This window comes from Halomonas qinghailakensis, assembly GCF_025820815.1.
In the GTDB taxonomy this organism is placed as follows: Bacteria; Pseudomonadota; Gammaproteobacteria; order Pseudomonadales; family Halomonadaceae; genus Vreelandella; species Vreelandella qaidamensis.
This window is the reverse complement of record NZ_CP096973.1, coordinates 1,549,976-1,607,646: the sequence shown is the minus strand read 5'-3', so window position 1 is coordinate 1,607,646 and position 57,671 is coordinate 1,549,976. Positions and strand designations below refer to the sequence as shown.

The following is a 57,671-nucleotide window of genomic DNA, read 5'->3' as shown; positions in this document are numbered from 1 at the left end:
ACTATAAGAGAGCGGCTTGTGTGGGGTCAACGCACAGCCACGAGTGCTGTTAGCATCCTTCCACCGTTTGGCAGTCTTTTTGATACGTTGTTATGACGGTTTCACCCCCATTTTTGTATAGCGAGCAATGCCCATGTCCTTAATCAATGAGCGCCAGGATTTTTCTGACGTTGCGGATGTTTTTCTTCTTCATGGAAGTATGCAGTCTCCCGCTTTTTTGGATGGCCGCTTAAGTGGTCTATTAGCACTACGTGATGTGACGGCTGAAGCATGGCTAGAAGAGGTTTGCCTAAGCTTAGGTGTCGAGCAGCCTCGGGATCCTGCTAGCGCTGAACGCCTGCTAGGTTGGCGACGACAAACGCTTGAAGCACTGAGCGCCAGCGATTTGAATTACGCGCCGCTGTTGCCTGATGAGCTTTTTTCACTCGCCGAGCAAGCCCAGGGCCTAAAAGAGTGGACGCAGGGTTTTATGGAAGTCGTCGAGGATGTGGCTGATGAGACGCTTCGCGAGCGCTGGTCCAAAACGCTACAAGAGGCCATCGATGACCTAGCGGGACTTGTACAGATCGAAACGGATATCGACGATAGCCCTGAAAATGAAAATGACTTATTTGCCTTGACGGAGCACGCGCGTATGGCGGCCATGCTGCTTTATACCGAGCAGCACCCGGGGATGCCTCAGGTCGAGCAGTCCGACGCCCCCGTTCATTAATACAGGAGTTATCTATGTTGCCTGAGACACTGCCTAGGCCTGCTGCTATTACACCTGCTGAGTACCGCCAGCGCCGAGAAGCGCTCATCGCCCAACTGCCTGTCAATGCAGCGCTTGTGGTGCCAAGCGCTGCATTGGTAACTCGCTCTCACGATAGCGAATACACGTTTCGACAGCAGAGTGACTTTTACTACTTGACCGGCATTCAAGAGCCCGATGCGTTGCTTGTTGTGCTGCCTGGCCGTGAGGCAGGCCAAAGCGTGGTGTTTTGCCAAGACCGCGACGCCACTATGGAAGCCTGGACAGGTCGGCGTTTAGGTGCCCAGGGCGTAGAGGCACAACATGGTATTGATCAAGCGTTTGAAAATGCTCAGCGGGAAGAGCAGTTGCCGGGGCTATTAGCTGGTCGCGAACTGCTCTATCTGCCGCTAGATAATCCCGAGGCGCTAAGTATTGCAGAAGAGGCGCTAGCCCATGCCCAGGCGGGTCTGCGCCACGGTAAGCCAGCGCTAAAAGGATGGCTGGATAGTCGTCCGCTTGTTCATGAAATGCGGCTTATTAAAAGCCCAGCTGAAATTGCCTTACTGCGCCATGCGGCGGCTATTTCTGCCCAGGCGCATATCCGCGCGATGCGTAGCTGCCGTGCTGGTTTAAGCGAGTATCAGCTGCAAGCGGAGTTGGAACATGAGTTCGCTTGGCAAGGCGCCAGCGGGCCAGCGTATAGCACCATTGTGGGAGGTGGGGAAAACGCTTGCGTACTGCATTACATTGAAAATAGCGACATGTTGAAAGCCGATACACTCGTGTTGATTGATGCTGGCGCGGAGTTTGATCTCTATGCTGGGGACATCACCCGCACGTTTCCCGTTAGCGGTAAGTTTAATGACGCTCAGCGAGCGCTTTACCAAGTGGTACTAGCTGCCCAGGAGCGTGCGGTGCATGCTATCAAGCCAGGGACTACGCTGGCAGATATTCATCAAGGCGTGGTGCGCGATTTGACCGCAGGCTTAATTGCTCTTGGGTTGTTAGAGGGCGATGAGCAGGCGCGTATTGACGACGAGAGCTACCGACGCTTCTACCTACACTCTACATCACACTGGCTAGGGCTGGACGTGCATGATGTGGGAACCTACCGCCTCAATGAAGAGACCCCGCGCCCGCTTGAAAGTGGCATGGTCGTTACCGTTGAGCCTGGCCTGTATATCCCTTGTGACGACGATATTCCTGTGGCTTACCGCGGTATTGGCATTCGTATCGAAGATGATGTTGTGGTGACCCAGGATGGGCATGAGGTGCTTACATCAGCCGTACCAAAGCAGATTGCTGATATAGAGCAGTTAATGGCTAATAAATAACCAGTAAATTAGCACTGATAATAAATTATGTAATTTACATTACGAAATTACGGTTTGTATAGTTCGTGCTTAACCTGTAGGAGATGCCAATGCACGGTGTACAGCAGGCAAATCAAGGCCAACAGAAACAAGCGCTTACTCACGATATCGTTATTGTGGGTGGTGGTTTGGTAGGTGCCAGCTTGGGCTGTGCGTTGGCTCCTCTTATTGAGCGCTATGGGTGGCGGGTGGCCATTATTGAGTCCAATGCCTTACCTGAAAGCGCGCAGGAGGTGTCGTGGCAACCTAGCTTCGATGCACGCGCTAGCGCTATTGCTGAAGGCTCTGCTCAGCGCTTTCGCCAATTGGGGGTGTGGGAGGCGATGCGTAGTGAAGCAACGCCGATCAAGCGTATTCATATTAGCGAGCGCGGGCGTTTAGGTGCTACGAGATTGAGCGCCCAGGAACTAGGGGTACCGGCATTAGGGCATGTCATACCTAATGCCTGGATGGGGCGCGTGTTGCACCATCATCTTCAGCAGTTGCCGATTGAGTGGCACTGCCCTGCGACCGTGGCACAACTGACGCCACAAGCAGAGGGCCATCACCTGATTCTTTCTGATGGTAATGAGCTGACTGCAGCGTTGACTATTCTTGCCGATGGCGGCCGGTCTGGCCTGAAGGAGCAATTGGGGATTAGTAGTCGCCGCCGCTCTTATGAGCAAACCGCGCTGATTGCGCACGTGGGTATTAGTCAGTCTCATCAGGGGGTAGCGTATGAACGGTTTACAGAAGAAGGGCCGATCGCCTTGTTGCCACTACCAGGTCAAGCCATGGAGTTAGTCTGGACGCATACCAGTGGCACTGAACAGGCGCGGCTAGCGCTCTCTGATCAGGCATTTCTACGCCAGCTACAGTCCGCCTTTGGTGATCGAGTAGGGCGTTTTACTCGGGTGGGACAGCGTTTCAGCTACCCGCTTTCGCTGATCACCGCAGAAGAACCGGTTCGACCAGGGCTGGCGGTACTGGGTAATGCTGCCCACGCGCTACACCCAGTAGCGGGTCAGGGCTTCAACCTGGCGCTACGCTCCGTGATGGACTTGGCCGAGGAGCTGGCGCAGGGCGCCGAAAATCAGCGTGCCCTTGGTGATATGCAAACGCTGCAGTCATTTGAGCGACGTCGAGCTCAAGACCGTTCCAATGTGATTCGGTTTAGTGATGGGTTAGTACGGTTATTTGGCTATTCGCTGCCTTTACTTCCCCATGCCCGAGCAGCTGGGCTGGTGGGGTTAAATTTAGTGGGGCCGCTTCGCCGCAGCTTGGCACGCCGAGCGATGGGGCTAGAGCGCTAACCTGACAATCACTTCTGACTCAGAGCGTGACAGCTGTCTCAGAAAGGTAACGAAGGAAACGGTATGAAAACGCAAGCAGCGGGGTTAGATGCGTCGGTTGAACATTTTGACGCGATAATTGTGGGTGCTGGCATGGTAGGCACGGCGCTAGTAGGGCTATTAACGAATGCTGGCATGCAGGTGGCGTTAGTAGAAACCAAAGCAGAGCCACTTCGTTTAGCTGCTTTCGGCGATCATCCACCGGCCCCTAGGGTGAGTGCATTGACACCGGTTTCTCAGCGCCTGCTCTCGCACTTGAAGGCGTGGCCTGCAATGGCTGATACGCGGATAACGCCTTACCGTTATATGCAGGTGTGGGATGCAGAAGGGAGCGGTAGCATTCAGTTTTCCGCTGATGAAGCAGGTGCACCCGTACTTGGACATATTGTTGAAAACGAGGTGACATTAGCCGCGTTAAATGAGCAGGTATTAGCGTTGCCAAAGGTTAGTACTTTCTTTGGAGTTGGCGTGGAGGCTTTACAAACATCGGATAACGGTCGTTGGCTAGTACTTAAGGATGGGCGTCAGTTGTATACACCGTTACTCATTGCGGCCGATGGTGCTCACTCCACCATGCGTGAGCTGGCAGGAATATCGGTAGCTGAAGAGCCGATGCAGCAAGAGGCTGTCGTTACCACGGTAAGGTGTGAAAAACCCCATGGGGACACGGCTCGTCAGGCTTTTATCGCTGGCCGTCCACTGGCTTTTTTGCCGCTAACGGTGAATGGTGACGATCGCTACTGCTCGATTGTTTGGTCGACCACACCTGAGCATGCAAAACAACTCACGGAGTTTTCTTCTGATGCGCTGGGGCAGGCCCTAAGTGATGCCTTTGATTATCGCTTAGGCCAGGTGAGTGCCGTCGATGCTGCCTATCGCTTTCCACTTATCCAGCGTCATGCTGCTCAGTATGTGCAGCCCAACTTAGCACTGGTGGGCGATGCTGCCCATAGCATTCACCCGCTAGCAGGGCAGGGGGTTAACCTTGGCTTTATGGATGCAGCGGTGCTGGCTGAAGAGGTGGTTAATGCATGGCAGCGAGGCGCGCCCTGGGGAGCGCTGTCCACGTTGAGTCGCTATGAACGACGCAGACGCTTAGATAATAGTGCTATGTTAGGACTGATGAAAGGGTTCAAAGTACTCTTCGGTAGCGAAGTGCCTGCCCTGACGCTGGCGCGTAATATTGGCATGAGTGGTATGAATCAGTTAGTTCCGTTGAAACGGTTGGTGATGCGGCAGGCGATCGGAGAGCGTGGGCGCCTGCCGCAATCATGCCGTTAACGGCGGCGGCGATCTACCACGTTTAGCGCTTTGAGCAGGTTCAGTGCTTCACTGAGTTGGTAGTCATCGCGTAGGCGCTGAGACATTTCTGCACGCTCCCGTGGTATAGCGTTTTGGCCGCTTAGGTGGCCATCAAGGTCAGCTTCACGGATTCGGCGCTGACCTTCAGCCACTTCCAGGCGGCCACGCACTACTTCTACATCAGGTTCGATACCTTGCGCTTGGATTGAACGTCCATTAGGTGTGTAGTAAAGCGCGGTCGTAAGCTTTAGGCCTTCACCATTGCCAAGTGGCATGATTTGCTGCACGGAGCCTTTGCCAAAGCTCTCGGTACCCATGATCACCCCACGACGTTGGTCTTGAAGCGCCCCAGCGACAATCTCAGCTGCCGAGGCGCTACCGCTGTTTATCAGCACTACCAGTGGTACGTCTCTGGCGGGAGTTTCTGATGATGCTGAAAACGACATTTCAGTATCAGAAAGCCGTCCTTCAGTGTATACAATTAGCCCTTCATCCAGGAAAAGGTCTGCGACGCCAACGGCGGCTTGTAATACGCCGCCTGGATTGTTGCGCAAGTCGAGGATTAACCCTTCAAGCGGCTGTTCTCTAGCCATGCGCTCTAATGATCTGCGTGCCTGTTCAGGGGTTCGCGACTGAAACTGGCTGATGCGCAAGTAGCCGAAGCCTGGTTCAAGTTCTTCGTGCTTAACGCTTTCGCTACGAATCACCTCGCGCGTGAGTGTGAACTCTCTCGGCGACTCTTCACCCGACCGCAAAATGGAAATACGTAGTTGGCTACCTGGCTCACCACGCATTAGATTAACGGCTTCTTGTAGCGATAAACTGTCGGTTGGTGTTCCATCGATAGCCACAATCACATCGCGGGATAACAACCCTGCTCGGGAAGCCGGCGTGTCATCGATGGGAGTGATGACCATTAGCTGTCCATTTTCAGTGCCTACTTCTATGCCAATCCCGCCAAACTCACCTTGAGTCGATTCGCGCAGACTTTGGTACTCTTCTTCGTCTAAATAGGCTGAATGAGGGTCAAGTTCGCTAAGCATACCGCGCATGGCATTGCGTAATAGCGTGCGATCGTCAACCTCTTCGACATAACCACGTTTAATGCGCTCAAATACTTCGGCAAAGGTTTGAATCTCTTCAAGGGGCAGGTCATCAGCAACGCTATTTGCAGGCTGGGCCACTAAGGGAAGCGGTACCGACAGCAGTACAAGCGGAAGTAAGGTAGCCAAAAAGCGCTTGGCAGGGGCCGATACCTCGGTAACAGATAGCGTCATGCGGACTCCGCTAGGCGAAAGGCAGCATCAAAAGGTGCTGCTCAGGTTGAGATATGATTGTTAATGCATATAAGTCAGCTTATCCCGTCAGCGGCGTGCAATCCAACGTTGTGGATTAATTGGTTCACCGCTACGTCGCACTTCAAAGTAAAGCGCGGAGCGGGTCTGCCCGCCACTATTGCCGACGCGTCCAATTTCAGTGCCGCGACTCACCTGTTGCCCAGGCCGAGCGCTAAAATGTTGCAAGTGAGCATAGAGCGTCATGATCTGATCTCCATGATCAATAATCAGTAGGTTGCCAAAGCCACGCATCCAGTCGGCGAATACCACGCGGCCCGTATGCACCGCAGCTACTGCGCTGCCTGGGTCTGCTTGAATCACGATACCGTTGTAGTGCACGCCATCTCTACGCTGGAAGGTTGCTGTAATCGCTCCTTGAACGGGCCAGGGTAAATCGCCCTGAGTGCGAGTAATGTGGGTGGTAGGTGTTGGTTCGGCTAAGCGGGCCAGCTCGGCTTGAATCGCTCTTAGTTGCTGCTCGGCCTGCTCACGGCTTTGGTTAAGATCGGCTAAGCGGTCTTCTTCGCTGCCATAACGATCATCCAAGGTCGCTACGACCCCCCGCCGCTCCTCGGTTCGCTGGGCGAGCAGGGCGCTTTGCTCTTCTAGCTCGTCGGCTAATGTAGCAAGGCGTGCTTGGCGCTCACCCAGCGCCAGCTCAGTATCTGCCAGCGCGTTATCAAGGCGGCTGATATCGGTAAGGCGTTGCTGGCGCGCTTGAGTGAATCGATTTAGGTAGGCCTGCATTCGGTCTAGCTCGGCAGGGTCGCTTTGGTTAAGAAGCAGTTTCAACTGGGGCGTTGGCCCCAGTCGATAAAGGGCCGCTAGCTGCTGGCTTAGCGCAGCGTATTGGGTTTCACGCTCACCTTCCAAGCGCTCTCGGTGCTGGCGAAGCTGAGTGGTTTCGTCGGCCAGTTGGCGGCGCTCGGCCTGGAGTTGGTCTAAACGCTGGTGGGTCTCGGCAAGTTCTGTTTCGACCTCTCGCAACTCGCGCTCGGCGCTGTCCCGTGCTTGCCCAGTCGCACTGAGACGCTGGGCTAGGTTCTCAATCTCTTGGCCAATCGCATCCAACTGCTTGCGTGCTGCTGTTTCATCTGGCTGAGCAACACTTGCTGGCGCATAACCTAACGCCAGCATGAGCGTGATAACTAATGTCCAGCCCATAAGCATCAATCAAAATGAATCAGTGGTTTACCTGTCATTGCGTCGGGCTGTGTCTGGTTCATCATGGTTAACAGCGTCGGCGCTAAATCGCATAAGCGTCCGTCTTCCAAGCTGCCAGCCCGCTCGCCTACGTAAATCAGCGGCACCATAAACGTGGTATGAGCTGTTTGTGGTGCACCAGTTTCTGGATGCACCATCTGCTCAGCATTGCCATGATCAGCGGTAATCAGGCAAGCACCACCAGCTCGCTCAATGGCCTCCACTACCCGGCCAACGCAGGTGTCGACGGTTTCAATCGCTTTTACGGCTGCATTGAAGTCACCCGTGTGGCCAACCATGTCGCCATTGGCATAATTGCACACCATTAGGTCAAAGCGACCACTGTCGATAGCTTCCACCAGCTTATCGGTGATCTCAAAGGCGCTCATCTCAGGTTTTTCGTCGTAGGTTTTAACATCCCGGGGTGAGGGGACCAAGATGCGCTCTTCGCCTTCGTATTCGGCCTCGTTACCGCCAGAGAAGAAAAAGGTGACGTGGGGATATTTTTCTGTTTCTGCAATGCGAAGCTGAGTTAGGCCTCGTTTAGCAACCACTTCACCCAAGGTGTCGGTGAGATCCGAAGGGGGGAAGGCCGCTGGTGCTGAAATATTGGCGGCGTACTGGGTCATCGTGACTAAACCGTCGCCAGCCAGTGTAGGGCATACGTGCCGTTCAAAGCCGTTGAAGTTAGGTTCAGTAAAGGCACGAGTTAATTCACGAGCGCGGTCAGAGCGGAAATTGAGGAAAATAGCCGCATCACCGTCTTGTAGCGTAATGGCGGTATCACTTAGCGGAATACTGCTAGAGGCAACAAATTCATCGGTTTCTCCGCGCTGGTAAGCGTCACGCAGGGCGGTTTCAGCGCTAGAAGCAATAAAATCAGCGTGGCCCTCGGTCAGCAGGCGATAGGCTTGCTCAACACGCTCCCAGCGGTTATCACGGTCCATTGCGTAAAAGCGGCCAATGACTGAGGCAATAAAGCCGTTATCAGCGCCCACCAGCTCCGATAAACGGGCATTAGCGCGCTCAAGCGAGCGAAGCGCGCTTTGCGGCGGCATATCGCGTCCGTCTAAAAATGCATGGATAAAAATGCGCTGCGCGCCGCGTCGGGCAGCAAGCTCAGCCATGGCAATAAAGTGATCTTCGTGGCTGTGTACGCCGCCGGGAGAAAGTAGCCCAAGCAAGTGGACAGCACGGCCATTAGCAACGGCTTCGTCGATGGGCTTGGTCAGCACCTCGTTGGTGTCTAGGTCGCCATCTTCAATTGCTTTGGTGATGCGGGTGAAGTCCTGGTACACAACGCGTCCGGCACCAATGTTCATATGGCCTACTTCAGAATTACCCATCTGCCCGTCAGGCAGGCCCACGTGGCGACCATCAGTGTGCACAAAGGCATGCGGACGATTGGCCCACAGCTTGTCCATGTTGGGCGTATTAGCAGCGGCCACTGCGTTGTGGGCGCTATCGGGATTGTGGCCGTAGCCATCTAAAATGATAAGCGCCACGGGGCGCGGTGCAGTTGTAGCCATGAAAACCTCGTTATGTTGATCAGCCAAGCGACATGAGGTGTTGTTTGAAACGTTGGTGAAGATTGCTCAAACAGTTTTCAGACAACACCTTATAATCAGGGTCGCGACAGGCGCGCGCATGGGGCATCATAACGCAGGCAGCCGTTGGGCGTCATGGCCTGCGCGGTATGCCGTGTGACGTGTATACTTGTTGCGTTTCTGGAGGCGGCTAAGCCGCTTTTTTCTGCATAGACCAAGAGATTGTGTTCACGATGATCGATCAGCTGTTCGAATTCGTAATGAACCACCCCCTACTTGTCGGGGCGTTTTTGCTGGTATTAATAGCATGGGTGGCGTACGAGGCGCGCAGTGCCGCTACCCACGCTGTGACCTCTACACAGGCGACTCAGCTTATTAACCGTGAAGACGCGGTGGTGCTGGATATCCGTGAAAGCAAAGACTTTAAAGCGGGACATATTGCCGGTGCACGCAATATTCCCCAAAGCAGCCTCGACAGCCGCATGAATGAACTGGAGAAAGTGAAAAGCCAGCCGATCATCGTGGTATGTAAGCACGGCCAGAGCTCTGGTGCTGCACAGGCAAAACTTGCTAAGGCAGGTTTCGAGCGTGTCAATAAGTTGAGAGGTGGCATGGTGCAGTGGCAGGCGGATGGTCTTCCGGTGGTGAAAAAGTAAAGTAGAAATCAATTAAACATACAGTAAGTAAGCTATGCGCTGTCGCGCATCTTTTTATCAGATGAACAATTAGGAGTATTTCCATGGCGGAAGATAACAACACCCCGCAGGCAGGCGCCACAGAAGGTGAAAAGCCTCAGCTTAAGTTCTCTTTGCAGCGTATCTACGTAAAAGACATTTCGTTTGAAGCGCCGAACTCTCCTTCTGTATTCAAGCAGGCGTTTAAGCCCAAGGTGAACCTGGACCTGAACACCACTAGCCAGAAAATAGCCGACGACCAGTATGAAGTGGTTGTAAAGGTGACAGCTCAGGTCAACGACAGTGAAACCGGCACTACATCGTTCCTGGCAGAAGTAGAGCAAGCTGGCCTGTTCCGTATTTCTGGCATTGAAGGGGCGCAGTTGGAACAAACCCTGGGTGCGTTCTGCCCTAATCTGCTGTTCCCTTATGCTCGCGAATGCGTTGATAACCTTGTCAATCGTGGTGGTTTCCCGCCGCTAATGCTGGCGCCGGTGAATTTTGAAGCCATGTACGCTCAGCGCAAGCAGCGTGAAGCGCAGCAGGCTCAGCAAGCAGCCGAGAATACTCACTAAGTATGCATGCTGCTGACTGGGTTGCCTTACACGGCAAAATGCCCCGCCTTTATGTGCCCGCTGAGTTTGCAGTGGGCACAACCATTACCCTACCTGACGGCCCGGCGAGGCATGTGACGCGAGTGCTACGGTTGGGCGAAAGCGCGCCACTGATGTTGTTTGATGGCAACGGCCAAGAGGCTGGCGTGCGCTTAGCCGATGTTGGACGTAAGCAAACGACAGTGACCATCGAGGCTGTTTGGCTGGGTAGTGGCGAATCGCCGTTGGCGGTACACCTGGGTCAAGCGATCTCAAAAGGCGACCGGATGGACTATGCCATCCAAAAAGCCGTTGAGCTGGGCGTTGCAGCGATTACCCCGCTCTACACCGAGCGGGGCGATGTGCGTCTCAAGGGCGACCGTGAAGAGAAAAAACTGGCTCATTGGCAGGCAGTTGCAGCTAGCGCTTGTGAACAGAGTGGGCGAGCGGTTGTCCCGCCCGTTTATCCTCCACAAGCACTGAATGAGTGGCTTTCCGAGCGGCAAGAGCCACTACGTTTGATGCTTCACTTAGCAACAGGCAACGTATTTTCGCAACAGCCATGTCCCACTTCCGTAGCGCTCTTAATCGGCCCAGAGGGTGGTTTAAGTGACTCAGACATTAATGCTGCCACCGCCGGTGGCTTTACGCCGCTGACACTCGGCCCAAGGGTATTGCGTACTGAAACAGCGCCTGTTGTTGCGCTAACACTGCTGCAGCACCACTTTGGTGATGTGTAAGTACTCACTTTTTAGCGCTCGCTTTCCAGTATTCGATTTTAAAAGCTGATTTTTAAGAAGCTATATTTTAAGAACTTCTATTTTAAGAAGTTCTATTTTAAGAGCTTATAGTTTAAAGACTTGCTCTTAAGAACCTATTTTTAGGGGCTGTTTCTTAAAGATTTTTGTGAGTAAGTGCTTACTGATCGGCTGCTGCCATGTTAAGCGGTAGTAGTCGCTATTTTGTGCTGCTGAATTGATTGATAACGGCCGCGCTTTGCCTTGCGTTCGCAAGGCACCATACTGAAGGTCTACTTTTTGTAAGGACGGTACCCATGGTCCGTGAGTCACACTCTTCTCCCCGTTCCGCAAGCGACGCTGCTGCCCAATTGGGTGACGTAGCCTATTTAACCGTGACTGCGGTTAATAGCACTGGGGCGTTTCTGCAATGGGGGCAGCCCAAAGATGTACTGCTGCCTTATAGCGAGCAGCGCTTTCGCCCCGATCCCGGTAAGCGGGTACTGGTAATGCTGTATAGCGATGACCAAGGGCGTCCTGTGGCTACCATGCGCTTGGATCGCTTTTTGACAGATGACGCCTGGGCGCTAGAAAAAGGTGATGAGGTGGCTGTGGTGGTGGCTGACCGTACTGACCTTGGGATGAAAGTAGTGGTTAATCACCGCTATTGGGGGCTGATTTATCAAGATGATATTACTCAGCCGCTGCGCCGCGGGCAGTCGCTGAAAGGCTATGTAAAGCAGCGCCGCGAAGATGGCCGGGTTGATATCTGTTTGCTCCCTCCAGGTGTGGCGCGTCTAGATGTAGTGGGCGATAAGGTGCTGCAGGCGCTGCGTCAAAGCGGTGGTTATCTAGCATTAGGTGATAAAAGCTCAGCACATGACATTAAAACGCGTCTAGGGGTTAGCAAGAGTGCTTACAAGCAGGCCATAGGGCGACTGTATAAACAGCAGTTAATCACGCTGGAGCCTGGCGCTATCCGGCTTGTGCCTGGCGCGCTAACCGACGAGCAAGCCGAGTAACTGCTAGCGGCGGTTGGAGCTGTGCAAGCAGTGCGGCATACTGCTTACCTATTGTTTATGTATGGATGTTACCCCGATGAGCCAATCAACGTTGCATCTCGGTGTGGTGATGGATCCCATCAGCGACATCGCTTACAAGAAAGATACCACCATGGCGATGCTGTGGGCGGCGCAGGAGCGCGGCTACACCCTGCACTACATGGAGCAAGAAGATCTTTTCTTGAACGCGGGACAGGCGTATGCGCGCATGCGCCCGCTAACGGTGCATCGCGACCCAAATCATTGGTATGACCTTGGTGAAGCGGCCCAGCGCCCGCTGGTGGAGCTAGATGTTGTGTTAATGCGCAAAGACCCGCCTGTCGATGCCGACTTTACCAATGCGGTCCATCTATTGGGGTTTGCTGAGCGGGAGGGTGTCTTGGTCGTGAATCCAACCGCTGCCTTATTACAGTGTAATGAAAAATTGTTTGCTCAGCAGTTTCCCCAGTGCTGCGCGCCCACCGTTGTTGCCAGCCGAGATGACGTGCTACGTGCCTTTCATGCGGAACACGGTGATGTGATTTTTAAACCGCTTGATGGCATGGGCGGAACTGGTATTTTTCATATTGGCCCCGATGGCCGCAATATAGGTGCGGTGATTGAGCAATTGACGCTGCGTGGCCAGCGACAAATTATGGCGCAACGTTACCTATCCGAGATCAAGGATGGCGATACGCGCATCTTATTGGTTGACGGCGAACCCGTGCCCTATGGGCTGGCGCGGATTCCCTCGGCGGGTGAAACCCGGGGTAACCTCGCCGCGGGCGGTCGTGGCGTTAGTCGCGAGCTCACCGAGCGCGACCACTGGTTGATTCAGCAGGTGCAGCCCATGATTCGTGAAAAAGGGCTGATGTTCGTTGGTTTAGACGTGATTGGTGACTACATCACTGAAATTAACGTTACCAGTCCCACCTGTGTACGTGAAATCGACGATCAGCGTGGCACGAACATTGCCGGAATGCTGCTGGACGCCATTGAACGTCGTCTTCACTAATCGATGCCGTTGAACGTTCTATTCGCCTAATAACGCGAGGCTCGCTGAGTGTTCAGCGAGCCGTAGGAGACGCATGCAAAGTTTTAAGCATCATTTTTTGATGGCTATGCCCCACTTGGAAGACCCCAATTTCGCTGGCAGCCTGATCTACCTGTGTGACCATGACCACAATGGTTGCATGGGGGTCATCGCCAACCGCCCACTTGAAATCACCCTGGATGCCCTATTTGAGCAGCTCTCATTAGGGGGAGATGACAGCCCACACCGTAATGCACCGGTCTATTATGGTGGCCCTATGCATAAGGATCGTGGCTTTATTTTGCATGTCGGTGATAGCCAGGAGTGGGACTCCAGTGTTCAGGTGGAAGACGGTATTGCGCTTACCACCTCGATGGATATTCTTCAGGCACTTGCCGATGGCACAGGCCCCGACGATTTTTTGGTTTGCCTAGGCTGTGCTGGCTGGGATGTCGGACAGTTAGAAGACGAGCTAAAAGAGAACACGTGGTTAACGGTGGAAAGTCAAAGCAGCGTACTGTTTGATACTCCCCCCACGGAGCGTTTAACTGCTGCGGCTGGCATTCTTGGTGTTGATTTAAACCTGATGACCCGCAACGCTGGACATGCATGACAATTAACATGACGGTTGAGTTTCATGGCTGAACGTGGGCAACGGCTAATACTCGCATTTGATTTTGGTACTCGGCGTATTGGCGTCGCGGTAGGCAACGAGTTGTTGAATAGTGCACGCGAGCTAACGCCGCTAACCGCTCGAGATGGCATTCCTGACTGGAACGTTGTCACACGGTTAGTAGAAGAGTGGCAGCCTGATCTATTTGTCGTTGGCTTGCCGCTGAATATGGACGGCACTGAATCAGCGATGAGTACGCGGGCACGTAAGTTCGGCAACCGCCTGCATGGGCGCTATGGTAAGCCCTGTGAAATGGTCGACGAACGTGGCTCCACTCGCGAAGCGAAGCAGATTGCCCATGCTGCAGGGCATCGTGGTAATTACCGAGAAGAGAGCGTTGATGGCATTGCTGCCGTGCTTATTCTAGAAGGCTGGTTTGCCCACCAGGAAGGACTGCCCGGTGGGCGAAGCACCCATTAAATCTGATGCCGTGTCTTAACGGTCTAGCGTGCCGACCTGTGATGGCACAAACCAGCGTACTGGCCGCAGGTCTTTCTCAATCAGTTCATCTACCTTTAAGAGTGTGGCAAAAATGGCCATACGCATCGGTATCCCGTTATCGGTTTGGCGGAAAATCGCCAAACGTGGGTCTCCGTTAAGGTTCACGTTTAGGTCATTAGCGCCTGGGCGGCTATCACGGGGTAGTGGGTGCATGACAATGGTGCTCTGGCTGCAGCGCTGATCAAGAAAGTCACGGTTCACCATAAAGTCGTCAGAAAGCCCCTGAAAGCTCTCGTTCATTTCATCAGTAAAGCGCTCTTTCTGGATACGCGTGGTGTACACCACGTCTAGGTCTGAGAAGTCGCTAGCCAGTGAATCGCGCTGCTCAACGCGATGCCCGCGAGATGTCACTAGGTCAATCAGGGCGGTCGGCATTTCTAAACCCGGTGGAGATACCAGGGTAATGCGCAGCGGATCATAAAGAGATAGTAACTTGATCAGCGAATGCACGGTGCGGCCATATTTCAAATCACCGGTCAGTAGAATATGCGCTCCGCTAAGCGATTTACCCAGCCGCTGAAACTCTTTATCAATTGTATAGAGGTCCAGCAATGCTTGGCTTGGGTGTTCACCAGGGCCATCGCCACCATTTATTACCGGCACATTAGTGGCCGCCGCGAACTCCGCTACCGACCCTTGATCGGGGTGGCGCATAACAATCGCATCGCAGTAACCACTCATCACACGGCTGGTATCGTACAGCGACTCACCCTTGGCCATAGAAGAGAAGGTAAAGCCAGTGGTGTCACACACACTTCCCCCCAAACGGCAAAATGCGGCATGAAAGCTCACGCGCGTGCGTGTACTCGCCTCAAAGAACAAATTACCAAGCACAGCACCTTCCAGCACCCGAGTAATTTGGCGGCGACTGGCAATAGGTTCCATACGCGCTGCTACGCGTAGCAGGTGGTCAACGCTTTCGCGCTGTAATGAATCGACAGTTAATAGGTGCTGGCTCATCACGGACCTCAAAATGGAGTGGGCGTTACGTGCTATAAAGCTAGGGTAAGTGTAACCGTCTAGAGAGTGCCGTCGAAGCGCTTTCAAACGCACAACGGCCCATCTTAAAACTTTTTTGCACTTATTTATAAATAGGCCTTGCCAAGACGGCAGCGAATCCGTAAAGTACGCATCCGCTGCCGGGGACGCACAGCGTTACCAGCGGTGATAGAAGGTGAAAACCTTCGGTTTGTCAGGAAGTTAGCGCAATAAAAGAGAAGGCATCGTTATCTCGCTTTCTTAACCCGCCCGCTTCACTCACTGAAAACAGTGATTGACAAACACCAGGAAATGCGTAGAATACGCCTTCCTCGCTGAGGCAAACCAGTTCATCGGTTAGCCGGCTGATAAGACAGCCTCACAGCGAAATAGCTCTTTAACAATTTGATCAGGTAATTCATGTGGGCGCTTGCCGATGAGGGTGATAAATCACCAAATATCAAGGCAAGCGGTCATGACAATGTAAATTGAAATGAATTCGTTTGAACCTTGAGCCAAGTTTGATGCGCTTTTGTTGTTCGTCAACATTATGTTGTCGGGTGACGAGTAAGCATCACAATGATTTTAAACTGAAGAGTTTGATCATGGCTCAGATTGAACGCTGGCGGCAGGCCTAACACATGCAAGTCGAGCGGTAACAGATCTAGCTTGCTAGATGCTGACGAGCGGCGGACGGGTGTAATGCATAGGAATCTACCCGGTAGTGGGGGATAACCTGGGGAAACCCAGGCTAATACCGCATACGTCCTACGGGAGAAAGGGGGCTCCGGCTCCCGCTATCGGATGAGCCTATGTCGGATTAGCTAGTTGGTGAGGTAATGGCTCACCAAGGCAACGATCCGTAGCTGGTCTGAGAGGATGATCAGCCACATCGGGACTGAGACACGGCCCGAACTCCTACGGGAGGCAGCAGTGGGGAATATTGGACAATGGGGGGAACCCTGATCCAGCCATGCCGCGTGTGTGAAGAAGGCCTTCGGGTTGTAAAGCACTTTCAGCGAGGAAGAACGCCTAGTGGTTAATACCCATTAGGAAAGACATCACTCGCAGAAGAAGCACCGGCTAACTCCGTGCCAGCAGCCGCGGTAATACGGAGGGTGCAAGCGTTAATCGGAATTACTGGGCGTAAAGCGCGCGTAGGTGGCTTGATAAGCCGGTTGTGAAAGCCCCGGGCTCAACCTGGGAACGGCATCCGGAACTGTCAAGCTAGAGTGCAGGAGAGGAAGGTAGAATTCCCGGTGTAGCGGTGAAATGCGTAGAGATCGGGAGGAATACCAGTGGCGAAGGCGGCCTTCTGGACTGACACTGACACTGAGGTGCGAAAGCGTGGGTAGCAAACAGGATTAGATACCCTGGTAGTCCACGCCGTAAACGATGTCGACCAGCCGTTGGGTGCCTAGCGCACTTTGTGGCGAAGTTAACGCGATAAGTCGACCGCCTGGGGAGTACGGCCGCAAGGTTAAAACTCAAATGAATTGACGGGGGCCCGCACAAGCGGTGGAGCATGTGGTTTAATTCGATGCAACGCGAAGAACCTTACCTACTCTTGACATCCTGCGAACTTGTGAGAGATCACTTGGTGCCTTCGGGAACGCAGAGACAGGTGCTGCATGGCTGTCGTCAGCTCGTGTTGTGAAATGTTGGGTTAAGTCCCGTAACGAGCGCAACCCTTGTCCTTATTTGCCAGCGGGTAATGCCGGGAACTCTAAGGAGACTGCCGGTGACAAACCGGAGGAAGGTGGGGACGACGTCAAGTCATCATGGCCCTTACGAGTAGGGCTACACACGTGCTACAATGGCCGGTACAAAGGGTTGCGAGCTCGCGAGAGTCAGCTAATCCCGAAAAGCCGGTCTCAGTCCGGATCGGAGTCTGCAACTCGACTCCGTGAAGTCGGAATCGCTAGTAATCGTGAATCAGAATGTCACGGTGAATACGTTCCCGGGCCTTGTACACACCGCCCGTCACACCATGGGAGTGGACTGCACCAGAAGTGGTTAGCCTAACGCAAGAGGGCGATCACCACGGTGTGGTTCATGACTGGGGTGAAGTCGTAACAAGGTAGCCGTAGGGGAACCTGCGGCTGGATCACCTCCTTAAACGATGCATCATCCCTCGCGGTAAGCGCTCACAATGAATTACCTGATCAAAATGCTGTTGATACGCAGTGATAAGCGTTTTCTTCATATTGAAAAAAGAGAAAAGATCTTTTTTTAAAGAGTTCTTTTAAAGAGCTTTGTTTTAAAGCCCCTTCTTTTTTTAACGTGAAAAAAGCAACCGCTTATCACTGCGCATAGCAGTCGCTCTTTAACAATGTATATTATGCTGACATAAACGTTTTTTAAAACGTTTATACGTAATTGTTTTGTGATACGTCTCAAGCGTATCCGGCAATCGTTATCATTGCGAATCCCAGACTCCTTCGGGTTATAGGGTCAAGCAATGAAGCGCACACGGTGGATGCCTAGGCAGCCAGAGGCGATGAAAGACGTGGTAGCCTGCGATAAGGCTCGGCGAGGTGGCAAACAACCTGTGACCCGGGCATCTCTGAATGGGGAAACCCACTCATCATAAGATGAGTATCTTACGCTGAATATATAGGCGTAAGAGGCGAACCAGGGGAACTGAAACATCTAAGTACCCTGAGGAAAAGAAAATCAACCGAGATTCCCCTAGTAGCGGCGAGCGAACGGGGACCAGCCCTTAAGCATGTGACTGATTAGACGAACGAGCTGGGAAGCTCGGCCGCAGCGGGTGATAGCCCCGTAGTCGAAAATCTGATCATGTGAAATCGAGTAGGTCGGGGCACGAGAAACCTTGACTGAAGACGGGGGGACCATCCTCCAAGGCTAAATACTCCTGGCTGACCGATAGTGAACCAGTACCGTGAGGGAAAGGCGAAAAGAACCCCGGAGAGGGGAGTGAAATAGATCCTGAAACCGTGTGCGTACAAGCAGTAGGAGCAGACTTGTTCTGTGACTGCGTACCTTTTGTATAATGGGTCAGCGACTTATATTCAGTGGCGAGGTTAACCGTTTAGGGGAGCCGTAGGGAAACCGAGTCTTAACTGGGCGACACAGTCGCTGGATATAGACCCGAAACCGAGCGATCTATCCATGAGCAGGGTGAAGGTTGAGTAACATCAACTGGAGGCCCGAACCAGGATCTGTTGAAAAAGATTTGGATGACTTGTGGATCGGAGTGAAAGGCTAATCAAGCTCGGAGATAGCTGGTTCTCCTCGAAAGCTATTTAGGTAGCGCCTCACGTATCACCACCGGGGGTAGAGCACTGTTTCGGCTAGGGGGTCATCCCGACTTACCAACCCGAGGCAAACTCCGAATACCGGTGAGTGCGAGCGTGGGAGACACACGGCGGGTGCTAACGTCCGTCGTGAAAAGGGAAACAACCCAGACCGTCAGCTAAGGTCCCGAAATCCTGGTTAAGTGGGAAACGATGTGGGAAGGCTCAGACAGCTAGGAGGTTGGCTTAGAAGCAGCCATCCTTTAAAGAAAGCGTAATAGCTCACTAGTCGAGTCGGCCTGCGCGGAAGATGTAACGGGGCTAAACCAGGTACCGAAGCTACGGGTTCATCCTCTGGATGAGCGGTAGAGGAGCGTCGTGTAAGCCAATGAAGGTGAATTGAGAAGTTCGCTGGAGGTATCACGAGTGCGAATGCTGACATGAGTAACGATAAAGGGAGTGAAAAACTCCCTCGCCGGAAGACCAAGGGTTTCTGTTCGACGCTAATCGGAGCAGAGTGAGTCGGCCCCTAAGGCGAGGCCGAAAGGCGTAGTCGATGGGAAACGGGTCAATATTCCCGTACCGGACATGATTGCGATGGGGGGACGGAGAAGGCTAGGTGAGCCAGGCGTTGGTTGTCCTGGTGAAAGTGAGTAGGCTGGTGTCCTAGGTAAATCCGGGATGCTCTAAGGCCGAGACACGAAACGAACTGACCACGGTCAGGAAGTCATTGATGCCACGCTTCCAGGAAAAGCCTCTAAGCTTCAGATCATGTGCGACCGTACCCCAAACCGACACAGGTGGTCAGGGTGAGAATCCCAAGGCGCTTGAGAGAACTCGGGTGAAGGAACTAGGCAAAATGGTGCCGTAACTTCGGGAGAAGGCACGCCGGCGTAGGGTGACGAGACTTGCTCTCCAAGCCCGAACCGGTCGAAGATACCAGGTGGCTGCAACTGTTTAGTAAAAACACAGCACTCTGCTAACGCGCAAGCGGACGTATAGGGTGTGACGCCTGCCCGGTGCCGGAAGGTTAAATGATGGTGTTAGCCGTAAGGCGAAGCTCTTGATTGAAGCCCCGGTAAACGGCGGCCGTAACTATAACGGTCCTAAGGTAGCGAAATTCCTTGTCGGGTAAGTTCCGACCTGCACGAATGGCGTAATGATGGCCACGCTGTCTCCACCCGAGACTCAGTGAAATTGAAATCGCCGTGAAGATGCGGTGTACCCGCGGCTAGACGGAAAGACCCCGTGAACCTTTACTATAGCTTCACACTGGACGCTGATGTTGCCTGTGTAGGATAGCTGGGAGGCTTTGAACCTCGGACGCCAGTTCGAGCGGAGCCAACCTTGAAATACCAGCCTGGCATCATTGGCGTTCTCACTCAGGTCCGTTATCCGGATCGAGGACAGTGTGTGTGTGGTGGGTAGTTTGACTGGGGCGGTCTCCTCCCAAAGAGTAACGGAGGAGCACGAAGGTACCCTCAGCACGGTCGGACATCGTGCAGTGAGTGCAAGAGCATAAGGGTGCTTGACTGCGAGACAGACACGTCGAGCAGGTGCGAAAGCAGGTTCTAGTGATCCGGTGGTTCTGTATGGAAGGGCCATCGCTCAACGGATAAAAGGTACTCCGGGGATAACAGGCTGATACCGCCCAAGAGTTCACATCGACGGCGGTGTTTGGCACCTCGATGTCGGCTCATCACATCCTGGGGCTGAAGTCGGTCCCAAGGGTATGGCTGTTCGCCATTTAAAGTGGTACGCGAGCTGGGTTTAGAACGTCGTGAGACAGTTCGGTCCCTATCTGCCGTGGGCGTTGGATGTTTGAGAAGGGCTGCTCCTAGTACGAGAGGACCGGAGTGGACGCACCTCTGGTGTTCCGGTTGTCACGCCAGTGGCATTGCCGGGTAGCTATGTGCGGACGGGATAACCGCTGAAAGCATCTAAGCGGGAAGCCCCCTTCAAGATGAGACATCCCTGAGGCCTAGAGCCTCCTGAAGGGCCCAGCGAGACCAGCTGGTTGATAGGCACGGTGTGGAAGCGCTGCAAGGCGTTGAGCTAACGTGTACTAATGGCCCGTGAGGCTTGACCCTATAACACCCAAGGGGTCTGGTCGCAGTGATAACGAAACGAGTGTGACAACACTCAGAAAACCGGATACGCGGATTAAGCCCACCGTGACACACGACAGGCTTAAGACAAAAGAGACGACACAAAACACTGTCAGCATGATATGCATTACCTGTTACGCCTGACGACCATAGCGAGCGTGAACCACCTGATCCCATGCCGAACTCAGCAGTGAAACCGCTTAGCGCCGATGGTAGTGTGGGGTCTCCCCATGCGAGAGTAGGTCATCGTCAGGCACTTATTAAACAAAAAACCCAGCCAATCGGCTGGGTTTTTTGCGTTCAGAAAGAAAAAACACCCCTAGCCCTCTCTAACAACGTGGCCCCCTCCCGACGCGTGCACCGTACGTCATTGCCGAGTCACTGCACCGTCATTCCCGAGTGAGGTTATCGGGAATCCACCTTGACCTTGGCTTGCAGCAGCCCAAAACCCCAACTCAACATGGGTTCCCGCTAAGGGCCTGCGGGAATGACAAGAGCGGCTCGGAGGGCTGGGGCGAGTTATCGTCAGGCACTTATTAAGAAAAAAACCAGCTTCAGTTGAAGCTGGGGCTTTTTGTTGGTGCCTACCGCACCGTCATTCCCGAGTCTCCACACCGTCATTCCCGAGTGAGGTTATCGGGAATCCACCTTGACCTTGACCTGCAGCAGCCTAAAACCCCAGGTCAGCATGGATTCCCGCTGAGGGCCTGCGGGAATGACAAGAGCGGCTCGGAGGGCTGGGAGGAGTCATCGTTAGTTACTGATTCGAAAAAATCCCCTAGGGCTGGGGTTTTTCATACTTGAAAGTAAGTCATTCAATAGGGGACGTAGGAGAATAAATAGCAAAAAATACTTGCGAAGTTATTTACACACATAATCGCTTAACAATCCTTAAAACTTCACGCTATCTCTTCAGTAGACCCATGGAATTAAATACTTCACTATCAAGTATCTAGCAATAGCGTTTGTATCAGGGTGTGGGTCATTGTCAGAGTTTGTGGCAGTGGTAAGGGCGCCATAATAATGTTTCCTGACTGTTTCTAAAATCCTGATGGTAAACGACTTCGTTTAAAGACTCAGTTTAAAAATTTGAACTATACGCCATCGCTTGGGAGCAGGTGTTATGTCGGATTGGACATCGGGATACGTAGCAGATATTAATTATACCTATGGATATTACGCTGAGCTTAATCCTTTGCGCATTGCTTTAGGGTTTATCAATGCTGGCATTCGGCCGCCTAAAACTATTAATGCCTGTGAACTTGGGTTTGGCCAGGGTATTAGCACCAATATTCATGCGGCCGCCTCACAAATAAATTGGTACGGGACCGATTTTAATCCCCATCAAGCGGCGTTTGCTCAGGAGTTGTCTTCTATTAGCGGTGCAGACGCTAAGCTGTACGATGATGCCTTTAGTGATTTTTGTCAGCGTGACAATTTGCCTGAGTTCGACTACATCGGTCTTCACGGTATATGGAGTTGGATTTCGGATGAAAACCGTGCGGTGATCGTTGATTTTATCCGACGAAAACTAAGAGTAGGAGGCGTGCTATATATCAGCTATAACACTCAGCCAGGTTGGGCGGCAATGGTACCAATGCGTGACTTGCTAGCGGAGTATGCTGATACTATGAGCGCCCAGGGAGCAGGCACCATTTCACGTATTGATGATGCCATTGCGTTTGCTGATAAGCTGGTCGCTGTGAACCCTGAGTATTGCAATGCTAACCCCCAGATAAAAAATCGTCTGGCTAAAATTAAGCAAGATAATAAAAACTATGTGGCCCACGAATACTTTAACCGTGATTGGGAGCCAATGGCATTTGCCAAAATGGCGCGTTGGTTAGAGCCAGCTAAAATGGACTGGGCTTGTAGTGCGAGATATGCAGATGCCATTGAGAGTATTCAGTTAACCAATGAGCAACAGGCCTTAATTAATAACATTCCTAACCCGCTATTTCGCCAGTCGGTGCGTGATTTTTGTGAGAATCGTCAATTTCGTACCGATTACTGGGTAAAAGGGGCACGCCGTTTAAGTGAGCTTGATAAAGATGAAATGTTAGGTGGTCTTCGTGTGATTATGGGAGTGCCACGTAAGGACGTACAGCTAAAAATCGCTGGGCGACTGGGTAACTTTGACTTGCCTAGCAATATTTATACGCCACTACTAGAGATGCTTTCATCCTATCAACCTGTATTTGTATCAGAGCTTTGGCAGGTTGCAGCAGAGCACGGGGTGGGGCGCTCTGCATTTAACAGTGCAATCGCCATACTTGCATCAAAAGGTATTATTTTGCCTGCCCAATCTGACGATGATATTGCTAAAGTAGCGTCCAAGACTGGTCAACTCAATCGTTTTTTAATGAGTCGGTCAAGAAGCACAACAGAGTTGAGTTATCTAGCAAGTCCTGTGACAGGAGGTGGTATTGCTGTCCCGCTTTTTCATCAGTTTTTCCTGCTTGCCTCGTTAGAGGGCGGCGATGATGCTAAAACGTTAGCTGCTTTTACGTGGCGTATTTTAGCGTCTCAAAACAAATGTCTGCTTAAAGAGGGTAAGCCAATTTCGGATGAGAATGAAAATTTGGTCGAGCTTGAGCGTCAGGCCAGAGATTTTCTAGATGAGCGGTTACCCATCTATCGAGCGTTAAAAATTATCTGATCAATGGCGCGTGTCACTATCATATGACATGTGTGTAGCGGTGGTTGTCGCTGCACACATGTCTTGAGGTTGAAGGCGGTTATCTTGCTTAGTTTTATGTCAAAATGTTGCTCTCACGGAGGAACGCTATGACACAGATGCAATGGGACCAGTTATTATCCCCTCAACGTCTTCACGATAAACGCCCTGGTAGTGTGCGTGAAGCGACTCATGAAATCGGTCGAAGCCCTTTTCATAAAGATCATGATCGTATTGTTTTCTCGGGTTCTTTTAGGCGTTTGGGGCGAAAAACGCAGGTTCATCCGCTGACAGAAAATGATCATATTCACACACGCTTAACTCACTCACTTGAAGTTGGTTGTGTTGGTCGTTCGCTAGGTATGATTGTCGGCGAGTTATTAAAGGATCGACTGCCTAGTTGGATTACACCCGCTGATTTAGGGGTGATCGTCCAAACGGCGTGTTTAGGACATGATATTGGTAATCCCCCTTTTGGCCATGCTGGTGAATATGCGATTCGTGATTGGTTTCAGCGTGCTCAAAAAAGTGGCTTGCTAGATGGTCTGTCTGACGCAGAGCGTGAAGACTTACTGACGTATGAAGGTAATGCCCAAGGCTTCCGTGTTATTACACAAATTGAATACAACCAGTTTAATGGTGGTATGCGGTTATCTGCCGCTACGTTAGGTACTCTACTTAAATATCCCTGGACGGTACGCTACAGCGGGCGTGCGGGTAAGTTTGGTTGCTACCAGTCTGAACAGGCGCTGTTAAAAGAAGTGGCTGGGGCTGTCGGGCTTCTTCCCCAGGGAGATCAACGCTGGTGTCGTCATCCGCTTGCCTGGCTTGTCGAAGCGGCAGATGATATCTGCTACGCCCTGCTTGATTTAGAAGATGGCTTAGAGATGGGGATTCTTCGCTATGAGGAAGTGGTTGAAATATTGCGCCAGATAGCCGGTGAATTTCCTCCAGAATACGCTGAGATGGAGAGGCGGAAAGTATCTCAGCGGCGTCGAATTGCGTTACTGCGCGGTGCTGCCATGGAGCGTGCAGTAAATGATGTGGGAGCTGTCTTTGTGCAGCATGAGCAAGCATTACTCAGCGGCACGTTAGGCCAGGATTTGTTAGAGCTGTGTCATCCTGATTTGGGATGGGGGGTTCAAGCTGCAAAGCAGTTGGCTCGTGAACGCATTTTTCAAAATGAGCGCAAAGCCAAGTTGGAAATTGGCGCCTACACAACGCTAGGAATTTTACTAGAAGCATTTATAGGTGCTGCTAATGAATTACATCACACAGGCCATAGCTCATTTAAACATCAACGTGTTTTGGCATTGATTGGTGAAAATACGCCACTGCAATCCTGGACGCTCTATGATAGCTATCGGCGTATGCTAGATTTTATTGGCGGTATGACCGATCACTATGCTGTCGATCTTGCACAAGAAATGGGCGGTCGCTTACGCGGTGATTAGTCTTTCAGACAGAGGGTTGGCGTAAGTGTTTGAGTTCCATAATACGTGCACGCTCAATTAATAAATGAATCACCTTATCGTGAATGGCATCGCTCATCTGGCCAGGGGTGAGTTCGGTTAGCTGACGGGCTAGCTGCTCACCGCTTACGACTAATATGTCGGGGGCGGCTTCGCTAGTGTCCACCTCCCAGCCTGGTAACACCAATACGCCTCGTACAGGCACGGGTATACCACAGCGACACTCTAACCACTGAGTCAACCAATTGACGCCCTGGCGCGTTTTATGAAGTGGACGGCGTTCTTGCCAATGAGGAAAACGCAGCCGCTCACGTTCAACGGCTACGCTATTAAGCTCTTTCCCATCGCTACCAATCGCTAATGCTCGGGCTCGCGTTTCTACCACGAAGACGCCGTGTGGTGTGACAACGACGTGGTCAATAGTAAAGCTATCAGTGGGAACATCGTGGAAGACATAGTAGGGGTGGGCTTCCGGCCTCACCATGCGCTCTAATTCCTGACCGACAGCTAGCTCGCAAGCTAAGCCAAGTTTAAGACGGCGGATACGCTGATAATCGCGGACAAGTAGCAGTGAAAACGCTAGCACTAATAGCGTGCTAAGTAAGCCATATAATGCCCACTCTACCCAGTCCTGTTTTTCTACAAATAGCATACGCCCCATGCCGTACACGAGAGGGGCCAGGCTAATGATGGGGCCGAGCGCGCCGTTTAAAAAAAGGCTAGAAAAAGCTTGGTCGAGGCGATGACGCAGGGCCTGGCCTGGTTCACGTAAAGGAGCGTTAAAGGGAGACTGAACGCGCGCATCGTGGAGGCTACGCAATGCTAAAACAATGCCACCCATAGCCGCCATGGGAAATAGAAAAATGAGTGGAAGCAGGTATTCTAGCCAATTCATTGCAGTGCCTTGCCCTTAGCGCGCGGTCTCAAGACAGAGCGCCATCACAGAGGTGTATCAGCCACCTGCTAATTTAACGTGGTAGCCTAATGAGGTTAGTGCATGTTGCAGTGTTTCTCGGTGATCGCCTTGAATCTCGATAATGCCATCTTTTACTGCACCCCCAGTACCGCAGCGTTTCTTCAATGTTTTAGCAAGCGCCTTCAACTCCGTGGTGGGGAGCGGTATACCGCTAATAGTAGTCACGCCTTTTCCCTTGCGACCACTGGTTTCACGCCGGATCCGCACAATGCCGTCTAAATCAGCAATGCGTGCTTGCTCACTGGTATCTTCACAGCGGCAGTGATCGATAGACTCACGGCAGCTAGGGCAAGTTTTGCCTTGTTCTGTTGAGTACACAAGGCCGCCGAGCTGGTCACGTAATGAAGCCATACTTATTTCTCTATTGAATGTTGAGGCATTGGCATTTGCCACTTTTCATGAGTAAGGCGCTCAACAACTGCAGGCAATTGGTACATGTTGCTGATCATAATAGCGCCTTCAGGCGTAGTTTCAGCATCTGGATAGCGGTTTAAGTGAATAACCGTCATGCCAGCTTGAAGGGCTGCTCTAATACCCACAAGGGCATCATCAATGGCAATGCAGTCTTTTGCTGCAAAACCCATGATACTAGCTGCATGGAGGTGAAGACAGGGTTCGGGTTTCCAACAGTTAGCGGTATAGCCGCTAAACAAGCGTTTACCAAAGTAGTCGGCTAGGCCGGTGGCCTTTAAAGCCGTATGAATTTTACTTTCTGGACCATTGGATACCACGGCACTTGGATAATGACGCAATACCTCAAGGGATTCACGTGCGCCAGGAATTGCCTCTAGTTCACTTGTTAGCCGATTAGCTAGGCTAGTGCGCATCGTCTGTTCCATGCTAGCTAATTGATCTTCATCGACATTACCATAGCGTTGCTGTAACTCTGCCACAATTCGTCGAAAGCGAGCACCTCGAAATTCCCCCAGATAATCGGTGGATTTGAAAGGTAAGCCTACCGAATTGAGCCCAATAGCCATTTCTTCAGCTAAAAGTGGTTCACTATTGACGAGGGTGCCATCACAGTCAAACAGCAAAAGTGGAAGCGGCATTGTCATTCCTTGCAGCGTCTTACGCGCTACCCGTGTTAGTTTAAGCCGACATCTGCTATTGAACGAGATTCCTCGCTCTTTGTGAACACTGTTTGATAATTTTTTATAGGTTTATGCCAAATTGCTTTGGTTAATGACTGACTAATGCATCTATTGCTTAGGATAAGAATGGCTTTTTAAAGCGACAACACTGGTAGCAGGACGTGTTTAGACTAAGCTGAGATAACCACAAAAAAAGGAGAGCCTTGATGCGATTTACACCTTGGGTGTTTTCAATTGCTTTTTGCACATCCCTACTGATGTCAGTGCAAGCACAAGCCGAAACGTCAGATTCAGATGATACGCAGCATGAGGCGTTAGATGACGCGGCATTAGAGGAAAAGTACGGTATTGAGGCAGGCGCACTTCAGCGCGATGAACCCGCTACCAACGACGCCGCGAACAACCGCGACGCTGAAAGTAACGATAGTGATGAAGAAGACACTGAGGGAGGCACTGGAGGCACCGGTAGTGCTGAAGATGCCATCGAAAACGGTGAGAGTGAGCAGAAGAGTAACAACGATAACGGCTAATACGATTAGCGTGATAAGCGTCGTGAATTAGCGCTGCTACGGCGGTGGTAGGGCTTCATGGCTTTTTGGCTAGTCACCCACCAAGGTGCATACTGACCGCTCATTGCATTTATTAATGTTTTTTGCATAACAAGGCCTGCTTCTGCGCTGGCCTCCATTTTTTCGCTCACCATACGTTGGTTTTCACGCATCATGGAGGGGCTAAAAAATGGCTGTGTTTGCCACATTTGTTGGCGCATAGCGATCGTAGTGAGCGAGGAACTCCATAGCTCAAATGCCATTAACCCCGCTTTCCATATATCAAACATGGCCAGTGGAGCCGCCGATGTCGTTATAGAAGAGTGCTTCATAGTGGGGTACCTGTTAGGAAATAGTTAGCTACGCTCCTCTAGTAATAGCACATATATGCTGCGTTGCAACAAAATAAGGCGGCCGATTAGGCCGCCTTATGGGTGCTACAAAAACGAAAGTTACTTCACTTTGGGGTCTAGCTCACCACGCTCGTAACGCTGGAACATAACTTCCAGGTTAATAGGTTTGATTTTACTCGCATTACCGGCGGTACCGAAGGCTTCATAGCGTGCAATGCATAGGTCACGCATGGCCGTCACGGTTTCTTTAAGGAATTTACGTGGGTCGAACTCTGAAGGGTTCTGAGCCATAAAGCGGCGTACTGCACCCGTAGAAGCAAGGCGTAAATCGGTGTCGATATTGACCTTGCGAACGCCGTGCTTAATGCCCTCAATGATCTCTTCGACCGGTACGCCGTAAGTTTCTGGAATTTGACCGCCATACTGGTTAATCACTTCCAGCCATTCCTGGGGCACAGATGAAGAGCCATGCATTACCAGGTGGGTATCGGGAATACGCGCATGAATTTCTTTAATGCGCTGAATTGAAAGCGTATCACCGGTGGGTGGCTTAGTGAATTTATAGGCACCGTGGCTGGTGCCAATGGCGATCGCTAGCGCATCGACGTGGGTCGCTTTGACAAATTCTGCGGCTTCTTCAGGATCGGTGAGCATCTGCTCCATATCCAGTTTGCCTTCGGCACCGATGCCGTCTTCCTCACCGGCCATGCCCGTTTCTAAGCTGCCCAGGCAGCCCAGCTCACCTTCTACAGAAACACCACAAGCATGTGCCATTTCCACGGCACGGCGGGTGACATCAACGTTGTAGTCGTAGTCCATTGGTGTTTTGCCATCTTCACCCAGTGAACCATCCATCATCACTGAGGAGAAGCCAAGCTGAATAGAGCGCTGACAAACGGCAGGACTAGTACCGTGGTCTTGATGCATCACGACAGGGATATGCGGGAATTCCTCTACGGCTGCCAAGATGAGATGGCGCAGAAAGGGTGCACCGGCATATTTGCGCGCGCCAGCAGAGGCTTGCACGATAACTGGCGAGTCGGTGGCGTCCGCTGCTTCCATAATGGCGCGCATCTGCTCAAGGTTATTAACGTTAAATGCTGGAATGCCGTAGCCATATTCGGCAGCGTGGTCGAGCATTTGGCGCATGCTAATCAAAGCCATGAGGTCACCTTATCTATATTGTCAAAATTGGGTTGTCTGTGTGAACGAGTGCAGTGAGCGTACTGGTTCACCTCGCTGGGTATTAACCGCGCTGCGCGGCCGCTTCTAAAGCAGCAACCGCAGGCAGCTGTTTGCCTTCAACGTATTCAAGAAATGCGCCACCGCCGGTCGAGATATAGGAAACGCGGTCAGCAATAGCGTATTTATCAATCGCCGCTAACGTATCACCGCCCCCAGCGATTGAGAAAGCGTTGCTGTCGGCAATGGCGAGGGAAAGTACTTCCGTTCCTTTGCCAAATTGATCAATCTCAAAGACGCCAACGGGGCCATTCCACAAAATAGTTCCTGCGTTTTTCAGCAGGCTAGCGAGATGGTTAGCGGTTTCGGGACCGATATCCAGGATCATTTCATCATCAGCGACTTGGTCAACTGGCTTGACGATGGCGTCAGCCGATTCAGAAAATTCGGTGGCGACGACGACGTCAGTGGGCAACGGAATGGCCACTTTGTCCATCAATGCTTTTGCCTGGCCGATTAAATCTGCTTCGTAGAGCGATTTGCCGACATTATAGCCTGCTGCCGCGATAAACGTATTGGCGATACCGCCACCGACAATGAGCTGATCGCATTTGTCAGAAAGGGCTGTGAGTACATCTAGCTTGGTAGATACTTTAGAGCCGCCGACAATTGCTGTCATAGGACGAGCAGGGGTCGCCAATGCTTTTTTAAGCGCCTCGAGCTCTTGGGCAAGCAGCGGGCCTGCACACGCCTGCGGGGCAAAGCGTGCAACGCCATGCGTAGAGGCCTGTGCACGGTGAGCGGTGCCAAAGGCATCCATTACAAAAACATCGCATAGTGCTGCATACTGCTTGGAAAGCTGTTCGTCGTCTTTTTTCTCACCACTGTTAAAACGCACGTTTTCTAACAGCACAATATCGCCGTTAGCTAACGTTGGTGCTGTATCGAGATAATCTTTGATTAAGGCAACGGGGTGGCCTAGTAATTCGGTTAAGCGCTCTGCGACAGGAGCTAGTGAAAATTCGTCAGCAGGCTCACCTTCAGTGGGGCGGCCTAAGTGGCTCATGAGCATCACTTTCGCACCTGCTTGAGCTGCTGCCTGAATGGTGGGCAGCGCCGCGCGAAGACGGGCGTCACTGGAAACACGGCCATGTTTGATTGGCACGTTAAGGTCTTCACGAATCAGTACACGCTGCCCTTCCAGGGGCAGGTCGGTCATTTTTTGCACGTTCATGTGAGCGGTTTCCTCGTGTTCAAGCAGATAAAAAGTCGTGGTACAGGCCCAGGCCTAGCGAGCATCGTTTGTGGAAAGCGATGCCAGCCGTTGGGTGATATCCAGCATACGATTGGCAAAGCCCCATTCATTGTCAAACCAGCACAGCAGCTTAATTAAGCGTGCTCCTGCGACCCGTGTTTGCGTGGCGTCTAGGATGCCAGAGCGGGGGTCATGATTAAAATCTATCGATGCCATGGGGGCTTCGGTATAGCCCAATACGCCAGCTAAGCGTTGCTGGCTGGCACTGCGTAGTAATTCGTTAACGTGCTCGGCGTGGGTATCGGTGCGAACCGTCAATGCTACATCCATCGCTGATACATTAATGGTAGGTACGCGCACGTGTAGGCATTCAAAGCGCCCTGCTAAGCTAGGCATCAAACGGCTTATACCAACAGCCAATCCTGTATCTACAGGGACAATTGATTGCATCGCCGAGCGTGTTAGACGCAGGTCTGTTTGATGGTAGGCATCAATGACCGGCTGATCGTTCATCGCTGAGTGGATGGTGGTGGTAACACCATGCTCAAGCCCTAAGGCTTCGTCTAGTACTGTCAGTAACGGCACCAGGCAGTTAGTGGTGCAGGAGGCTGCGGAAAGAATACGCTGGGAGAGCGCTAATTCATGCTCGTTGATGCCCCAGACAATGGTTGCATCCACATCGCTTTCTGCAGGTTGGGAAAACAGCAGCCGCTTAGCCCCTGCTGTTAAGTGCTGCTCAGCCGTTGCTCGGTCTTTAAAACTGCCAGAGCACTCCAACACTAGGTCAACGCCCAACGCTGCCCAGGGCAGCGCTTGCGGGTCGCGCTCACAAAGCACCTGGATTCGATGGCCATTAATCAGCAGCACTTCGCCATCATGATCCACCTCGCCCGGAAAACGACCATGGGTAGTGTCGTAGCGGGTAAGATAGGTGATGGTCGCAAGGTCAGAAAGCTCGTTGATAGCGACCACTTCAAGCTCAGGGAGGTTGCGTTCAACCAGGGCTCTTAGCACGCACTGACCAATGCGCCCGTAACCATTAATGGCAATACGATACTTTGAGGTTGCGTTAGCCATGTCGCGAAGCGGCTCTTAAGAAAATATGCGCGATGATAGCGTATTTCAGCTGGCGATGCTTATCAGCTGCCAGGCGAGTGGCAGTAGTAGCGCGGTAAAAATGCCCGTTAAGCTCATGCCCAGCGAGGCAAAAGCGCCCGCCGTCGGGCTTAGTTCAAAGGCACGCACAGTGCCAATAGCATGGCCATTAAGCCCCAGTGCGAAACCGATAATGCGCTCATCGTCTATTTTTAATAGCCGAGCCGAAATGCTAACGAAGGGGATGGTGATCACGCCAGTCACCAGCAAGGCGCCCATTAGCAGCGCCACGCTGCCACCTAGCTGTTCGGTAATGCCGATAGCGATGGGCGCGGTGACTGACTTAGCGGCAAGTGACGCCAAAATGGAAGGGCTGGCACCGAGCAACCACGCTATCGCCAAGGCATAGCAAGCGGCAAGCGACGCCGCTATCGGTAGGCAAAGCGTCAGCGGTCGCCATAGTTCGCGGATGCGCGGCAACTGTTGGTAAAGTGGCATACCTAAGGCAACCGTGGCCGGTCCCAATAAGATGGTTAGCCAAGCAGCGCCCTGTTGGTAAGTGTCGTAGGGTAAACCCAGCGCGGCTAGCGCGCCTGCCAGCAGCAGTGCGGCAATTAATATTGCCGGTAACCAGGAGGGATTGCGCAGACGTTTAAACAGCGCGCTGCCGAGCAAGTATGCCGCCAGTGTTAAGGCAACGGCAAAGAGCGGCGTTATGGTTAAAGTAGACAGCAAATTAGTGAGCATGGGAGCGTCCAATTAACCGCTTTAACACCCACAGCGTGGTGATAACACTTAGCAGTGTGCCCAATAGTAAGGCAAACAAAATAGCGAACCACTGGCCTGCCAACTCATCCAGAATAAAAAACACACCGACAACGCCGGGCATAATCAGCATGGCGAGAAGCGCAATAAGCGGTTGGGCAGCAGCGGCTAAACTTGAAGGCACACGTCCAAGAACGGTAAGGGTGGCGCATAGCAACAGCATACCAACCACCCCTGAAGAAAAAGGTAGGCCGGAGAAGTGGACCACCACTTCTCCGATTAACCAGTAGCTAATTAGCCATAGCAGACCATTTAGCGCGGGCATGGCAAAGCCCGCACTAGATCAGTCTGCGTGGCGTTAGCCCAACAGCTCATTAGCCTGTTTAACAATATTTTCAACCGTAAAGCCGAAATGTTTAAACAGCTCGCCAGCCGGTGCCGATTCGCCATAGGTGGTCATGCCGATAACACGACCATCTAAACCAACGTACTTATACCAGTAGTCGGCGTGACCCGCTTCGATTGCAATCCGTTTGGTGACTGCCTTAGGCAGTACACTTTCACGGTATTCCGCATCCTGGCCGTTAAAGCGGTAGGTTGACGGCATGGAAACCACGCGCACCGCTTTACCCTGCTGTTCCAGTTCTGCTGCTGCGTCCATGGCAAGTGATACTTCAGAGCCAGTGGCAATCAAGATCAGCTCGGGCGTGCCGTCGCTGTCTTTCAAAACGTAACCGCCGCACTGAATAGCAGCTAACTGCGCCTTGGTGCGTTGCTGGTGAGGCAGGTTCTGGCGCGAGAGCACCAACGCGGTGGGGCCAGAGTGGCGTTTCACTGCGGCATCCCAGGAAGCCGCAGTTTCAACGGCGTCACAGGGGCGCCATGTGTTCAGGTTAGGCGTTGTCCGCAGGCTGGTCAGCTGCTCAATCGGCTGGTGGGTGGGACCATCTTCGCCCAGGCCAATAGAGTCATGGGTAAATACGTAAATGGCTTGCTGGCCCATCAGTGCTGCCATACGCACGGCGTTACGCATGTATTCCATGAAAATCAGGAAAGTCGCGCCATAAGGAACGAAACCACCGTGAAGGGCGATACCATTCATCACCGCGCCCATGCCAAACTCACGTACCCCGTAGTGCAGGTAGTTGCCGCTAGCGTCTTCCGGAGTAATTGCTTTGGCGCCCTTCCAGAAGGTCAAGTTAGACGGCGCAAGATCAGCGCTACCGCCGAGCAGCTCGGGCATTTGCGGGCCGATAACATTTAACGCTTCAAAAGAGGCCTTGCGCGAGGCAATGCTTTCACCTTTCTCTTGAGCCTGCTCAATAAGAGCGGCGGTAGAAAGTTCTGCCGGTAGCTGCGCCTTCATGCGGCGTTCAAACTCTTTAGCTTCGCCTGGGTATGCTTCGGCATAACGGGCGAAGCGGGTATCCCACTCTTGCTGGCGGGTTTTGCCAGCGTTACGGGCATCCCAAGCAGAATAAATGGGCTCAGGGATATGGAACGGTGCGTGTTCCCAGCCGAGTTGCTTACGGGCGAGGGCAACTTCGTCGTCACCTAATGGTGCGCCGTGAGCCTCTTCTTTACCTTGTTTATTTGGTGCGCCAAAGCCAATGATAGTTTTGCAGATAATTAGGCTAGGTTTATCGCTGTGGCTCTTAGCTAATTCAATGGCCGCTTTGATCTCTTCCGGTTTATGGCCGTCGACGTTCGGCACCACGTGCCAGCCGTACGCTTCAAAGCGCTTGGCGGTGTCGTCGGTGAACCAGCCTTCAACCTCACCATCAATAGAGATGCCGTTGTCGTCATACAGGGCAATCAGCTTGCCAAGCTGCTGTGTACCCGCCAGCGACGCGGCTTCATGGGAAATGCCTTCCATCAAGCAGCCGTCACCCAGGAAGCACCAAGTGTGATGATCAACAATGGTGTGGCCAGGGCGGTTAAACTGCGCAGCTAGCGTTTTTTCAGCAATCGCAAAACCAACGGCGTTAGCAAAACCTTGGCCCAGTGGACCGGTAGTCGTTTCAATGCCAGGGGCGTAGCCAAATTCCGGATGACCAGCGGTGGGCGAGTGCAGCTGACGGAAGTTTTGCAGCTGTTCCAGGCTTAATTCATAGCCGCTTAGGTGCAGCAGAGAATAAAGCAGCATTGAACCGTGGCCATTAGACAACACGAACCGGTCGCGATCGGCCCACTTAGGGTCTTCGGGGTTGTGCTTGAGGTAGTCATTCCACAGCACCTCGGCAATATCAGCCATGCCCATGGGCGCGCCAGGGTGGCCAGATTTGGCCTTCTGAACAGCATCCATGGAAAGGGCGCGAATGGCATTGGCCAGCTCAAAACGGGACGGCATGGGGGTGCTCCTCGCCTGAAAACGGAAATAATAAAGGTGCTATTGTCGCTGACTTCCCCGGCGGCGGCAAATTCTGGGGTCACGTTCTGGGAAGAATCCCCAACAGCGTGTAGACTCTGCCTCCCGAAGTGGTCGCCAAAACAAGTAGCACCGCTTCTTTATATGGGCAGGGAACCTCCTGCCGTGATTTCCTGCTGATGCTGCGGTCACTATGCAGCCGTCATACAGAGGGTCGAGTGCGCGATGAGCGAATATTCCCTGTTTACCTCCGAGTCTGTCTCGGAAGGCCATCCCGATAAGATTGCCGACCAGATTTCTGACGCGGTTCTAGATGCCATTATCGCCCGAGATAAACAGGCCCGCGTTGCCTGTGAAACCATGGTGAAAACGGGCGTTGCCATTATTGCCGGTGAGATCACCACCTCTGCGTGGGTTGATCTGGAAGCGCTGGTGCGTGATGTGATCACCGATATTGGTTACACCTCGTCTCACGTCGGCTTTGATGGCGCAACCTGTGGGGTAATCAACCTGATCGGCAAGCAGAGCGTTGATATCGCTCAGGGCGTTGACCGTACCAAGCCCGAAGACCAGGGCGCTGGCGACCAGGGGTTGATGTTTGGCTACGCAACCAACGAAACCGACTCGTTCATGCCCGCGCCGATTCACTACTCGCACCGTTTGGTTGAGCGTCAGGCCGAGCTGCGCAAAAACGGTCTGTTGCCGTGGCTGCGCCCGGACGCTAAGAGCCAGGTTACCTTCCGGTATAATGCCGAAGGTCAGCCATGTGGCGTAGATGCCGTCGTGCTGTCTACCCAGCATGACCCAGAAATCGCTCAAGATGATCTGCGTAAAATGGTCAAGCGGGAGATCGTCGAGCAGGTGATTCCCGCTGAATGGCTTGATGAAAATACCCAGTACCACATTAACCCAACCGGTAAATTTGTTATTGGTGGCCCGGTGGGCGATTGTGGCCTAACAGGGCGTAAAATTATCGTCGATACCTACGGCGGTATGGCGCGTCATGGTGGCGGTGCTTTCTCGGGCAAAGACCCCTCTAAGGTTGACCGCAGCGCCGCTTACGCTGGCCGGTACGTGGCTAAAAACGTGGTGGCTTCAGGGCTTGCCGACAAGTGTGAAATTCAGGTTTCTTACGCCATCGGTGTTGCCGAGCCGACGTCGGTATCCATCGATACCTTTGGCACCGGTAAAATCGACGATACGAAAATCGTTGATTTAGTGCGCCAGCATTTTGATCTGCGTCCTTACGCGATTACCAAAATGCTCGACTTGTTACATCCTATGTACCGCCTTACGGCTGCCTATGGTCACTTCGGTCGTGCGCCATTTGAGCACAGCTACCACTGGACAGACGACAAAGGTCAAGTGCATACCGAAACCTTTACCGCCTTCCCATGGGAAAAAACCGACAAAGCCGACGCCCTGCGCCAGGCTGCTGGCCTATAAAAAGATATCTGACTGCCTTATATGCAGTTAAGACCGTGCCCTTTGGCCAATGCCAAGGGGCTTTTTTTTACGTTGAATGTTTATTTTCAGTCATGCGCTAAGGTCACTCTTCTCATCTGGCGTCTTGTTTAGTCGCCGCTAGTTAAAAGGAAAGCGCTATCACAAGGTGCTGAGAGGGCGTATGGATACCAACAGAAAAGCATGCAGACGATGGTTATTGATCACTGCTTTATTGAGACTCGTATTGGGAAGAGCAACGTTATTAAGCGTAGTGTTATTAAGTGCGGGCTTACTGAGTGTCACCTTATCCGCACAGGCCAGTGCGTGTCCTGATTGGCCCCGTGCACAGCTGGTGCAAGAGAGCCAAGCGTTAAGCGAGCGCATTGCACGTTGGGACAGTGCCTATCACGATCAGGGCGAATCGCTAATTGACGATGAGTTATACGATCAAGCAGTCGCTCGGTTAGCCAACTGGCAAGTCTGCCTGGGTGAAATGGCCCGGCAGCGACCACTAACCAGAGTAACCCGTAGCGATGGCACCTTAGATCACCCTGTCGCGCAAACGGGCTTAAATAAAGCCGATGATGACGGCGTGCGACGCTTTATCAGCCGCCGAGACGATCTTTGGATTCAGCCCAAGGTTGATGGTGTCGCGATAACGCTGCGCTACGAAGAAGGCGTGTTGGTCGAAGCGGTTAGCCGCGGTGATGGCGAGCGCGGGCAGAACTGGACGGCTCGTGTACAGCAGCTTCCTGCTGTGCCGAATAGGCTACCAACGCCGCTCTCAGCCGTATTCCAAGGTGAGCTTTACTGGACATTGGATAGCCATATTCAGTCACAGACTCCTTCCTCTGGCGCGCGGGGCGCTGTTGCTGGTGCTATGGCGCAGGCGTCGCCTACGCGCCAAACCCTTGTGCAAGTTGGGCTGTTTGTGTGGGATTGGCCTGATGGCCCCGCTGAGATGAGTGAAAGACTGAGTCACTTGACCGCATTAGGCTTTGATACCGCTGATTACACCCATCCGATTAATGACCGGCATGATGCTGCCGACTGGCGCGATAGATGGTTTAACGGGCCTCTGCCATTCGCCACCGACGGGGTGGTATTGAAACAGGCCAGACGCCCTGGCGTGCAGCGCTGGACTTCATCGCCACCGGAGTGGGCCGTGGCGTGGAAGTACCCTGCTCAGCAGGCGTTAGTTCAGGTGCGCGGCGTCGAGTTTCGCGTTGGCCGAACAGGGCGGGTGACCCCATTACTGTGGCTTTACCCAGTGACAATAGAAGGGCGACGCATCAGCCGTGTGTCGCTTGGGTCTTTGGAACGTTGGGAAGCGTGGGACGTGCGCCCGGGAGATCACGTCGCCATAACATTGGCAGGACTTACTATCCCCCAAGTAACAGAAGTGGTGTGGCAAACCCGTGAGCGGGCGCCGCTTGGTGTGCCCTCCCCAGAGCGCTATCACCTATTAAGTTGCTTTACGCTCACCACAGACTGCGACGCGCAGCTGCTGGCGCGGCTTAGTTTTTTAAGTGACCAGTTAACTATGCAGGGCGTTGGGGAAGGTACCTGGCAAGCGCTTATGGAGGCAGGTGTTGTGACTGAACTTCTGGGCTGGCTGGCAGCCACGCCGGAACAGCTTCAGCGGGCACACGGCGTGGGCGACGTTCGTGCAGTAGCGCTTGCTGCCCAGTTTGAGGCTGCAAAGACGGCCTCCTATGCTCAATGGTTAACGGCGCTGGGAGTGCCGCCTGGTGGCAGCGCTCAGCTAGGGGAGTGGGATACTTTGGCAGGCTATACACACACCGATTGGCAGGCTGAACCCGGCGTTGGTCCTCTACGTGCTGACGCGCTGGTGGCATTTTTCAGCCATCCAGACGTGCAGCGGTTGGCTGCTCAGCTTAAACAGGCGGGTGTCGAGGGCTTTTAACTTAATTAGAAGCTTCCAAGCCCGGTAAGGCGCAGCATGACGTGCAGATAGAAAGGAATTAGCAGAGGCGCTAGTAGCGTGGTGGTAAGCACCGCCAGTGCTCCTTTCTGGGGCTGAATGCCCAGCTCCATCGCCACGACCACCACGTTAGAGGCCATAGGCACCACGCCTAGCAGTAGCAATGCCATACCGAGTTCTGGCGTAAGCGTCCCTAGGGATTGAAGTAATAGAACGGCGATTAGCATCACTAACGGCCAAAGTAGATACCGTAAGCCCACGCAGGTGGCAACAAAGCGGGAGTCCCAGGCAGCTAGCGTTACTTGGCTAAGCGTCATGCCAATAATCATCATGCCTAGCAGGGTGTAAGTGGCGGGGAAAACCTCAAGCGAGTTCATCAGGGCGCTGGGAAGGGTCACGTCGAGTGCGCTCAGTAGCAGTGCAGACAAAAACGCATAAATCAGTGGCAGTCGAGAAATTTTGATTAGACTTTGGCGCACGGAAAAGTGGCCGCGGGCACTCAAGTAAAATCCCACCGTAAACTCGTAGAGATTAATTCCCAGCATGCAGAACAGATACAGCGTGACACCCTCTGGTGGCAGTAAAATCAGCGCCACGGGCAGACCAAAGTAACCGGTGTTGCCTGTTCCAGAGGAGAACGCTAACAGCGCCCCTTCCTGAGGCCCAAAGCGGTGTTGTGTAAACCAGCGGACAGCCAGCGCCATAGCACTCACTAGGATGAACAGCGCCAGCGTTAACAGCAGATAACCCGCCGTGGGGCCACCGTTCATCAATGCGCGGAAAATGGTCAGCGGTGCAATCAAGTACACTAGTAGCGTGGCGATGGGACGCGGGTCGATCGTTAAACGTCGTGCAGCGATCCACCCCAACCCTACAAACCCTAATAACATTACTAGTGGCCCCATTAAGGCGCTTGGTGCTAAATCCATTTCTGAATCCTAATCGTTAGATGATGACGCTGTTATTTAAATAGCCCAGTAGTTGCCTAAGTAACCCAGTAGTTTTGTAAATAGCTAACATGAGCCGAATTAAAGGCCGATCGTGAAATCTTTCATTAGCTCCAACGCGGTAGAAAGAGGAGAATAACTTAAATTATCACGATGTTAACGCTTTGCGAGGAAGTCCCATGAGCAGTCAAGAGCACCCGTTAGGTATTAGCTTTGAATTTTTCCCGCCCAATACCGATGCAGGAAAAGAGAAGTTAATACACGTACGCGATGAACTGGCCGCTCGAAAGCCGCGCTTTTTCTCGGTCACTTATGGTGCCGGTGGTTCTACCCAAGCGCGTACACGCGATATCGTGCGCACCGTTAGCCAGAGCGGAATCACTACCGCGCCACACCTTTCCTGCATTGGCAGTGAAAAAGCCCAGCTGCGCGACCTGCTGGCGCAGTACCGTGAAGAGGGCGTAGACAGCTTAGTGGCGCTACGTGGGGACATGCCATCAGGCATGGCAAGCATCGGCGAACTGCGTTACGCCAATGAGCTCGTTGAGTTTATCCGTACAGAGACAGGCGACCATTTTGAAATCGCGGTAGCTGCCTACCCAGAGTCTCATCCACAGGCACCGAGCCTTGATAAGGATATGGAAAACTTTGCTCGTAAGATGAAGGCTGGCGCCAATATGGCAATTACTCAGTACTTCTTCACTGCAGATGCTTACTTTCACTTTGTTGAAAAAGCACGGGCGCTCGGTGTGGAGCAGCCGATTATTCCAGGCATTATGCCGATTACTAACTACACCAAATTGGCGCGTTTTTCAGACGCTTGCGGCGCAGAAATTCCCCGTTGGATTCGTAAGCAGCTAGAAGCCTATGGTGATGACAGCGAAGCTATTGCCGCCTTTGGTACGGAGGTTGTTAGTCGTTTGTGTGAGCGGTTACTTGATGGTGGTGCGCCGGGCTTACACTTTTACACACTCAACCAGGCAGCACCGGTGCTAAAAATTGTTGATAACCTGAGAGGCTAGTGTTCTCTTAAAGAAATTGGCCTGGTGAACAAGAAGAACGCCCACTCGATAGCACTCGAGCGGGCGTTTTTGTTGGGCTTAACTGCTAATGGTTAAGTGAAAAGCGGGCGCCGTTACGTGGCACTGGGTGTCGCCTTATTGCCATACTGCTTACGCTGCATAATGAACAGCGCTCCGCCAATGGCCAGGCCAGCAATATCACTGTAGATGCCGCCGTAAATCATGAACATAGCGCCAACCAGCATAACCACACGCTGCAAGGTGTTTACCGGCCCAAAGAACCATGCTTGCACCATGCCTGAAAGCAAGATGATCCCTAGTGTTGCGGTCACACCGACACGAAGTATCTGCATTGCAGAACCTTCCATCAGCATGGCTGGGCTGTAGAAGAACATAAACGGCACGATAAACGCAGCAAGACCAATTTTGAACGAAGCGACCGATGTACCCATGGGGTTATCCCCAGAAATACCGGCGGCGGCGTAAGAGGCTAACGCCACTGGCGGCGTAATAGCGGATACAACCGCAAAATAGAACACGAAGAAGTGTGCTACGAGAGGCTCGATGCCAATATTGATAAGGCCGGGAGCCACTACTGATGCGGCTACCGCGTACGCTGCCGTCGTAGGCATACCCATGCCAAGCAGAATACTGATCAACATCGCAAAGACCAATGCCAATAATTGGCTAACTCCGGCAAGGCCTAACAGCAGTGAAGAGAAACGCGCGCCAACACCAGTCAGTGAAATGACACCAACAATGAGGCCCGCACAAGCACATACGGCGATGATCTGAATCGACATAGTGCCCGCTAGTTGGAGTGCGCGCAAAATAGCCCGGATGCCCATTTTATTGGGCGAGATCCAGCTGACAACTGCCGCTGAGGCTGTCGCTAGTGTACCGGCACGAATGACGGAGTAGCCCATAAAGAGAGCGACAATAAGAATGATAATAGGCGCAAATAGGTAGACTTGTTTAACCAATTTAGAGAATAGCGGAATTTCATCTTTACGCATGCCGCGCATGCCTTTACGTGCCGCTTCAAAATCCACCATAAAGTAGATAGAAGCAAAGTAAAGTATAGCCGGAATGACGGCTGCAATCGCAATTTCTGTATAAGGAATGCCCGTCACTTCCGCCATAATAAAGGCGCCCGCACCCATAATCGGCGGCATAATCTGCCCACCGGTAGATGCTGCTGCTTCAATAGCGCCAGCGCTACGCGCGGGGTAGCCTACTTTCTTCATTAGGGGGATGGTTAGCGAGCCAGTCGATACCACGTTACCCGCTGAGGTGCCGTTGATCATTCCCATCAAGCCAGAAGCAAAAATAGATACTTTCGCCGGGCCGCCACGGGCACGGCCAGCGGCTGCAAACGCAAAGTTGACGAAGTAATCACCTACTTTAGAAGCCTGTAAAAACGCCGCAAAAATAATAAACAAAATGATATAGGTGGATGACACCGCTGTTGTTGGGCCAAGAATGCCCGCATCGGTATAGACCTGACTAAAGAAGCGTTGAACAGACAGGCCTGGGTAGCCTAAAAATCCAGGTAAATACTGACCAGCAAAGACATAAACCAAGAAAACCGCTGAAATAACCACCAATGCTAAACCCGCTACGCGACGAGTAAGCTCTAGAATCAGCAGTGACCCCGCAATGGCCGCCCAGGAAATGCCGGGAGGAGCAAACGAAGTGCCTGTCGACATACGCATATTGGTATTAAAGGCCATTAATAAGTAAGCAGCGCTGGCGATAGCGCAGACCATTAGCACGAGGTCCGCAGGATTAAAGCGGTGGCGCGCCTGTCGATAGAACCAAGAAAGGACAATGGCAATTGCCGTGGTGGCAATGAGGGGATAGCCGTAATGCAGTGTCTCAATACTTGGATCGATGCGCATGGCACCGCCATTGAGGGTCTGCTGCATTAAAAATACGTGAACAAGTGAGTAAAGGGCAGGAGCGAGAAGTGCATAGCTGACCCATTTTAGCCAGGCAGGGGAAGCTTGCTGATCATCTTCAGCAAAGCGGGCACCGGCAAACAATCCGTAACCTAAAATTAGCGCACCCGCAATATGCACGATACGAAAAGACCAGGTTTCCATCGGGTACACATTGAGCGAAATCAGGTGGAAGCCTGAATAACCAATCGCCAGTGCGGCAAATAAAAAGAACTGCCAACCAACAAACAAGCGGCGATTGGATTCGAAAACTTCTTCATCGACACCCTCGGCGATTGACTCAGGTATCGATGAAGCAGTTTGGGCATCATCCTTGAGGCCGTTGGGGTCTTGATCGGTATTGTGACTCATTAGAGGTCACCCTCACAGCAAAAGCAGAAAAGAGGCGGTAGCGAACGCTGCCCCGTCCGGCCAGCGGAAAACGGGGCAGCGTAAGAAGGTGCTTGGCTTAGTTGATCATGTCATCAGCGATGTCGTAGCCATTCTCTTCGTACCAGCGTGCAGCGCCCGGATGGAAGGGCAGCACGTTGTTGTGGACGATATTTTCCGGAATGGTAGTTTCAGCACTACGGTGAACAGAGCGCATACGCTCATTGTTTTCCATTGTGGCTTTGGTGACTTCGTAGATAAAGTCTTCCGGCAGATCACAGCCTGCAATGGCGAAGTTCCACATAGACACAGCGCGTGCATCTTCTTCAAGCGTTGTGTAGGTGCTAGCCGGGATGGTGAACTCTGCAACCGGGAAGCTTTCTAGCACAGTGGCCATTTCTTCTTCGGTAAACTCGATGATATTCACATCGGTCTGTACTTCGAGTTGGCTAACGGCTGGGATCGGGATGCCCGCTGCGAAGGCGATAACATCCAGAAGACCGTCCTGTAGCTGGCCACCTAGGTCAGACCAACCGCCGTTACGGCGATCAAATTCTACGCCCAATGTTTCGAGAATAGCGGGGAAATAGGTGTCTGATGTGGAAGCTGCTGGGCCGAAACCGATACGTGCACCTGCAGGAATATCAGAGATGGATTCAATACCGGAGCTTGACAGTGCCGCAATGGAGAACGGTGTTTCATACATGGGGAACAGTGCACAAACATTGTCCATTTTCAGGCCAGGTGCCAGCGGGCTTTCCCCTTTAACAGCGTCGGAAGCGGGACCCATCGTCGTTAGGCCAAAGGCCATATCACCACTGTGTACGAGCGCTAAGTTTTGAGTCGGGCCACCGGTGACTTCGCCACCGCCTGACACATCCAGCTCATCAGCAATAAAGTTAGCCCAGCCTGAGCCATAAACGAAGTAGGTGCCGCCTTGGCTTGCGGTACCTACCGTGAAATTATTAGGCCAGTCGGAGCGGTCTGCATGGGCAGTTCCTGCGGCAAGCAAAGCACTACCGGCAACAAGAAGTGCGATAGTTTTAGGCATCGTATTGCGCATGGCGAGATTTCCTAAGCTGTTATTGGGATTATCGTCTGGCATGTATCAGTTCTGCCAGTGGCTTTATCGTTAAGCAGCTTATATAGAGCGATAGTCATGCCAGTTGAAAGCCTGGTTTTTAAAATCAGTAGCTTAAAATTTTCTTATTCAACTTTGGTTGAAATAGGAATAGCACGAAGTGTCTGGGGTTTCGCACACTGCTTGCTATTTGATGTGTGGTTTTTCGCACACTTTGAGGAGTGAGGAGTGAGGAGTGAGGAGTGAGGAGTGAGGAGTGAGGAGTGAGGAGTTGAAGGCCTCCAACGTGGTGGAGGCTTAAATTAAAAGCGATGGCATAATGCTTAGGATAGGGGGTTAACGTTTAGGTTTGCCGGGGTCGAGAATGCGTACTGGTTGCACATCTTGCGTTTTTTGCTCTTCGCGTACTTGATTAACGCGGGTAGTCAACTCTGATGCCGACTCATCTTCAATCGGCAACTGCTCGAAAAAGTCGCAGTTAACGCATTCCCGGTAACGAATGCTGTTTTGCTCCCAGGCGCGAATTCGATCCATGGCTGCGCAGCGTGGGCAGGTTACTCCAGCAATAAAGCGTTTCACACTCGACATGAGAGGCTCCAACGGTGCGGCAGCCGATAAAGATACCGCACTTAGTGATGGTGAAAATAAACGTCAGGCTGCGCGGATACCGCTATGGCGCAGCAATGGCTCTACGCTTGGTTCACGGCCTCGGAAAGCGCGAAATAGCTCCGCTGCATCCCTCACGCCACCTGGCTCCAGGATCTCTTCGCGGAAGCGTTGACCAGTGATGGGGTCAAAAATACCAGCTTCTTCAAACGCGCTCCATGCATCAGCAGAGAGCACTTCCGCCCATTTGTAGCTGTAATAGCCCGCCGCATAGCCACCCGCAAAAATATGGCTAAAGCTATTCTGGAAGCGGTTAAAGTCAACCGTCGGCACGACAGAGGTATGGCTACGTACGTCATCTAGTAGCGTTTGAACATCACTGGCGCTGGGCGCTTCCAGCTCATGGTGCAGGCGCAAATCGAATAATGAAAACTCTATTTGGCGCACCATTCCCATGGCTGATTGGAAGTTTTTGGCAGCCTGTAAACGCTCTAGCAGATCAGCGGGCAGAGGCTCGTCAGTATCGACATGCTTGGCGAGCAGGTCTAGTCCTTCGCGTTCCCAGCAGTAGTTCTCCATGAATTGGCTGGGCAGTTCAACGGCGTCCCAAGCAACGCCGTTAATACCAGAGATATCGGCGATATCCTGTTTGGTTAGCATGTGATGCAAACCGTGACCGAACTCATGAAACAGCGTGGTGACTTCATCATGTGTCAGTAGGGCGGGTTTATCGCCAACTGGGGCGGTGAAATTACAGGTTAGAAATGCTACTGGCAGCTGAAGGCCATTCTCAGTTTGGCGGCGTACGCGGCAATCAGCCATCCACGCACCACCACGTTTGCTTTCGCGAGCGTAAAGGTCCAAGTAGAAACCAGCGATCGGCTTTCCCTGTTCAGTAATACGGAAGTACTGAACATCGTTGTGATAGCTAGGCGCCTTAAGGTCTGCCTCGATTCGAACGCAATACAGGCGCTCTACGACTTGAAACAGTCCATCCACCACCCGTGGCGCAGAGAAGTAAGGGCGAAGCTGCTCTTGTGAGATGGAGTGACGCGCCTCGCGCAGTTTTTCGCTGGCATAGGCCACATCCCACGGCTCAAGCGTTTCAATCCCTAATTCTTCGCGGGCATAGCCGCTGAGCTCTGCGACTTCTTCCTTGGCCTGCGGGACGGCGCGGCGAGCGAGGTCATTCAGAAACTCAAGCACCTGTTCGGGAGAGTCGGCCATCTTCGTCGTGAGCGAATAATCAGCGTAGGTAGGAAAGCCGAGTAAATGAGCAAGCTCTTGGCGAAGTGCCAGTATCTCTTCAAGAACGGGAGCATTGTCGAACTTCCCCGTATCTGGGCCTTGATCGGAAGCACGGGTGACAAACGCGGTATATACCTCACGCCGCAATTCTCGGTTATCAGCGTAACTAATAATCGGGAAAAAACTTGGGAAATCGAGAGTAATGCGGTAGCCATCGACACCTTTAGCTTGGGCGTTTGCTTTCAGCGTATCGAGCGCACTTTCCGGCACACCGGCAAGTTCATCAAGATGACCAATATCCTTATGCCATGCTTGTGTAGCATCGAGCACGTTGTTAGAAAACTGGTTGGATAAGGTTGATAGGCGTGCTTGGATCTCACCGTAGCGGGTCTTTTTGTCAGCGGGCAAATCGACGCCGGCCAGACGAAAATCGCGCAAAGCGTTATCTACTGTGCGCTGCTGAGCAGGGGTTAGCTGCGTCCATCTATCTTTCTGCTTAAGTGCCTGCCAGCCATTAAAAAGGCCTTCGTGCTGTCCCATCCAAGTGCTAAACGCTGAGAGCTTTTCTAAACATGCCTGATAGGCTTCCCGCAGTTCGGGGGTGTTCATCGTGCCGTTAAGATGTGAGATAGGCGACCACGCCTGAGAAAGACGATCATTAACAGCCTCTAGCGGCGCAGCAAAGTTATCCCAACGTGGTGGCGCTGTAGCGGCCTGTTGAGCGAGTCGGTCGATGACTTCCCGGCTTTCATTTAGCAGCGCTTCCACCGCAGGCACGACGTGTTCGGCGCGAATGTCAGTGAAAGGGGGAAGCTCATGCGGCTCTAGCAACGGATTGCGGGACATAGGCACCTCGTAGGCATTAATTTTTAACTCGTAACGTTTTTAAATACGTTAGTGGCGCATAAAAACGCAATAATAATGACACAGTGCGGGCGGTGGGGCTGCGTTTCAATGTCTAAGCTTAATAGTGTGTCTTATAGCAAGGTTTGGCCTAAGCGTAAGTGCCTGCTAGTCTTGCCGACTTTTAGTGTCGCCAACTAGTGCCACCAATGGCAGGAGCAAGTGATGAGTGAAACGCTGGAGCGCTGGGGGTCAAAGCGAGCCTTCATCTTAGCGGTAACGGGAGCTGCAGTTGGGTTGGGTAATATTTGGCGCTTCCCGTACGTTGCAGGCGAGAACGGTGGTGCGGCATTTTTATTGATCTATGTGGCGTTCGTACTTCTGTTAGGTATCCCTGTAATGATGGCCGAGATTTTAATTGGGCGGGCGGGGCGCCGGGGGCCTATGCAAGCACTGAGTAGGCTAGCTGTTGAAGCAGGCGCTTCTCGACACTGGCGTTGGTTAGGGTTGTTTGGAGCATTCACCGTCTTCTGTATTTTATCGTTTTACTCGGTGGTGTCAGGTTGGTCGATTGAGTTTTTAGTCGCTTCAATAAACGGAAATTTCGATGGCGCAAGTGCCGCAGAAATAGGTGCGGGTTTCGAGGCGTTTCTGGCAAACCCAGGCCTGTTGATTTTTAATCACTCGTTGTTCCTATTTATGACCATGACAGTCGTGGCCGCTGGCGTTGCCAAAGGCCTAGAGCGGTTGAACAACCTATTAATGCCGCTGCTGTACGGTTTATTGTTGCTACTGGCTGGTTATGCCACGACCACCGACGGATTTGGTACAGCCCTTTCATGGTTGTTTTTACCGTCTTTTGGCGATGTAACGACTTCAGTGGTGTTGCATGCTATGGGGCATGCGTTTTTTACCCTTGCCGTAGGGGCCTGCGCGCTAATGGCTTATGGGGCTTATATGCCTGATGAGCAGAGCTTACCGAAAGCCGCTTTTGCAGTTGCAATGCTCGATATCAGCGTCGCCTTGTTAGCAGGGATTGCGATCTTTTCGGTGGTATTTGCCCAAGGTATGGACCCCGCTGATGGTCCTGGGTTGATGTTTGTGACGCTGCCTATTGCTTTTTCTGAGCTGCCTTGGGGAGCGTTTTGGTTAAGTGTGTTCTTTTTGCTGCTCTTATTGGCTACCTGGACGTCAGCGATTAACCTCGCTGAACCCATGGTGGCAACGTTGCAAGGGCTTGGCTGGCGTCGCAGTGTATCAACGGCCGTCGTGGCGCTTAGCGTATGGCTGTTAGGGCTGCTTTCGGCATTTTCGTTTTCTACCCTCGCCGATTTTAGACCGTTGTTTGGTCGTAATGTGTTTGAGTTAGTTAGTAGTATTCCGCCTGATATTTTTCTGCCTATGGGGGGGCTATTAATTGCTATCTTTGCGGCATGGGTGATGCCCCGTACGCAGGTTGTACAGGCATTGGGTGTTGGCGAGAGAGGCTATGTACTCTGGCGTAATATTGTACGCTGGGTGTCGATTCCGCTGACGTTTATTGTATTGCTCGGCGGGTTGCTATAGTCCTTGAATATTTGAATCCAGTAGCGTTAAACAGGAGTGTGCAATGAGCAATGCCCTACGACCATTTCAAGGTATGTCGCCTCGCCTGGGTGAACGGGTTTATATCGACCCCGCCAGTGTGGTGATTGGTGATGTAGAGCTGGGCGATGACTGTTCGGTGTGGCCGATGACCGTGATTAGGGGGGATATGCATCGGATTCGCATTGGCGCTCGCACTAGCGTGCAGGATGGCAGCGTGCTGCATATTACCCATGCCAGCGATTTCAATCCTGATGGTTTCCCACTGACGATTGGTGATGATGTCACCATTGGCCATAAAGCGATTTTACATGGCTGTACGCTGGGTAGCCGTATTTTGGTGGGTATGGGGGCGATTGTGATGGATGGAGCAGTTGTCGAGGATGAGGTGATTATTGCGGCTGGCGCAGTTGTTACACCAGGCAAACGTTTGGAAAGCGGTTATGTCTATGCTGGAAACCCGGCGAAAGCGTTGCGTCCACTCAAAGATAAAGAGCGCGCTTTCTTTCCTTACACGGCAGGCAACTACGTTAAGTTAAAAGATCAGTTCCTTGCTCAGTAAATTTTCTAATGTAGGCGCTAAGCAGTTGGCCTAACACTCTTTTTTCTTAAATAGTCATGTTGCGGCAGCCAAAAATCTGGTAATTTATCCAGTTTTCCAGGATGCCGCGCTATGGCGAATTTTCGCACGCACATTACGGTAGCAGCAGCAGGCGGCGTGCTAATGGCTTATGTCGGCTGGCAGGCACAGTGGTGGCCAGCGACTCAGGCGCTATTAATTATTGCCTTGGTAGCCTTTGGCGGTATTTTGCCTGACATAGATGCAGATCGTTCTCGCTCTATTCGTTTGATTTTTAACCTTCTATCAGTACCTTCACTAGTGCTGGGTGTACTGTTGCTGCAACCGTGGTTAACGCCTGGATTATTGCTAGTGGCCTGTGGAAGCATCTACTTTAGCGTACGTTACCTTGCGGCGGTGGTGTTCTCACGGCTAACGGTTCATCGAGGTATTTGGCATTCACTAATGGCTGCTATGTTGTGTGCGTTAGCGACGGCTGCGCTTAGTTTTCATTTACTGGCACAGCCGGCTTGGCTGGCCTGGTGTCACGGGGCAGCAGTACTGTTAGGGTTTATTATCCATTTAAGTCTTGATGAACTCTTTAGTGTGGATCTAGAAGGCGCGCGGCTAAAGCGTTCATTTGGAACCGCGCTGAAGCTGGGTGATGGCCGACGTCCGCTATCAAATGTCTTTATGCTGATTGCGCTATTAACGCTAGTGCCATGGGTACCGCCCTGGGATGTACTGGTTGAATTGCTTCATCAAGGGTCGCTGCTATGGCGATAATCGTCAGCGCTTAAGCTGTGTTTTTTGAGTTTGTCGTAGAAGGTTTTGCGGGGAATTCCCAGATGGCGGCACACGTCAGTGACTCTACCATGGTGGCGGGCCAGGGATTGGCTAATTAGGCTCTTTTCAAATAGCTCAACCTGCCGAGGTAGCGTGGGTTCCTCTGTGTCGGCACTGACCCCTTCTAGTAGCGCATCTAAGCGGTAGTCAAAGGCGGCTCCCAATAGCACATATCGCTCGGCAAGGTTACGCAGTTCACGAACATTACCAGGCCAGTCGTGAGCCAGCAGGGCAGCAATCGAAGGGCTATCCAGGGTGGGGGCTTCTAAGCCACTACGGTTGGCAGCGATCACCGCGAAATGTTGGAATAACAGCGGGATGTCTTCGCGTCGTTCGCGCAGTGCGGGCAGCGGTAGGGTGACCACGTTGAGTCGATAGTAGAGATCTCCGCGAAAGTATCCCTCTTCGGCAGCCGCTTTAAGGTCCACTTTGGTGGCAGCAATTACACGAATATTGAGTGGCACCGTCTCGTTGGCCCCAAGGCGCTCGACACTACGCTCTTGCAAGACGCGTAACAGTTTAACCTGGAGCGCCAATGGCATTGACTCGATTTCATCCAGGAATACGGTGCCGCCATTGGCATGCTCGAATTTACCAATTCGCCGTTCTACTGCGCCGGTAAAGGCACCTTTTTCATGGCCAAACAGCTCTGACTCTATGGTGTTTTCTGGCACCGCGCCGCAGTTGATCGCCATGAACGGGCTATTACGCCGGGCGCTGCGTTCATGAATGGCGCGGGCAACAAGGTCTTTTCCGGTGCCGGTTTCGCCAAACAGGAGTACATCAGCTTCTACTTGGCTGATGCGTTGAATCATTGCCGCTAGGCGAGAAATCACCGCCGTACGGCCAACTAAACGAGGCCCAAGAGCGGCTTGTTGTACCTCAAGTTCAGCTTTTAAACGCAGATTTTCCAAGCTTAGCTGGCGCTTTTCGATGCCTCGCCTCACAACATCAAGTAGCTGGTCGCCCGCGAAAGGTTTTTCCAGAAAATCCCAAGCGCCTGCACGCATTGCTTCTACCGCCGTCGATATATCACCGTGACCAGTGATTAAAATAATTGGCAGTGTGGCATCGCGACTATGTAACTCATTCAACAGCGTCATGCCGTCCATTCCTGGCATCCTGATATCGCTAACAATGACACCGGGGAAATTCGCTGGCAGAGCTTCCAGCGCTTGCTCAGCAGATTCAAAGCAGTGAGGTGTGTAGCCGGCAAGTTCAAGTGTTTGGCTAGCGGTGATACGCAGGTGCGGTTCATCGTCGATCACCATGACCGGCAGTGTCGACGGCTCATGCATGGTTGTTATGCTCCTTGACTGAAGGCGGCGGCAGTACGTTAGGTGTTGCTGAGCAGGGCAGCGTAACGGTGAATCTTGCCCCGCCGGTGGGCTGATTTGCTGCCTGCAACTTGCCGCCCAGATCTTCCATAATACGTGAGGAAATCGAAAGTCCTAGTCCTAATCCGCTACCGGGTGCTTTCGTGGTGAAGAAGGGTTCGAAAATTTGGCCCAAGTGATGTTCCGGGACCCCCGGGCCATTATCGGCAACGCTGATCAGCACTTGCTGTTGCGCGATTTCTACCCGTAGCGTCAGTACGGGTGACGCTACCTCTTTCATTGCCTGTAGCGCGTTGCTAATCAGGTTTACCAGCACTTGCTCCAGGCGTACTAAGTCACCTTCCACCCAAAGTGTGTCTTCAGGCCACTGCTGAACCACGGTGATGCCATCATCTCGTAAGCGGCTTTGAAATAAACGCAGTGCGTACTCAATACAGGCTTGGACAGAGATTGTTTCCTGGCGCTCGCTGCTCTTACGAGAAAACTGGCGCAGCTGGGCGCTAATGTCGGCCATGCGCTGTGTAAGCTCAACAATCTGCGCTAGGTTGGCATCCGCTTTATCTACCCGCGCTAGTTCAATAAACCGTCGACCATTTTCAGCGTAAGCGCGAATAGCGGCTAACGGTTGATTTAACTCGTGATTGATACCCGCAGCCAATTGGCCTAAGACCGCTAATTTTGCTGCTTGGATCAGTTCATCTTGGGTTTGGCGCAAATTAGCTTCTGCTCTTCGCCGTTCTTCAATTTCATCGGAAAGCCGCTGATTACTGGCAACTAAGTCACGTGTTCTTCGTTCTACGCTAACCTCTAGCTCATCTCGCACTCTTGCTAACGTTTGCCGTTCGCGCTCTGCAAATGCTTCGCGCTCTCGACGTAAACGCAAGCGTTGCCAACCAATACCACCGCCCAAGGTCACCACACCATATAAGCCTCCCGCCATGAGTGCTGCAAGCCATTGGGCGTTCACTACCGGGGTTAGTGGTTTTAAAATATGCATTTGCCAGCCAAACTCTGGGATGGGGCGCGTCAAGCTTAAATAGCGCCCGCCATCTAATGGCCCGCTAGCAAAGCTAACAAGGTAGCTATCAGCCCCGTAAGGAGCTTCAAGTTGAATACCTGAAGGCGTTAAAGGCTCCATTGCATAGCGTCGGGTTGCTCGTAGAGTGTCGCGCTGGCTGTCAGTAAGAGGGTAAAGAGCGTTCATGCGCAGCTCAGGGTGGCTGGCCATGAAAATAATATTATCGCTATCGGTAACAAACAGCTCAGCATCCTGTTCCGCCCAGCTCTCTTCAACATCGTCGAGCAGCACTTTGACGACGATAACTCCGTCGGGTTTTGCATCGGGGGAGGTATCATCAAGCCACACCGGCGCAGAAAAGTAGTAACCACGCTCAAGCGACTGTACGCCTAAACCATAGAAACGCCCTTGCCCCCCAGTAATGGCATCGGTGTAATAGCTGCGGAACGCGTAGTTTTGACCAATAAATGTATTGGGGCGGTGCCAGTTGCTGGCGGCGATGGTATCGGCGTCACGGTTTAGTAAATAAACATCGGATACCCCAGAGGTAAAACGAAAACGATCAAGCAGCAAGTTGAGTGGCATAGAGTCTTGGCTGTCTGGGGAATCTAAAAAACGTTGTACGCCTTCCCTGGTCGCCAGCATTTGCGGCAAATAATCATAGCGCAGTAGGTAACCGTTGAGGTTGGCGGCAGAAAGCCGCAGCTCGTTTTCAGCATCGTCTTGTAAGTTTGATAATGCCTGCTCGCGGGCCAATTGAGCGGCTTGCCACATGCAAAATATAAGCCCAAGCGAAATCACTATCAGCCAGAGCAGTCGCCAGCGTAGGTCTGAAAGGCGAAGTAAGTGTTTCATGCAGGTGTGCTGCTGGTGCCCTGCGCACGACGCAGTGCACGCTGAGCGCGGGTTTCGGCTCTGGCCATTTCGAGAAGACCTTCCTCAACATATACTAGGTGTTCGTGTGCTCGGGAGCGGGCGTCTTCAGCACGACCCTCTAAAATTGCATCCAGTAGTGCGCGGTGCTGCTTCATTAACTGCGCGCGTGAGTTTGGCTTTGCAAAAAGATGAGCGAGGTTATCAACGATGCTTTGCTCTAATAAATGAAAAATGCCTCGAATAGTGTGAAGTAGCAATACGTTGTGAGCTGCTTCTGCAATAGCGAGGTGGAAGGCGGCGTCTAGCTTTGCTTCTTGGGCTGGGTTGGCGCCTACAAACCCGCCGTCGAGTTCTTCAAAACGTTGGATAAGAACGGCTTTATCGGCTGGTGTTGAGCGTAATGCTGCGTAATAAGCCGAAATTCCCTCCATTGCATCGCGAAACTCAAGTAAATCCAGGTGAAACTCATTGTGTCGTGAAAGCATTTCTAACAGCGGGTCGGTGTAGCCGCTGTTTAGCGTTTCATTAACAAATGTACCGCCCCCTTGGCGGCTATTCAGCAGGCCTCGTGCGGCAAGCTTTTGGATAGCTTCGCGTAGAGAAGGGCGAGAAACGCCAAAACGTTCGGCAAGCTCTCTTTCTGGGGGCAGGCGCTGGCCAGGCTTGAGGCTACCTTCAAGAATCATTGCCTCAAGGCGCTCAGTAATTACATCAGCCAAACGTTGTTGGCGAAGGGGCGGATACGACATGAAATTCATGCTCCTATAATTGGTAATACCAATTCTAAAAGTTTCATATGTTTTGCTCAAGCATCAATTATAAACCTCAGCTTATCCATAGAGATTAGGTAGAAAGTAACTTCTTGCTTATGTAACTAAAGTATAAGCGTGGTAAAAGCCTTTGTTGGGGTTGTCAATTGACATGATGAAAGGGGCTGTTTAGTGTGGCATCTAATCAATCTGTAAATTGGTAATACCAATTTTACTTGCGGCGTTTAACATTAACGCTTCGATGACCGTGTATAGATAGTACTTATAAATAGTGCATCTATTTATTGCATAGGGCCTGCCATGATCATTTCATCACCTACGGACTACCGCCAAGCTGCCAAGCGTCGTATTCCCCCGTTTCTGTTTCACTATGCTGACGGCGGGTCATACGCAGAGCATACGTTGCGGAGCAATGTTGAAGACCTGGCGGGTGTCGCGTTGCGGCAGCGGGTGTTAAAGGATATGTCGTCGCTATCGCTGGAAACCGAGCTGTTTGGCGAAAAGATGGCAATGCCTCTTGCCTTGGCGCCGGTGGGGCTAACCGGCATGTACGCTAGGCGTGGTGAAGTCCAGGCAGCGCGGGCAGCGACCAAGAAAGGCATACCATTTACGTTATCGACGGTATCCGTATGCCCTATTGCTGAAGTGGCGTCGGCAGTTGAGCGGCCCATTTGGTTTCAGCTTTATGTACTGAAGGATCGGGGCTTTATGAAGCACGTGCTTGAGCGTGCTAAGGCGGCAGGGGTTAAAACATTAATCTTCACCGTTGATATGCCTGTACCTGGGGCGCGTTATCGCGATGCCCACTCAGGTATGAGCGGCAAAAGCGGGCCTATGAAACGTATGCTTCAGGCTGCATTGCATCCTCTTTGGGCTTGGGATGTAGGTGTTCGTGGTCGCCCGCATGATCTAGGCAACGTGTCTGATTATCGTGGTCAGCCGACAGAGCTTGAGGATTATATTGCTTGGCTTGGCGATAACTTTGATCCCTCTATTTCCTGGAAAGATCTGGATTGGATTCGTGAGCAATGGGATGGCCCAATGGTTATTAAGGGCATATTGGATGCTGAAGATGCCCGTGATGCAGTCCGCTTTGGGGCTGATGGTATTGTGGTTTCAAATCACGGTGGCCGTCAGTTAGATGGCGTGCCTTCTACCGCGCGTGCTCTGCCTGCTATTGCAGATGCAGTTAAGGGTGACTTAGCCATCCTGGCAGATTCTGGTGTGCGTAATGGGTTGGATGTAGTAAGGATGGTTGCCATGGGCGCAGATACAGTATTGATCGGTCGCGCCTTTATCTATGCGCTGGCAGCAGCAGGTGAGGCGGGGGTTGCTAACCTGCTTGAGCTTTTCGAAAAAGAGATGAGGGTGGCAATGACGCTCACCGGCGCGCGAACGATTGCTGATCTCAACACCGAGTCATTAGTGCCTGACGCGATTCCTGTACTTAAATAGAAAGGGTAATGTAGAGAAAGGGGAATATAGAAGGGTGACGTTGCTGACATTAGGGTAATAGACGAATGTTGGAGTTTTTTTATAAAAGCCCTTGCCAAGACGGCAGCGAATCCGTAAAGTACGCATCCGCTGCCGGGGACGCACAGCGTTACCAGCGGTGATAGAAGGTGAAAACCTTCGGTTTGTCAGGAAGTTAGCGCAATAAAAGAGAAGGCATCGTTATCTCGCTTTCTTAACCCGCCCGCTTCACTCACTGAAAACAGTGATTGACAAACACCAGGAAATGCGTAGAATACGCCTTCCTCGCTGAGGCAAACCAGTTCATCGGTTAGCCGGCTGATAAGACAGCCTCACAGCGAAATAGCTCTTTAACAATTTGATCAGGTAATTCATGTGGGCGCTTGCCGATGAGGGTGATAAATCACCAAATATCAAGGCAAGCGGTCATGACAATGTAAATTGAAATGAATTCGTTTGAACCTTGAGCCAAGTTTGATGCGCTTTTGTTGTTCGTCAACATTATGTTGTCGGGTGACGAGTAAGCATCACAATGATTTTAAACTGAAGAGTTTGATCATGGCTCAGATTGAACGCTGGCGGCAGGCCTAACACATGCAAGTCGAGCGGTAACAGATCTAGCTTGCTAGATGCTGACGAGCGGCGGACGGGTGAGTAATGCATAGGAATCTACCCGGTAGTGGGGGATAACCTGGGGAAACCCAGGCTAATACCGCATACGTCCTACGGGAGAAAGGGGGCTCCGGCTCCCGCTATCGGATGAGCCTATGTCGGATTAGCTAGTTGGTGAGGTAATGGCTCACCAAGGCAACGATCCGTAGCTGGTCTGAGAGGATGATCAGCCACATCGGGACTGAGACACGGCCCGAACTCCTACGGGAGGCAGCAGTGGGGAATATTGGACAATGGGGGGAACCCTGATCCAGCCATGCCGCGTGTGTGAAGAAGGCCTTCGGGTTGTAAAGCACTTTCAGCGAGGAAGAACGCCTAGTGGTTAATACCCATTAGGAAAGACATCACTCGCAGAAGAAGCACCGGCTAACTCCGTGCCAGCAGCGCGGTAATACGGAGGGTGCAAGCGTTAATCGGAATTACTGGGCGTAAAGCGCGCGTAGGTGGCTTGATAAGCCGGTTGTGAAAGCCCCGGGCTCAACCTGGGAACGGCATCCGGAACTGTCAAGCTAGAGTGCAGGAGAGGAAGGTAGAATTCCCGGTGTAGCGGTGAAATGCGTAGAGATCGGGAGGAATACCAGTGGCGAAGGCGGCCTTCTGGACTGACACTGACACTGAGGTGCGAAAGCGTGGGTAGCAAACAGGATTAGATACCCTGGTAGTCCACGCCGTAAACGATGTCGACCAGCCGTTGGGTGCCTAGCGCACTTTGTGGCGAAGTTAACGCGATAAGTCGACCGCCTGGGGAGTACGGCCGCAAGGTTAAAACTCAAATGAATTGACGGGGGCCCGCACAAGCGGTGGAGCATGTGGTTTAATTCGATGCAACGCGAAGAACCTTACCTACTCTTGACATCCTGCGAACTTGTGAGAGATCACTTGGTGCCTTCGGGAACGCAGAGACAGGTGCTGCATGGCTGTCGTCAGCTCGTGTTGTGAAATGTTGGGTTAAGTCCCGTAACGAGCGCAACCCTTGTCCTTATTTGCCAGCGGGTAATGCCGGGAACTCTAAGGAGACTGCCGGTGACAAACCGGAGGAAGGTGGGGACGACGTCAAGTCATCATGGCCCTTACGAGTAGGGCTACACACGTGCTACAATGGCCGGTACAAAGGGTTGCGAGCTCGCGAGAGTCAGCTAATCCCGAAAAGCCGGTCTCAGTCCGGATCGGTCTGCAACTCGACTCCGTGAAGTCGGAATCGCTAGTAATCGTGAATCAGAATGTCACGGTGAATACGTTCCCGGGCCTTGTACACACCGCCCGTCACACCATGGGAGTGGACTGCACCAGAAGTGGTTAGCCTAACGCAAGAGGGCGATCACCACGGTGTGGTTCATGACTGGGGTGAAGTCGTAACAAGGTAGCCGTAGGGGAACCTGCGGCGGATCACCTCCTTAAACGATGCATCATCCCTCGCGGTAAGCGCTCACAATGAATTACCTGATCAGATAATAGAGCAAACGGTTTAAGCACGATCCCCTCTTGGGTCTGTAGCTCAGTTGGTTAGAGCGCACCCCTGATAAGGGTGAGGTCGGCAGTTCAAGTCTGCCCAGACCCACCAAATTCCTGTGATACGGCGTTAAAATGCTCCTCGTATAGCAGGCTATACGTCGTCGCATCTTGCCTTGTCTCACAGAAATTAATGGCAAGAGGTAAGATCAGCAAAAACAATGGGGCCATAGCTCAGCTGGGAGAGCGCCTGCCTTGCACGCAGGAGGTCAGCGGTTCGATCCCGCTTGGCTCCACCATTGTCTTAACGTTAAGTGTAAGACCCGTTTGTGATTGTTTCGTGACCATTGATAAGCACGACATTAAACGTCTTCTTATCACTGTTCATTGAACAGCTGCTCTTTAACAATGTATATCATGCTGACATAAACGCTTCTTTGAAGTGTTTATACGTAATTGTTTTGTGATACGTCTCAAGCGTATCCGGCAATCGTTATCATTGCGAACCCCAGACTCCTTCGGGTTATAGGGTCAAGCAATGAAGCGCACACGGTGGATGCCTAGGCAGCCAGAGGCGATGAAAGACGTGGTAGCCTGCGATAAGGCTCGGCGAGGTGGCAAACAACCTGTGACCCGGGCATCTCTGAATGGGGAAACCCACTCATCATAAGATGAGTATCTTACGCTGAATATATAGGCGTAAGAGGCGAACCAGGGGAACTGAAACATCTAAGTACCCTGAGGAAAAGAAATCAACCGAGATTCCCCTAGTAGCGGCGAGCGAACGGGGACCAGCCCTTAAGCATGTGACTGATTAGACGAACGAGCTGGGAAGCTCGGCCGCAGCGGGTGATAGCCCCGTAGTCGAAAATCTGATCATGTGAAATCGAGTAGGTCGGGGCACGAGAAACCTTGACTGAAGACGGGGGGACCATCCTCCAAGGCTAAATACTCCTGGCTGACCGATAGTGAACCAGTACCGTGAGGGAAAGGCGAAAAGAACCCCGGAGAGGGGAGTGAAATAGATCCTGAAACCGTGTGCGTACAAGCAGTAGGAGCAGACTTGTTCTGTGACTGCGTACCTTTTGTATAATGGGTCAGCGACTTATATTCAGTGGCGAGGTTAACCGTTTAGGGGAGCCGTAGGGAAACCGAGTCTTAACTGGGCGACACAGTCGCTGGATATAGACCCGAAACCGAGCGATCTATCCATGAGCAGGGTGAAGGTTGAGTAACATCAACTGGAGGCCCGAACCAGGATCTGTTGAAAAAGATTTGGATGACTTGTGGATCGGAGTGAAAGGCTAATCAAGCTCGGAGATAGCTGGTTCTCCTCGAAAGCTATTTAGGTAGCGCCTCACGTATCACCACCGGGGGTAGAGCACTGTTTCGGCTAGGGGGTCATCCCGAC

Annotated in this window: 43 protein-coding genes, 2 tRNA genes and 5 rRNA genes (1 of these 50 cut by a window edge); 28 read left to right on the top strand and 22 right to left on the bottom strand. The window is 52.3% G+C overall.

The features are described 5' to 3' along the window. Nucleotides 1–133: 133 nt before the first annotated feature. From M0220_RS07575 to M0220_RS07560, 4 genes are all read left to right on the top strand, one after another. The gene (locus M0220_RS07575; protein ID WP_030071700.1) at nt 134–712 is read left to right on the top strand and encodes a UPF0149 family protein; all 579 of its coding nucleotides are present in this window, start codon (nt 134–136) and stop codon (nt 710–712) included. A gap of 14 nt (nt 713–726) precedes the next feature. Further along, a complete protein-coding gene (gene pepP, locus M0220_RS07570) occupies nt 727–2,067 on the top strand; it encodes a Xaa-Pro aminopeptidase (RefSeq protein ID WP_264019053.1) in 1,341 nt (446 codons plus the stop codon). 89 nt (nt 2,068–2,156) lie between these two features. Next, nucleotides 2,157–3,398, top strand: coding sequence for a 2-octaprenyl-6-methoxyphenyl hydroxylase (gene ubiH / locus M0220_RS07565; protein WP_030071705.1), 1,242 nt, complete (start codon nt 2,157–2,159; stop codon nt 3,396–3,398). A gap of 63 nt (nt 3,399–3,461) precedes the next feature. Next, nucleotides 3,462–4,718 (top strand): UbiH/UbiF/VisC/COQ6 family ubiquinone biosynthesis hydroxylase, encoded by a 1,257-nt coding sequence (locus tag M0220_RS07560; protein WP_030071707.1) that lies wholly within the window; start codon nt 3,462–3,464, stop codon nt 4,716–4,718. Here M0220_RS07560 and M0220_RS07555 read toward each other — a convergent pair. The 3 genes from M0220_RS07555 to gpmI form a co-directional block, all read right to left on the bottom strand. Next, entirely contained in the window at nt 4,715–6,016 is a 1,302-nt protein-coding gene (locus M0220_RS07555; protein ID WP_030071709.1) for a S41 family peptidase, read from the bottom strand. The two genes, M0220_RS07560 and M0220_RS07555, sit on opposite strands and share 4 nt — an antisense overlap. Nucleotides 6,017–6,103: 87 nt before the next feature. Beyond that, on the bottom strand, nt 6,104–7,246 hold the full coding sequence (locus M0220_RS07550; RefSeq protein ID WP_264019203.1) for a murein hydrolase activator EnvC family protein: 1,143 nt from the start codon (nt 7,244–7,246) through the stop codon (nt 6,104–6,106). Beyond that, nucleotides 7,246–8,808, bottom strand: coding sequence for a 2,3-bisphosphoglycerate-independent phosphoglycerate mutase (gene gpmI / locus M0220_RS07545; protein WP_264019052.1), 1,563 nt, complete (start codon nt 8,806–8,808; stop codon nt 7,246–7,248). Before gpmI ends, M0220_RS07550 begins: the two co-directional genes overlap by 1 nt. Nucleotides 8,809–9,059: 251 nt before the next feature. On the opposite strand from gpmI, the gene M0220_RS07540 reads away from it, so the two are divergent. The 7 genes from M0220_RS07540 to ruvX all read left to right on the top strand — a co-directional run bounded on the left by M0220_RS07540 (nt 9,060) and on the right by ruvX (nt 13,996). Further along, nucleotides 9,060–9,482, top strand: coding sequence for a rhodanese-like domain-containing protein (locus tag M0220_RS07540; protein ID WP_030071716.1), 423 nt, complete (start codon nt 9,060–9,062; stop codon nt 9,480–9,482). Between the two features lie 83 nt (nt 9,483–9,565). After that, entirely contained in the window at nt 9,566–10,075 is a 510-nt protein-coding gene (gene secB, locus M0220_RS07535) for a protein-export chaperone SecB (protein WP_030071718.1), read from the top strand. A 2-nt stretch (nt 10,076–10,077) separates the two neighbouring features. After that, entirely contained in the window at nt 10,078–10,833 is a 756-nt protein-coding gene (locus M0220_RS07530; RefSeq protein WP_084180407.1) for a 16S rRNA (uracil(1498)-N(3))-methyltransferase, read from the top strand. Between the two features lie 314 nt (nt 10,834–11,147). Beyond that, nucleotides 11,148–11,852, top strand: a complete 705-nt coding sequence (locus M0220_RS07525) for a CvfB family protein (protein WP_030071723.1) — start codon at nt 11,148–11,150, stop codon at nt 11,850–11,852. Between the two features lie 76 nt (nt 11,853–11,928). Then, nucleotides 11,929–12,885, top strand: coding sequence for a glutathione synthase (gshB, locus tag M0220_RS07520; protein ID WP_162219914.1), 957 nt, complete (start codon nt 11,929–11,931; stop codon nt 12,883–12,885). A gap of 73 nt (nt 12,886–12,958) precedes the next feature. Next, the gene (locus M0220_RS07515; RefSeq protein WP_030071728.1) at nt 12,959–13,516 is read left to right on the top strand and encodes a YqgE/AlgH family protein; all 558 of its coding nucleotides are present in this window, start codon (nt 12,959–12,961) and stop codon (nt 13,514–13,516) included. 24 nt (nt 13,517–13,540) lie between these two features. After that, nucleotides 13,541–13,996 (top strand): Holliday junction resolvase RuvX, encoded by a 456-nt coding sequence (gene ruvX / locus M0220_RS07510; protein ID WP_030071731.1) that lies wholly within the window; start codon nt 13,541–13,543, stop codon nt 13,994–13,996. A 15-nt stretch (nt 13,997–14,011) separates the two neighbouring features. On the opposite strand, the gene pyrB is transcribed toward ruvX, so the two are convergent. Further along, nucleotides 14,012–15,037, bottom strand: coding sequence for an aspartate carbamoyltransferase (gene pyrB, locus M0220_RS07505; RefSeq protein ID WP_264019048.1), 1,026 nt, complete (start codon nt 15,035–15,037; stop codon nt 14,012–14,014). Nucleotides 15,038–15,642: 605 nt separating this feature from the next. On the opposite strand from pyrB, the gene M0220_RS07500 reads away from it, so the two are divergent. The 5 genes from M0220_RS07500 to M0220_RS07480 all read left to right on the top strand — a co-directional run bounded on the left by M0220_RS07500 (nt 15,643) and on the right by M0220_RS07480 (nt 24,554). Continuing rightward, nucleotides 15,643–17,173, top strand: a 16S ribosomal RNA gene (locus M0220_RS07500). A gap of 334 nt (nt 17,174–17,507) precedes the next feature. After that, nucleotides 17,508–20,405 (top strand): 23S ribosomal RNA (locus M0220_RS07495). 157 nt (nt 20,406–20,562) lie between these two features. Then, nucleotides 20,563–20,678: ribosomal RNA gene (gene rrf, locus M0220_RS07490) — 5S ribosomal RNA — on the top strand. The 16S, 23S and 5S rRNA genes sit together here, the layout of an rRNA operon. Nucleotides 20,679–21,546: 868 nt before the next feature. Then, nucleotides 21,547–23,082 carry a class I SAM-dependent methyltransferase gene (locus tag M0220_RS07485; RefSeq protein ID WP_030074309.1) on the top strand — a complete coding sequence of 512 codons (1,536 nt, stop codon included), beginning with the start codon at nt 21,547–21,549 and terminating at the stop codon, nt 23,080–23,082. A 128-nt stretch (nt 23,083–23,210) separates the two neighbouring features. Beyond that, nucleotides 23,211–24,554 carry a deoxyguanosinetriphosphate triphosphohydrolase gene (locus M0220_RS07480; RefSeq protein WP_264019047.1) on the top strand — a complete coding sequence of 448 codons (1,344 nt, stop codon included), beginning with the start codon at nt 23,211–23,213 and terminating at the stop codon, nt 24,552–24,554. A gap of 4 nt (nt 24,555–24,558) precedes the next feature. Here the strand turns inward: M0220_RS07480 and M0220_RS07475 are convergent, their stop codons facing one another. The 3 genes from M0220_RS07475 to M0220_RS07465 are packed head-to-tail and all read right to left on the bottom strand — an operon-like array spanning nt 24,559 to nt 26,600. After that, the gene (locus M0220_RS07475; protein ID WP_030074311.1) at nt 24,559–25,467 is read right to left on the bottom strand and encodes a nuclease-related domain-containing protein; all 909 of its coding nucleotides are present in this window, start codon (nt 25,465–25,467) and stop codon (nt 24,559–24,561) included. Between the two features lie 57 nt (nt 25,468–25,524). Then, nucleotides 25,525–25,899: a translation initiation factor Sui1 gene (locus tag M0220_RS07470; protein ID WP_030074312.1), complete on the bottom strand. Its 375-nt coding sequence runs from the start codon at nt 25,897–25,899 to the stop codon at nt 25,525–25,527. Between the two features lie 2 nt (nt 25,900–25,901). Continuing rightward, nucleotides 25,902–26,600 (bottom strand): HAD family hydrolase, encoded by a 699-nt coding sequence (locus M0220_RS07465; RefSeq protein WP_030074313.1) that lies wholly within the window; start codon nt 26,598–26,600, stop codon nt 25,902–25,904. A gap of 248 nt (nt 26,601–26,848) precedes the next feature. Here M0220_RS07465 and M0220_RS07460 point away from each other — a divergent pair, with 248 nt between their 5' ends. Beyond that, nucleotides 26,849–27,172, top strand: coding sequence for a hypothetical protein (locus M0220_RS07460; protein ID WP_030074314.1), 324 nt, complete (start codon nt 26,849–26,851; stop codon nt 27,170–27,172). Nucleotides 27,173–27,177: 5 nt separating this feature from the next. On the opposite strand, the gene M0220_RS07455 is transcribed toward M0220_RS07460, so the two are convergent. The 7 genes from M0220_RS07455 to tkt all read right to left on the bottom strand — a co-directional run bounded on the left by M0220_RS07455 (nt 27,178) and on the right by tkt (nt 34,190). Then, a complete protein-coding gene (locus M0220_RS07455) occupies nt 27,178–27,522 on the bottom strand; it encodes a hypothetical protein (protein WP_030074315.1) in 345 nt (114 codons plus the stop codon). 120 nt (nt 27,523–27,642) lie between these two features. Beyond that, nucleotides 27,643–28,707: a class II fructose-bisphosphate aldolase gene (gene fba / locus M0220_RS07450; RefSeq protein WP_030074316.1), complete on the bottom strand. Its 1,065-nt coding sequence runs from the start codon at nt 28,705–28,707 to the stop codon at nt 27,643–27,645. 82 nt (nt 28,708–28,789) lie between these two features. Further along, nucleotides 28,790–29,959, bottom strand: coding sequence for a phosphoglycerate kinase (locus tag M0220_RS07445; protein WP_264019046.1), 1,170 nt, complete (start codon nt 29,957–29,959; stop codon nt 28,790–28,792). Between the two features lie 54 nt (nt 29,960–30,013). Continuing rightward, nucleotides 30,014–31,057 (bottom strand): type I glyceraldehyde-3-phosphate dehydrogenase, encoded by a 1,044-nt coding sequence (locus M0220_RS07440; protein ID WP_264019045.1) that lies wholly within the window; start codon nt 31,055–31,057, stop codon nt 30,014–30,016. 45 nt (nt 31,058–31,102) lie between these two features. Beyond that, nucleotides 31,103–31,822 (bottom strand): LrgB family protein, encoded by a 720-nt coding sequence (locus tag M0220_RS07435; RefSeq protein WP_030074319.1) that lies wholly within the window; start codon nt 31,820–31,822, stop codon nt 31,103–31,105. Beyond that, on the bottom strand, nt 31,812–32,165 hold the full coding sequence (locus M0220_RS07430; RefSeq protein WP_030074320.1) for a CidA/LrgA family protein: 354 nt from the start codon (nt 32,163–32,165) through the stop codon (nt 31,812–31,814). Before M0220_RS07430 ends, M0220_RS07435 begins: the two co-directional genes overlap by 11 nt. A gap of 33 nt (nt 32,166–32,198) precedes the next feature. After that, the gene (gene tkt / locus M0220_RS07425; protein ID WP_030074321.1) at nt 32,199–34,190 is read right to left on the bottom strand and encodes a transketolase; all 1,992 of its coding nucleotides are present in this window, start codon (nt 34,188–34,190) and stop codon (nt 32,199–32,201) included. Between the two features lie 243 nt (nt 34,191–34,433). Between tkt and metK the strand changes: the two genes are divergently transcribed. Both metK and ligB read left to right on the top strand, forming a co-directional pair. Continuing rightward, nucleotides 34,434–35,654 (top strand): methionine adenosyltransferase, encoded by a 1,221-nt coding sequence (gene metK, locus M0220_RS07420; RefSeq protein WP_264019044.1) that lies wholly within the window; start codon nt 34,434–34,436, stop codon nt 35,652–35,654. A 181-nt stretch (nt 35,655–35,835) separates the two neighbouring features. Further along, nucleotides 35,836–37,581: an NAD-dependent DNA ligase LigB gene (ligB, locus tag M0220_RS07415; RefSeq protein ID WP_084180513.1), complete on the top strand. Its 1,746-nt coding sequence runs from the start codon at nt 35,836–35,838 to the stop codon at nt 37,579–37,581. Nucleotides 37,582–37,586: 5 nt separating this feature from the next. Here ligB and M0220_RS07410 read toward each other — a convergent pair whose 3' ends face one another. Then, entirely contained in the window at nt 37,587–38,528 is a 942-nt protein-coding gene (locus M0220_RS07410) for an AEC family transporter (RefSeq protein ID WP_030074324.1), read from the bottom strand. 197 nt (nt 38,529–38,725) lie between these two features. Here M0220_RS07410 and metF point away from each other — a divergent pair, with 197 nt between their 5' ends. After that, on the top strand, nt 38,726–39,568 hold the full coding sequence (gene metF / locus M0220_RS07405) for a methylenetetrahydrofolate reductase [NAD(P)H] (RefSeq protein ID WP_030074325.1): 843 nt from the start codon (nt 38,726–38,728) through the stop codon (nt 39,566–39,568). A 113-nt stretch (nt 39,569–39,681) separates the two neighbouring features. Here the strand turns inward: metF and M0220_RS07400 are convergent, their stop codons facing one another. The 4 genes from M0220_RS07400 to prlC form a co-directional block, all read right to left on the bottom strand. Next, nucleotides 39,682–41,880: a TRAP transporter permease gene (locus tag M0220_RS07400; RefSeq protein ID WP_030074326.1), complete on the bottom strand. Its 2,199-nt coding sequence runs from the start codon at nt 41,878–41,880 to the stop codon at nt 39,682–39,684. Nucleotides 41,881–41,977: 97 nt separating this feature from the next. Beyond that, nucleotides 41,978–42,961, bottom strand: coding sequence for a TAXI family TRAP transporter solute-binding subunit (locus M0220_RS07395; protein WP_030074327.1), 984 nt, complete (start codon nt 42,959–42,961; stop codon nt 41,978–41,980). Nucleotides 42,962–43,315: 354 nt separating this feature from the next. Then, nucleotides 43,316–43,567 carry a YheV family putative zinc ribbon protein gene (locus tag M0220_RS07390; RefSeq protein WP_030074328.1) on the bottom strand — a complete coding sequence of 84 codons (252 nt, stop codon included), beginning with the start codon at nt 43,565–43,567 and terminating at the stop codon, nt 43,316–43,318. A gap of 63 nt (nt 43,568–43,630) precedes the next feature. Continuing rightward, complete coding sequence (gene prlC, locus M0220_RS07385) at nt 43,631–45,679, bottom strand: oligopeptidase A (protein ID WP_264019043.1); 2,049 nt, start codon at nt 45,677–45,679, stop codon at nt 43,631–43,633. 222 nt (nt 45,680–45,901) lie between these two features. Here prlC and M0220_RS07380 point away from each other — a divergent pair, with 222 nt between their 5' ends. From M0220_RS07380 to M0220_RS07370, 3 genes are all read left to right on the top strand, one after another. After that, nucleotides 45,902–47,242: a sodium-dependent transporter gene (locus tag M0220_RS07380; RefSeq protein WP_030074330.1), complete on the top strand. Its 1,341-nt coding sequence runs from the start codon at nt 45,902–45,904 to the stop codon at nt 47,240–47,242. Between the two features lie 43 nt (nt 47,243–47,285). Then, nucleotides 47,286–47,822, top strand: a complete 537-nt coding sequence (locus M0220_RS07375; RefSeq protein WP_264019042.1) for a gamma carbonic anhydrase family protein — start codon at nt 47,286–47,288, stop codon at nt 47,820–47,822. Nucleotides 47,823–47,933: 111 nt separating this feature from the next. Then, nucleotides 47,934–48,605: a metal-dependent hydrolase gene (locus M0220_RS07370; protein ID WP_030074332.1), complete on the top strand. Its 672-nt coding sequence runs from the start codon at nt 47,934–47,936 to the stop codon at nt 48,603–48,605. Here the strand turns inward: M0220_RS07370 and M0220_RS07365 are convergent. From M0220_RS07365 to M0220_RS07355, 3 genes are read right to left on the bottom strand one after another with little or no spacing between them, the layout of a single operon-like run. Beyond that, a complete protein-coding gene (locus M0220_RS07365; protein WP_264019041.1) occupies nt 48,581–49,963 on the bottom strand; it encodes a sigma-54-dependent transcriptional regulator in 1,383 nt (460 codons plus the stop codon). The genes M0220_RS07370 and M0220_RS07365 overlap by 25 nt on opposite strands. Beyond that, a complete protein-coding gene (locus M0220_RS07360; RefSeq protein WP_030074334.1) occupies nt 49,956–51,875 on the bottom strand; it encodes a sensor histidine kinase in 1,920 nt (639 codons plus the stop codon). Before M0220_RS07360 ends, M0220_RS07365 begins: the two co-directional genes overlap by 8 nt. Beyond that, entirely contained in the window at nt 51,872–52,645 is a 774-nt protein-coding gene (locus M0220_RS07355; RefSeq protein WP_030074335.1) for a GntR family transcriptional regulator, read from the bottom strand. Before M0220_RS07355 ends, M0220_RS07360 begins: the two co-directional genes overlap by 4 nt. A 321-nt stretch (nt 52,646–52,966) precedes the next feature. Between M0220_RS07355 and lldD the strand changes: the two genes are divergently transcribed. The 5 genes from lldD to M0220_RS07330 form a co-directional block, all read left to right on the top strand. Next, complete coding sequence (gene lldD, locus M0220_RS07350; RefSeq protein WP_264019040.1) at nt 52,967–54,121, top strand: FMN-dependent L-lactate dehydrogenase LldD; 1,155 nt, start codon at nt 52,967–52,969, stop codon at nt 54,119–54,121. A 558-nt stretch (nt 54,122–54,679) separates the two neighbouring features. Then, nucleotides 54,680–56,208, top strand: a 16S ribosomal RNA gene (locus tag M0220_RS07345). 87 nt (nt 56,209–56,295) lie between these two features. Continuing rightward, nucleotides 56,296–56,372: transfer RNA gene (locus M0220_RS07340), tRNA-Ile, on the top strand. 111 nt (nt 56,373–56,483) lie between these two features. Continuing rightward, nucleotides 56,484–56,559: transfer RNA gene (locus M0220_RS07335), tRNA-Ala, on the top strand. 230 nt (nt 56,560–56,789) lie between these two features. Then, a 23S ribosomal RNA gene (locus tag M0220_RS07330) occupies nt 56,790–57,671 on the top strand; it runs 2,010 nt beyond the window's last position.

Bases quoted from the DNA above. Each gene is read 5' to 3' on its own strand.
- M0220_RS07460 (WP_030074314.1), top strand. From the start codon at position 26,849: ATGCGATTTACACCTTGGGTGTTTTCAATTGCTTTTTGCACATCCCTA.
- M0220_RS07540 (WP_030071716.1), top strand. From the start codon at position 9,060: ATGATCGATCAGCTGTTCGAATTCGTAATGAACCACCCCCTACTTGTC.
- M0220_RS07470 (WP_030074312.1), bottom strand. From the start codon at position 25,899: ATGGCTTCATTACGTGACCAGCTCGGCGGCCTTGTGTACTCAACAGAA.
- M0220_RS07555 (WP_030071709.1), bottom strand. From the start codon at position 6,016: ATGACGCTATCTGTTACCGAGGTATCGGCCCCTGCCAAGCGCTTTTTG.
- gshB (WP_162219914.1), top strand. From the start codon at position 11,929: ATGAGCCAATCAACGTTGCATCTCGGTGTGGTGATGGATCCCATCAGC.
- M0220_RS07390 (WP_030074328.1), bottom strand. From the start codon at position 43,567: ATGTCGAGTGTGAAACGCTTTATTGCTGGAGTAACCTGCCCACGCTGC.
- M0220_RS07360 (WP_030074334.1), bottom strand. From the start codon at position 51,875: ATGAAACACTTACTTCGCCTTTCAGACCTACGCTGGCGACTGCTCTGG.
- ruvX (WP_030071731.1), top strand. From the start codon at position 13,541: ATGGCTGAACGTGGGCAACGGCTAATACTCGCATTTGATTTTGGTACT.
- M0220_RS07575 (WP_030071700.1), top strand. From the start codon at position 134: ATGTCCTTAATCAATGAGCGCCAGGATTTTTCTGACGTTGCGGATGTT.
- M0220_RS07380 (WP_030074330.1), top strand. From the start codon at position 45,902: ATGAGTGAAACGCTGGAGCGCTGGGGGTCAAAGCGAGCCTTCATCTTA.
- tkt (WP_030074321.1), bottom strand. From the start codon at position 34,190: ATGCCGTCCCGTTTTGAGCTGGCCAATGCCATTCGCGCCCTTTCCATG.
- M0220_RS07400 (WP_030074326.1), bottom strand. From the start codon at position 41,880: ATGAGTCACAATACCGATCAAGACCCCAACGGCCTCAAGGATGATGCC.
- M0220_RS07525 (WP_030071723.1), top strand. From the start codon at position 11,148: ATGGTCCGTGAGTCACACTCTTCTCCCCGTTCCGCAAGCGACGCTGCT.
- metK (WP_264019044.1), top strand. From the start codon at position 34,434: ATGAGCGAATATTCCCTGTTTACCTCCGAGTCTGTCTCGGAAGGCCAT.
- pyrB (WP_264019048.1), bottom strand. From the start codon at position 15,037: ATGAGCCAGCACCTATTAACTGTCGATTCATTACAGCGCGAAAGCGTT.
- ubiH (WP_030071705.1), top strand. From the start codon at position 2,157: ATGCACGGTGTACAGCAGGCAAATCAAGGCCAACAGAAACAAGCGCTT.
- M0220_RS07430 (WP_030074320.1), bottom strand. From the start codon at position 32,165: ATGCCCGCGCTAAATGGTCTGCTATGGCTAATTAGCTACTGGTTAATC.
- M0220_RS07455 (WP_030074315.1), bottom strand. From the start codon at position 27,522: ATGAAGCACTCTTCTATAACGACATCGGCGGCTCCACTGGCCATGTTT.
- M0220_RS07475 (WP_030074311.1), bottom strand. From the start codon at position 25,467: ATGAATTGGCTAGAATACCTGCTTCCACTCATTTTTCTATTTCCCATG.
- lldD (WP_264019040.1), top strand. From the start codon at position 52,967: ATGATCATTTCATCACCTACGGACTACCGCCAAGCTGCCAAGCGTCGT.
- metF (WP_030074325.1), top strand. From the start codon at position 38,726: ATGAGCAGTCAAGAGCACCCGTTAGGTATTAGCTTTGAATTTTTCCCG.
- M0220_RS07435 (WP_030074319.1), bottom strand. From the start codon at position 31,822: ATGCTCACTAATTTGCTGTCTACTTTAACCATAACGCCGCTCTTTGCC.
- M0220_RS07445 (WP_264019046.1), bottom strand. From the start codon at position 29,959: ATGAACGTGCAAAAAATGACCGACCTGCCCCTGGAAGGGCAGCGTGTA.
- M0220_RS07440 (WP_264019045.1), bottom strand. From the start codon at position 31,057: ATGGCTAACGCAACCTCAAAGTATCGTATTGCCATTAATGGTTACGGG.
- ligB (WP_084180513.1), top strand. From the start codon at position 35,836: ATGGATACCAACAGAAAAGCATGCAGACGATGGTTATTGATCACTGCT.
- M0220_RS07365 (WP_264019041.1), bottom strand. From the start codon at position 49,963: ATGCATGAGCCGTCGACACTGCCGGTCATGGTGATCGACGATGAACCG.
- secB (WP_030071718.1), top strand. From the start codon at position 9,566: ATGGCGGAAGATAACAACACCCCGCAGGCAGGCGCCACAGAAGGTGAA.
- M0220_RS07465 (WP_030074313.1), bottom strand. From the start codon at position 26,600: ATGCCGCTTCCACTTTTGCTGTTTGACTGTGATGGCACCCTCGTCAAT.
- pepP (WP_264019053.1), top strand. From the start codon at position 727: ATGTTGCCTGAGACACTGCCTAGGCCTGCTGCTATTACACCTGCTGAG.
- M0220_RS07480 (WP_264019047.1), top strand. From the start codon at position 23,211: ATGACACAGATGCAATGGGACCAGTTATTATCCCCTCAACGTCTTCAC.
- M0220_RS07515 (WP_030071728.1), top strand. From the start codon at position 12,959: ATGCAAAGTTTTAAGCATCATTTTTTGATGGCTATGCCCCACTTGGAA.
- M0220_RS07375 (WP_264019042.1), top strand. From the start codon at position 47,286: ATGAGCAATGCCCTACGACCATTTCAAGGTATGTCGCCTCGCCTGGGT.
- M0220_RS07355 (WP_030074335.1), bottom strand. From the start codon at position 52,645: ATGTCGTATCCGCCCCTTCGCCAACAACGTTTGGCTGATGTAATTACT.
- M0220_RS07410 (WP_030074324.1), bottom strand. From the start codon at position 38,528: ATGGATTTAGCACCAAGCGCCTTAATGGGGCCACTAGTAATGTTATTA.
- M0220_RS07370 (WP_030074332.1), top strand. From the start codon at position 47,934: ATGGCGAATTTTCGCACGCACATTACGGTAGCAGCAGCAGGCGGCGTG.
- M0220_RS07550 (WP_264019203.1), bottom strand. From the start codon at position 7,246: ATGCTTATGGGCTGGACATTAGTTATCACGCTCATGCTGGCGTTAGGT.
- M0220_RS07560 (WP_030071707.1), top strand. From the start codon at position 3,462: ATGAAAACGCAAGCAGCGGGGTTAGATGCGTCGGTTGAACATTTTGAC.
- prlC (WP_264019043.1), bottom strand. From the start codon at position 45,679: ATGTCCCGCAATCCGTTGCTAGAGCCGCATGAGCTTCCCCCTTTCACT.
- M0220_RS07395 (WP_030074327.1), bottom strand. From the start codon at position 42,961: ATGCGCAATACGATGCCTAAAACTATCGCACTTCTTGTTGCCGGTAGT.
- M0220_RS07485 (WP_030074309.1), top strand. From the start codon at position 21,547: ATGTCGGATTGGACATCGGGATACGTAGCAGATATTAATTATACCTAT.
- M0220_RS07530 (WP_084180407.1), top strand. From the start codon at position 10,078: ATGCATGCTGCTGACTGGGTTGCCTTACACGGCAAAATGCCCCGCCTT.
- fba (WP_030074316.1), bottom strand. From the start codon at position 28,707: ATGGCTTTGATTAGCATGCGCCAAATGCTCGACCACGCTGCCGAATAT.
- gpmI (WP_264019052.1), bottom strand. From the start codon at position 8,808: ATGGCTACAACTGCACCGCGCCCCGTGGCGCTTATCATTTTAGATGGC.